Genomic DNA, 57,671 nt, shown 5'->3' with positions numbered 1-57,671 from the left:
TAAACATAGCTGCAGTAAATTTGACCCCGAAATATTAAGGGTGAATGTTCCCCCCACAGGGTTCTTTTTATCGATGGAGTCACAAAAAAGCATTCGTTTTAATCACATCATTCCTGTGATGGCCAAAAAAGGGGTTATGATCAAAGATACCCGTGAGAATTTCATAGAAAAAGACAGGGAAATTAACATATTAAAAATAAGTGTTTCCAGAACGGATAAAAAGAAAATACACGATGGCATACTTCACATTTACGACTATTTTGCCAACAAACGATGAACGATCCGTTTGTCAAAGCGTACCATCCTTTGTATTTTTAGAATAGTAATGCGAGCCTGTAACTTTAGGACAACCAGTGGTACGCGCTCAAAATAACAGGTCCGTTTAAGCTGGCCCGTTCAGACGGAAGACAAACCCGCTTTTAGGCCGGAAATCCTAGAAGCGGGTTTCTGTTAATCGGGATGGTTTTTTGTAGCCCCTTTTATTTAGTTACCTGCAGCATATCTTCGGGTAAAGGTACTTGAAAGGACATTTGTTCATCGGTTCTGGGCTGAAGAAAGGCGATTTGATCTGCATGCAGGCAGTGCCTTGCTATTTTGTCCGTGGGTCCGCCGTAAAGCGAATCCCCCAGTAAGGGGTGTCCCAGGTGGGCAAGATGAACCCTGATCTGGTGGGTTCTGCCTGTTTCCGGCCTTAACCGGAGCATCGTACAGTCTGTGAAATATTCCAGTATCTCAAAGGATGTAATGGCCCGCTGTCCTTGGGCAGCTACCTGCCTTTTGGTTGTTTTTCCCTCGCATTTGGCCAAGGGGAGATCCACGTAATGATTGCTGGCTTCCAGCCTGCCGTTCACCAAAGCCAGGTAGGAGCGGGATATTTGCCCCCGTTGTCTTTGCCGAAAAAGTTTTTGTGCACTATAGGAGCTTTTGGCAACCAGCACCAGTCCAGAGGTATTGCGGTCAATGCGATTGATGGCGTGGAAGGAAGCCGGTTCATTTTTCCTTAGCCAATGATGAAGCAAGCCTTGGGCTAAGGTCCCCGCAGGGTGTGATAAGGTCGGGTGAACACAAAGCCCCGGCTGTTTATTGACTAAGACGATATCGGTGTCCTCATAAATAATATTTAAAGCCAACGGCTCCGGAGTAAGATATTCATTTTCTTCCGGTGCAGGATAAATCAAAATAATTTTATCCCCTGTGTTAACGACCTTTCGCCAAGTCACGGGTGCCCCATTGCAAAGAATTTCCCCCCTATGGCGCAGCCTTTTGAGGGCCCTTTCCGAAATATCCTTATATTTTAAAAATTCCCGAATCGGTTTACCAGTTTGGCTGGCCTCAACGTAAAAAACAACCTGATTATTTACACCCTCCAAGGATCTACCCCCAATGCCACAGCGGGGACGGTTTTTGCCGGGGCAAAAATTAGCTTTTGCCACGGTGGAGCACCGCCCCCGTTGTGGTCGTTTGCTGTGTCTGAACCATTCGATAAAGTAAAGAAGTTGCCCCGATGGCCAGGCCCACAATCAGTCCTACCCAGTAGCCAAAGGGTCCCAGGGTGGTATAAAGGGACAGTAGATGACCCAGGGGCAGTCCGATAACCCAGTAGGAGGCAAAGGCCACAATAAAGGCAACATTAACATCCTTATAGCCCCGGAGTATGCCTTGCACCGGGGTGGCAATGGCATCGGAGAGCTGAAAAAAGATGGCATATACTAAAAATTGCCGGGCCAATTGAAATACAGCCTCATCCTTGGTATAGATACCGGCAATCTGTTCACCGAAGAGCAGCAGGCCAATACCACAACAAACAGCCATACCCACAGCAATGCCTAAGCCCAAAAGGCTGTATTGTTTTGCATCGGTGTATCTCCCGGCACCCACTTCAAAACCAACCGTGATGGTCAGTGCCATGGCGATGCTAAGGGGCATCATATATAAAAATGAGGAAAAATTCAAGGCAGCTTGGTGGGCAGCAATGGTAATGGTGTCATATTGACTCATTAACAGTGTTACCCCAGAAAAAACACTTGTCTCAAAAAAGATGGAGAAACCAATCGGAATACCTAACCGGAGCTGTTCTTGCCAGGCGGTCAGAGAAAGGGCGGGAAATTTTTTAAATATGTTGTAATTGGCAAAGGGTTCTACCCGACGCACTACATTAAAGGCAATTAGTAAAATGCACCAGTAGGTGATGGCTGTGGCATAACCCGCACCAACTCCACCCAGACGGGGAAAACCCAGTTTTCCAAAGATCAGCAAATAGTTTAAGGTTATATTAATCGGTAAAGAGAGAATGGTAATAAACATGGACACCCTTGTTTGGCCCAGAGCATCAAAAAAACAGCGCAGGATGGTGTAGATAAACATGGGCGTAATACCAAAGGAAAGCCCGATCAAATAGCGTCTGGCAATATCCCGTACAGCCGGTTCCAGGTTCATCGCATTTAAAATCGGCTGCAATACGAAGGAACCACAAAGTATGACGAGCAAAGAAATTGCAACGGCCAGGTAAGTTCCTTGGGTAACTGCCAGAGGCACCCCTTCTTTTCGTCCAGCCCCCACGGACTGGGCGATAATCGGCGTGATGGCGATTAAAATACCCGTGATGCCAGTGGAGATGGGTACCCAAAGACTGGCACCAATGGCCACCCCCGCCAGATCCTTGGCCCCGGCATTGCCGGACATGATGGTATCTGCCATCACCATGGCTGAAAGAAGGATTTGGGTAATTAAAATGGGCCATAAAATAGACAAAAATTGTTGGCCTTTTTCTTTGATAGATAAAGTCTGTCTCATTTTTTCTTTCTACCTATCCCTTAATTAATAAAAAATAGCCGTCAGCCATCCGCTTTTAGGAGTCTTGGGGAAAGCCTTGAGCCATGGGCCTTGGGCTTTTGGGTATGTTTTGCTTAGGGGTCTTAAGCTGGCGGCTAAATCTTGACGACATACTATTATAGCATGATCGATTGTTTTTTGAAGGGAAAGGGTTTGAGTTTCGCGAATGATAGTATAAAAGCATTTGGGGGTGTTGTCATGATCTGCCCGAACTGTAAATGTGAATATAGAGAGGGTTTTTCCCATTGTGCTGATTGTAAGATACCATTGGTGGAGGAAGTAAGGGAAGAGCAAGATCGGATTGTCATCATAAAACCCGGTAAATTATACACGGTGTTTTCTTCGATGGACCTGGGACTTATTGCCATAGCTAAATCTCTTTTGGAAAGTTCCGGCATTCCATACTTTGCCAAGGGCGAATCTCTCCAAGGCTTATTTGGTGCCGGAAATATAGGTTTTAACCCCATATCCGGGCCTGTCCAGATACAGGTAAGGGAAGAGGATGTCCCGGATGCTAAAAGACTACTTGAGGAGCTAGCACCGTGAATGTAATTGAATGCATCAAGCAGCGAAGGAGTAGCCGTTCCTTTAAGGATCAGCCTGTACCAACGGAGGTTTTGCAAGAATTAATTACCCTTGGGACCAGGGCCGCCACCGGTTCCGGTAATCAACCCTGGGGCTTTGTGGTAATTCGTGATCAAGTGGAGCTAAAGAAAATCTCTGATTTATCCAGAGAGCATTGGTTGGCCAACCTGGAACATTACCCCCACATGAAGCAGTACCAAACCATGATGTCCAAGGAAAACTATAATATGTTTTACAATGCCCCCTGTTTGTTGATTATTTATGGAGATAGCCGTTCCCATTGGTATATTTATGACGCTTCCCTTGCCGCAGGCAATATCATGCTGGCGGCAAAAAACTACGGCTTAGGCACCTGCTGGATTGGTAATGCAGAAAATATTTGTGATACCGAAGCGTTTAAAGCAAAATACAATGTACCGAAAAGCTATCAGGTCGTCTGCCCCCTAATCATCGGTTACCCAAAGGCAGAGATCCCTCCCGCCAAACGCAAGCCAGCTTTGATTTTTCACATCTAAACTTTTGGGCCATGGGAAGACCATCAGGCATAACGACAAAAGGCCCAAAGCCCAAGGCGATTAAGCCACAGCTATCATATTTTGACACAGCCATGGAAACGGAGATAAGACGATGGGAGTAAGCATACGCGATGCCTTGACCTTGGATGTTCTTAAAGACGCACAAATAATCGCGGGGCAAAGGGGTTTTGACAAGCTTATTAAGAGGGTCAGTGTGGTCGAATGTCCTGACTGTGAAGATTATAAAGGATTGTTGAGGGAAGGGGATTTCTTTTTAACAAGCTTTTATGCGGTTAAGGATGATCCGGCATGCCTGGCCATGACGGTCAAGACTTTGATCGAATCCGGTTCCAGTGGTCTTTGTGTGCTTGACCTGTACATGACGGATTTGCCCGAGGAAATTAAGGTCATGGCGGATCGAAAAAGGTATCCAATCTTAATGGTTTCCAGGGACTTGCCCTATGCAGAAATCATTACTGAAATTATGGATTTAATTATCCAAAACAAAGAGAATATCATTATCGAAATGCAAGTGGATAAACTTTTATTGGAGAAGGATATACATAACCTCAGAGGTTTAGCCCGGCAGATTAATCCTAAATTCCAGGAGTATGTTGCAGCCGTTTATTGTACCGGGAAAAAAGGAATTTGCAGACTTACTTCGAAGCTAAGGGAAAGTTTTAAGGAACTGCCGGGCTGGTCACTGCTTTCTTATAAGGATGGTATTCTAATACTGATCAGTACACCCAAACAGCTGGAGCATAGCCATTTGATCAAAGAACAAAACTACCTAAGTCAAACCATCGAGGGCTATGTGAAGGAATTTAACCTGGGTATAAGCAGACATTATCGGGGACTGGAAAGTCTGGGTATATGCATTAAAGAAGCTCTTCATGCCAATAGCTTAGGTGAGAAGGTTCTCGGCCAGAAAATCACGAATTATAAGGACTTAGGCGTCTATAGAATTTTATCGGTTGTTAAGGAAGCTCCGGAGGTCAAGGAGTTTCATGATGAGATGATCTTACCCCTGCAGGAGTACGACAGTAAGAGCAATACCAATTTATTTAAGACAGCCCTCTCCTATATTGAAAATGATGGGGATGTTAATAAGACAGCCCAGGAGCTTTTTCAGCATAAGAATACCATTCGCTATCGTTTAACAAAGATCAAAGAGATATTGAATATGGAAGGTCTGGAAGGTAGTTTTTACGAACAGCTTGCGGTGGCGGTTAAAATTCATAAGATGCGATAGCACTTGTTTATTGTACAAAACAAGTGCTTTTCATTTTGTACTTTCGACAAAGGTTGCAGAATCATATTGTCGAAATATACCTAAGTGGTCGTATATGTATAAGAAGATGTACATATTCATGCGGATGATGTAAAAACAGGATCAGAACCCAGGTTAATATTGGGGGTGACATCGGTTAGGGGTTGGTTCTGAGACTAGAAAAGGTACGGAGGTGGAATTGTGAATAAGAACAAAACAAGGATTATAGTATTGATAATTTTTGCCATTTTTGCCCTAACCGTGATTACTGGTTGTGGTGGCGGCAATAAGGCTGATTCGGGAGCCCAGAAGGCTAAAATTGCCTATTATGCCTTTAACAGTGAACCAGTATTGGACTGGGACCCCAGTGTGGAATTTTCCAATGGTATTGTGGTGATGAACAATATTTACGAACCTTTGCTAAGGTTTGACCCCATGGAGAACAAGGTTACTCCTGTTTTAGCCGAGGAATACACCAAGTCCGAGGATGGCTTGACCTGGGTTTTCAAGCTTAGAAAAGGTGTTAAGTTCCATGATGGTACAGAAATGAAAGCAGATGCCGTTAAGTTTTCCATTGAAAGAACGAAGGAACTAAACCAAGGTGCTGCCTACATCTGGGATGCTGTCCAGGAAATAAATATTAAGGATGACTATACCGTAGAGTTCAAACTTAGTTACCCAGCACCCTTAGATTTAATCGCCAGCTGCGGCTATGCAGCATTTATCATGTCTCCCAAGGTGGCGGAACAGCCAGAGGATTGGTTCTCCCAAGGCAATGAAGCAGGCACCGGCCCTTATAAATTGCAAAGCACCAAGATGGGTGAAGAAGTGGTACTAACCAAGTTTGATGCGTATTGGCAAGGTTGGGAAGGTAACCATTTCGACAAAGTAATTATTAAAAAAGTACCTGAGACTTCTTCCCGTCGTCAGTTAGTGGAAAAGGGCGAAGCAGATGTAACCATTGAGCTGCCCTATGAAGATGTGGAAGCTCTGAAAAACAATGCCAATGTGCAAATTATGGATGCCCCGTCTTTCCAAAACCTGTTCTTCTGTTTTAATACGGAAAAGGAACCCCTTAACAATAAGCTGGTAAGACAAGCACTTTCCTATGCTTTCCCCTATGAAGATGTGGTCAAATATGCCATGGGAAGTTATGCTACCCAGGCCAAGGGACCGATCCCTTACGGTCATTGGGGACATGGGGAAAACCTGTTTCAGTACAAGTATGACCTTAATAAAGCCAAAGAGCTATTGGCCCAGGCCGGTCTCCCCAATGGCGGCTTCAAACTGCTTTTGACTTATATGTCCGGGGATGAGGCAGAAAAGAAGGCGGCCGAGCTTTATAAAGCAGAACTAGCCAAACTTAATATTGACCTGGAAGTAAGGGGTATGCCCTGGGATAGTCAGTGGGAAATGGCTAAGAGCAAAGATCCCAAGAATAGACAAGACATTCTAGGTATGTACTGGTGGGTGGATTATGCCAGTCCCTACAGTTGGCTGTATAGCCTCTTCCATTCCGAAGAGGAAGTTTTATTTAACCTGAACTACTATAAAAATGACAAATTCGATCAGTTAATTGATGATGCCAATGCCAAGAGTGGTATTGATAGAGCGGCTGCAGAGAAAATGTATATTGATGCCCAACAAATGCTCATTGAAGATGTTCCGTCCGTTTTTGCCTACGATAAACAATATGTTTGGGTCTTTAACAAGCAGTTTAAAGGGCTTAAGAGCAATGCAGCCTACCCCAATACCATTTTCTTCTATGATACCTACCGTGAATAAATACCACGAACAAGGGGCTATTGAATAGCCCCTTACACTTTCGTTTTTCCAAAGGAGGGCAGCGAGGTGCGTTCATTTTTACTTAAAAGACTGGGTTTAGGTGTTTTGGTTTTGTTAGGTGTTATTACAGTAACCTTTTTTATTACCCGAGTCATTCCATCGGACCCCGCAGCAAAATGGGTGGGACCACGGGCCACCCCCCAGCAAATTGAAGTAGCCAGGGTAGAGTTAGGCTTGGATCAGCCCTTATACGTGCAGTTTGGCAAGTATGTGGTGGATCTTAGCCAGGGGGATTTCGGCAAATCCCTGCGCAGCCACCAACCGGTGGCAGAGGAGTTAAAGTCCTATCTGCCGGCCACCATTGAGCTGGTTGTCCTATCAACGATGATTGCGGTTTTCCTTGGTATTCCACTGGGTGTGCTTTCTGCCAAGCGAAAGGATCAGATGGTGGATCACTTTAGCCGGATCTTTTCAGTGGGGGCGGTATCACTTCCCACCTTCTGGGTGGGCCTTTTCTTACAGTTATTGTTTTACCGCTATCTAGGTCTGCTGCCTCTGGGTGATCAGTTAAGCATGGATATTAAACTGTTGTATGAGATTCCGAATATCACAGGCTTTTTGCTTTTTGACAGTTTAATTACCGGTAACTTTGTTATTCTACAAGATGTCTTAATTCATATGATTTTACCCGGTATCACCATTGCCCTATATCCCTTGGGGCTGGTGGCTCGGATGACACGTTCCGCTTTGTTGGAGATTCTTAACGAAGACTATATCAGTGCCGCCAGATCCTACGGTTTGCCAGAGCGTTTAGTTTTATGGAAATATGCCTTAAAAAATTCCCTTGGTCCCACGGTTACAGTGGTTACACTGTCCATTGGCTATACCCTGGTGAACACCTTTTTAATTGAAGCCATTTTTAGCTGGCCAGGGATTGGCAGCTATATTTCTTCTGCTGTGATCAGTTTGGATTATCCGGCCATCATGGGTGTCACGATCTTTTCGGCCGTTGCTTACGTTATCTTAAATTTGGTTGCTGACATAATTATTGCCTTCGATCCAAGGGTTCGCACGTAAAAGGGGTGAAACAATGTCTTTAGCGATTGGAAAAGCTTTAAAACCAAGGATTAAGGAAATGAGATTTTCTTTATATCTATTAAATAGAAATAGGCTTACCAGGTTATCCCTGTTGATTGTGTTGGCCCTAATTGTCATCGCATTAGTGGCACCATTAATCGTACCCTATCCCCAACATATTAGCGTAGAGACCAACCCCCAGGATAAACTTCTGGCACCCTCTGCCCAATATTTTTTTGGCACAGATGAATTGGGCCGGGATATCTTTAGCCGTGTTTTGTATGGTACCAGGATCTCCCTGCAAACTGCCCTGTTGGCTGTTGGGCTGGCTTTGCTCATTGGCATTCCCTTGGGTGCCATAGCCGGGTATTTTGGTGGGTTTGTTGATGAACTGATCATGCGGGTTACCGATGTTTTTCTTAGTTTTCCGCCCTTGCTTTTGGCCATTACCATTGCGGCCTTCATGGGCCCCAGTCTGCAAAATGCCATGTTGGCCATTGCCCTATCCTGGTGGCCCTGGTATACCAGGCTCATTCGTGGTCAAGCAGTTTCCATCCGGGAAAGGCAATTTGTGAAGGCTGCCCGGGCCATTGGTACGCCGCCCTTTAAAATTGTTTTTCAGCATATTGTACCAAACTGTATTTCACCGGTGATTGTTCAGGCCTCCATGGATATTGGCGGCGTGATTTTAACCATTGCTTCCTTGAGTTTCTTAGGCCTGGGGGCGCAGCCGCCGACCCCTGACTGGGGTTTGATGGTGAGTACCAGTCGAAACTACTTTTTAAATGCCTGGTGGTACAGTATTTTCCCAGGCCTGGCCATCTTCGTTACGGTTTTAGTATTTAACCTGCTGGGAGACGGGTTAAGGGAAATAATGGATCCAAAAACCCGAAAGCTTTAGGAGTGGGGAATAAATGAATCATTACTTTGAAATTAAAGACCTCAAGGTGGGTTTTAAAACCTTTGAGGGATATAAAAGGGCCTTGGATATTGAACATCTAGCCATTAATAAAGGGGAGGCCTACGGCCTTATTGGTGAGAGCGGTGCTGGCAAAACAGTGCTTGCTTTAACCATTCTTAGACTGCTGGCCATGCCTCCCTCAGTGGTGGAAAGCGGCCAGATTATTTTTGCCGGGGAGAATCTCCTAACAAAAACAGAGCAAGCAATGAGGCTTTATCGTGGTAAAAGGATCTCCATGATTTTTCAAGATCCCATGTCCACCTTAAATCCGGTTTTCACTGTGGGTGAGCAGCTGCGTCAGGTGATTCAATACAATCGGGGGACTTCAAAAAGGGAAGCTGAAAGGATCGCTTTGGAGACGATCGATCTGGTAAAGCTGCCAGACGCCAAAAACATCATTCAGAAATACCCCCATGAACTAAGCGGCGGCCAACGTCAGCGGATTATTATTGCCATCGCCCTTTCCTGTGGCGCAGAGCTGCTGATTGCGGATGAACCAACCAGAAATTTAGATGTTACGATTCAAGCTGGCATTTTAAAACTGATTGCTGAACTGCAAAGGGATTTAAAAGTATCCGTATTGTTTATTGCCAATAACCCCGGCCTTATCTCTGCGGTCTGTCAGCAGGTGGCCATCTTGCACGAAGGGAGAATTGTGGAAAAGGGCACCGTAAGGGAAGTTTTGCGAGACCCTGTACATCCCTATACCACTGCGTTTCTTAGGGCCATACCAAAGAATAAGCAAGAAAAAATTGACCTAAAAAAATTGGTGGCCTTTGGTGAAGCGGTTAGGAATGGGGGATGTGCTTATTTCTCCAGGTGCTTAAAAAGGCAGGAGCCATGCAGCAGTGCAAGCCCCGCTCTAAAATTGCTGGGTGGCACCCATTTTGCTGCCTGCCATCTTGGTGGAGAAAGGGGTGAGCGATAAATGAGTACGCCTCTTTTATTGGTAAAGGATCTGAAAAAGCATTTTCCCCTTAGGGGTGGTTTTTTGTCCAAGCCAGTGGCCTGGGTCAAGGCTGTGGATGGGGTAAGCTTTGAACTGCACAAGGGGGAAGTGTTGGGTTTGGTAGGGGAGTCGGGCTGCGGCAAAACCACCCTGGTTAGTGTGCTGTTAAGATTGGCAGAACCGACCGCCGGTGAGGTTTTGTTCGAGGGCAAGGATATCTATCAGTTAAACCAGAGGGAATTAAGGGAAATCAGGGAACATTTGCAGATTGTCTTTCAAGACCCCTTTTGGTCCTTAAACCCCAGACTTTTGATCCGGGACATTGTGGGAGAACCCCTCAAGGTGCATGGCAACCCCACCGCCGAAGAAGTGGCTGAAAAGGTGGCCGAGCTTTTGGCCATGGTGGGTTTGCCCAAAGAAGGTGTCTATCGGTACCCCCACGAATTTAGCGGCGGCCAAAGACAAAGGATCGCCATTGCCCGGGCCCTGGCTTTAAAGCCAAAGTTTATTGTGCTCGATGAGCCCACCTCCTCCATTGATGTCTTGTCCCAGGCACAAATTCTTGATCTTTTAAAGGACATTAAGGAGAAATTTGGTCTAACCTATATCTTGATTTCCCATGATTTAAGTGTAGTTAACTACATGTCTGATAAAATTGCTGTCATGTATCTGGGCAAATTGGTGGAGTATGGCACCTCCGAGGAGGTATTTAACCACCCGGCCCACCCCTATACCAAGGCATTGTTTGCGGCTATCCCGGATATTGATACCGAGGGGATCGATTCGCTGGTGACCTTGGACGAGAATGTCCCCAGTGCCATTAATCCCCCCACTGGCTGCCGCTTCCATACCAGGTGTCCCGAAGTCATGGAAGTCTGCAGGGTTAAGGAACCTGAATTGAAGATGGTTGGCGAGGGGCATCAGGCGGCATGTCATTTTGGTGGTTAGTGGTTAGTCGTTGGCTATGTAGATTCTAGACTCAAGGGGACGGTTCTCTTGAGTCAGCAACCCCAAGTGTCTTAAGCCCAGAGACTCAAAAGAACCGTCCCCCTGAGTCGAAAGCCGATTAGAATGATCAGAAACGGAGGCAAAGGAATGACAAAATTATACGGATACGAGTTGCAGAGGGCAGCGGATGTCTTGATGAGGGATATGTTTCAACTTAAGAACGGCGAGACCATTGTTATTACGGCGGACACAGAGTCAGACGAAAGGGTGGTCAATGCTGCAGCCAGCAGTGCCTTTGCCCTGGGGGCAAAACCAATGGTTATTTGGCTGCCGGCACCTCAGGGTGTTGGTAAGGCAGCGGACCCTTTGTTGCCGGTGGAAGCATTGGCAGGGGCCCTAAGCCATGCCGATGCCTGGGTGGAGTTTAACAACCAATGGTTGCTGTACTCCAGTCCCTTTGAGATAGCCATGGAAAAAAACAAAAGACTGCGCTATATCTGTCTGGTAGGCATGGATGTTGACATGATGGTGAGAGTTATTGGCAGAGTGGATGCCAAGGCTTTGTCCGTATTTCAGCATAGGGTGACGGAGCGGAGTGCTCAGGCTAAAAAGATGCGTATTACCACTCCGGCGGGAATGGATCTGGCATTTGAGTTTTTGCCTACCAGAAACATCATTTGTGATGATGGGGATGTTTCACAGCCAGGGGTACATATGCTGGGCGGACAAATTTCCTTCTTCCCGGATTTTGATAGCATTAACGGTACCTTGGTCTTTGACGGCTCACTGGTTCCTCCTTGCGGCTTATTAAAGGAGCCAGTGGTGCTAAAGGTAGAAAAGGGCATGGTTACCGATATCAGTGGCGGGCCACAGGCAATGGAATTTAAAGCCTGGCTGGAGAGTTTTGATGACCCCAATATGTTTCGGGTGGCCCATGGTTGTTACGGCTTTAACCCTGGGGCAAAACTGACCGGCAATATTCTCGAAGATGAAAGGGTCTGGGGCTGCACAGAATGGGGTTTGGGTTATCTCAGTGCTGAAGATGGTCCGCCAGATGGTATTGATGCCAAATCCCACTGTGACGGTATTTGTTTGAATTCGTCCGTTTGGCTGGATGGCGAACAAATTATGGACAAGGGTGTCTTAATCGATCCAGAACTAAAAGAATTGGCGGATCGGATCAAAAAATAATAGAGGTGATGCTGCATGAAAAAGTTAACGAAACAGGATCTGTATGATATTTTATATGGTTGCACCATTCTGGGTACCGGTGGCGGTGGCGCCCTGGAGGAAGGCTTGGCCATGATTGATGATGCCTTGGCTAAGGGCAAGGAATTTATTCTGGTTGATCTCAATGAAGTGCCGGATGATGCCTATATAGCCACACCCTATATGTGTGGGGCCATATCTCCGCTAACGGAAGAAGAAGAAAGAAAATATGCCGGGCTGCCGGTGCTGGAAGAGGAATCTTCGGTTCGGGCCTTCCGGGCCATGGAAGAATACATGGGCAGGGAGTTTTATGGCGTAATATCCACTGAATTGGGCGGCGGCAATACGGCCAAGGCCTTTTATGTGGGAGCACTGACCGGTAAATACATCATCGATGCAGATCCGGCCGGCCGCTCGGTGCCGGAGCTACAGCACTCAACCTACTATATTAATGATTTACCCATCGCCCCCATGGCTGTGGCCAATGAGTTTGGGGATGTTGTGATCCTCAAGGAAGTTGTTAATGACCTGCGGGCGGAAGCCTTAGTAAGGGCCATGGCAGTGGTCAGCAAAAACTCCATCGGTGTGGTGGATCACCCGGCCTTGGCTAAAGACTTGAGAAAGGCTGTCATTCCAGGGGCCATTACCTATGCATTAAAGATAGGCCAAGCCTATCGAGAAGCCAAAGAGGAAAACAAGGATCTAGCCGAAGCTCTGTGTCAGGCAGGCAAGGGTTATCTGTTATTTAAAGGAACGGTGAGGGATTTTGGTTGGGATACCATCGATGGTTTTACCGTGGGAGAGACTTTCCTGGAAGGAACCGGGGACTATGCCGGCTCCAACTATAAAATTTGGTATAAAAACGAGCATATTATCGCCTGGCGGGATGGGGAAGTAGATGTAACGGTACCCGATCTTATTTGCATGGTCTGTGAAGATACCAAGGAACCTGTAACGAACCCGAACTATCAAGCGGGTATGAATGTTTCGGTTTTTGCCCTGCCCGCCCCAGAGGAATGGCGCACCGAAAAGGGACTCCAGTGCTTTGGGCCGAAACACTTTGGATATAATATTGAGTATCTTCCCGTGGAGAAAAAATTTGGCTAGTTGGAGTGAGTACCGTGATGGATATAGAAAAAATTAGACCCGGTGTGATTTCGATGTTCAAGGTTAATATGGGGTTACAGGCTGGGGAAAAGGTATTAATTGTTAATGATGTACCCAACCCAGAGCAATGGCAACTTAGCTATGCTGAGATAAGCGATATAGCCACCCGATCCCTGTTTGCCAGGGCAGTGTATGATATTGCCCTGGAGGCATTCGCTGAAAACCAAATAGATTACCTGGTTTTCCCTTCCACCGGGCAAAATGCTACGGAGCCTGCCCCGGAGGTGGCCGAAAAATTCTTAGACTATGACGTTGTTTTTCTGCTAACCAGCTTTTCCTTATCCCATACCAATACCCGTGAAAGGGCATCCCAAAAGGGCGCGAGAATTGCCAGTATGCCTGGCATAGAATATGCTATGTTCTTAGAAGATGGCCCAATGGCGGTGGATTATGAAGAGATACGCAGGGAAACCGAGGCCCTTGCTGAAAAATTAACCAAGGCCAAAATTGCCAGGGTTACGACGGAATGGGGTACAGATATTCGCTTCAGCATTGAAAATCGGGCAGGCGGACCGGACACTGGCATTTATGCTGTTAAAGGGGAATGGGGCAACCTCCCCGGCGGAGAAGCCTTTATTGCACCCCTGGAAGGAACCGCCAACGGAACCCTGGTAGTTCCTAAAGGATGGTATCCGGGTCTTGCAGAAGATATGACCCTGGCGTTTCAGGATGGTTATGTGGTATCCCTGGAGGGTGGCGGCAAAGTAGGAGAGGAATTTACCAAGCTATTCTCCTTCGGGGATGCAGGCTATCAACACCGGAGAAATTGTGCGGAGCTAGGCATTGGCACAAATCCCAAGGCTAAAAAGCCCGATAATGTGTTGGAAGCAGAAAAAATTAAAGGAACGATTCATATTGCCGTGGGGGATAGTTCCCATATGGGCGGGTTAACGGAGTCGGATCTGCATGAGGATTTTGTTTTGCCTAAGCCGCGCCTATACCTAGATGGTGAATTAATTATAGGAAAATAAATAATAACCAGAAAAACTGTCGTCTCAGTGATTGGCAGTTTTTCTATTGTCCGGCCGGGGTTACTTGAGCAAAAAAGTTTCAGAATATACTGTCAGGCGAGTGACAACTTTGTGGCAATTATATATAATGTATGTATGTAATATAGAAAGAAGGTGCTGAAGAGAGATATTATAAATAAAAAAATAGTTGCCCATGCAGCACTCTTTGGGTTCATCAATACCATAGGTGTTTCTAGCCTGCACTTTTCTCATAAATCATTGCTATTTTTAGCCATCGGTATGCTGTTGGTGCTTTTCAACGCTTGGTTCTATATGCTCTATTGCTACAAGCACGGATCCTATTTAAAGGATAAAGAAAAATACATACTAGGATCTCTTTTCGTTGGAATCCTTGCCCTTAGTAACATTATTTCAGGGAATAAGCTTTTTGCTGCTCAGGTTGCTGTAGACATGACACCCACGAATGTTCTTATGCAATTGATTTTAGGTCCAATCATATCTTGCATGGTAACTGTGCTGCTTTGCAAACAAGATTTTTTAATTAAGGACAAATAGAAGCAGGAGGGACTCAAGGGGACGGTTCTTTTGTGTCGTTGAAACGACACAAAAGAACCGTCCCCTTGAGTCCCCTTTTTGTTTACGATAAACAAAACTTTTCCTAGGGCATTTATCTATTGTATAATTAAGTTTATTGTTGGTATTATGGCTGCATAAATAAAAGAGCTCGTTCAAATGGAGGATAAAATTTCGCATGAATCAAGCAAGAAAAGAAATTCAAAGGCGCAGGACCTTTGCCATCATCTCTCACCCTGACGCCGGTAAAACGACGATGACCGAGAAGCTTCTCCTGTACGGTGGAGCACTGCGCTTGGCTGGAACAGTCAAATCAAGAAAATCCAAGCAACATGCTGTGTCTGACTGGATGGAGTTAGAAAAGCAGAGGGGTATCTCAGTAACCTCCAGTGTACTCCAGTTTGATTATAAAGATCATAAGATTAATATTTTGGATACCCCGGGTCACCAGGATTTTAGTGAGGATACCTACCGAACCCTAATGGCAGCAGACAGTGCTGTGATGCTTATTGACGCGGCCAAAGGGGTAGAGGAACAAACCAAAAAACTGTTCCATGTTTGCCGCAAGCGCGGTATTCCTATTTTCACCTTTATCAATAAAATGGACCGTCATGGTAAAGAGCCTTTGGATCTGTTGGATGAGCTGGAAAAGGTGTTGGATATTAAATCCTACCCGATGAACTGGCCCATTGGCCGGGGCAGTGAATTTAAGGGCATCTATGAACGGGCCACTTCAAAAATAGAACTCTTTACTGGCACCGGTCATGGCAGTACGATCGTAGCAACAAAGGTTGGTGACCTTGGGGACCCGGCCATTGTCGAGTCCATGAGTGAATCGGTTTACAATTTACTAAAGGAAGACCTGGAACTTTTAGATTTAGCCGGGGATGCCTTTGATATGGAACAGGTCTCTCGGGGAGAATTAACACCCGTCTTCTTTGGCAGCGCACTGACTAATTTCGGGGTAGGGGCCTTTTTAGACTCCTTTATCAAAATGGCCCCGGCACCCCATGAAAAGGAATCCAGCGTTGGCTTAATCCAACCTGAACAAGCGGAATTCTCTGGTTTTGTCTTTAAAATTCAGGCCAATATGGACCCGGCCCACAGGGACAGAATTGCCTTTATCCGCATTTGCTCAGGGGTCTTTCAACGGGGTATGACCGTAAAACACGTTCCCACTGGTAAGACCATTCGACTGGCCCAATCAAAACAATTTATGGCCCAGGATGCCACCACCATCAATGAGGCCTACCCAGGTGATATTATTGGTATTTTTGATCCGGGTATATTTAGTATTGGGGATACCCTAACAGAAAAAAGTATTTTTTCTTATGAAGCCATCCCCAAGTTTCAACCTGAGCTGTTTGCCCGGGTAAACCTCCGAGATGCTATGAAACGCAAACAATTTGTCAAGGGTATTGAGCAGCTTACCAATGAAGGTGCGGTTCAAAGATTTCGCAACCCGGACATTGGCTTTGAATCACCGATTATTGGGGCGGTAGGCATCCTGCAGTTTGATGTTCTGGAATACCGTTTGACCCATGAGTATGGTGTGGATATTAGCCTGGATCACTTATCCTTTACCTTAGCCAGATGGGCGGTGGGGGAGAACCTAACCGTCCAATCCTTGAAAAGTATGGATAACATGGTTTTACAGGATGATGATGATAACTTTGTGGTCCTTTTCCGCAACGAATGGGCCTTTAACTGGGAAGCCGAACGGAACAAACAAGTAACCTACCTGGAACATCCTCCTGCCAAAGGAACCGCCATGGCCGGTTAAAAAAGGCATCAGGAAACCCTGCCGTTGGAAATGACGGTAGGGTTTTCTAATGTGACAAAAAGAATCGTTCCGCTGTCGCAAAATGCATGAAAATAACTGTTGATATATGGGCAATAAGTTGATATTCTCATTTTAAGTTGTGGCTTTTCAGTCACCACGCGGAGCAGGATAGGATCAACTAGCCTGAGTCAATGATAGCAAAAGCCGCCTTCTGCTTTGGTGTTAAAGCATGAGACGGCTTTTATTCATTTGTTGTTGTTGTCATTCTCATTACCACAATTTTTCGCCCAGTGTCATGGAGCGATTCTTTACGACCGTATTTTTCAATTTGCTTAAAATAGACAAAATATTCAATTAAATTGATCCTAAAAGCATTTTTGAGGGGAGGTAATCGGCCATTCATAATTTAAATAATCGAAAAAGGGTTGAATGGGAATTACGGGAGAATCCCGAACTTGTGAGGGTTCTTATCGATAACCCCTATGAAGGCTTTATTGCTGTAAATAAAGGTGGTTTTGTAACCTTTATTAGTGACGTTTACCTTGATACGTTAGGCTTAGAAAAAGAAGATACCATTGGCAAACATATTACCGAGATACATTCCAATACGAAGCTTCTCCAGGTGCTGGAGACGGGCAAAGCGATTTCATATGATTATTGGGAAGTTAAAGATATGACACTGATCGTGGTGCGTTTTCCCATATTTAACAATAAAGGTGCGATAATTGGGGCAGTGGGCAAGGCAGTTTTTGTTGATGTACCCTCGGGAAAAAACCTGGGCAAGAAGTTACAGCAGCTGGCCAGGGAGGTGGAATTTTATAAGGAAGAGCTATATAAATTCTACAAAGCAAAATACACCTTTTGCGATCTGATCGGGGAAAGCGGTGCAATTAAAAAAATAAAAAGAATAGCCCAAAAGATTGCCTTATCTGATGCAACGGTATTAATAACCGGGGAGAGTGGAACCGGTAAGGAGTTGTTTGCCCAGGCCATTCATAACGCCAGTTACAGGTCAAGTCATCCCTTTGTACGGGTAAATTGTGCGGCTGTACCGGAAAACCTGCTGGAGACAGAGTTATTTGGCTATGTTGAAGGGGCCTTTACCGGAGCTAAAAAGGGTGGTAAGCAGGGAAAATTTGAATTGGCCCAGGGTGGGACAATTTTTCTGGATGAAATCGGCGAATTGCCCTTAACGATGCAATCTAAACTGCTTAATGTATTACAAGAAAGAGAAATCGAAAGGGTAGGAGGTATCCGAACCGTAAGGATCGATGTGCGGGTTATTACAGCAACCAACCGTAATCTCGAAGACATGGTAAAGCAGGGGACTTTTCGTGAGGATCTTTATTATCGATTAAATGTAATTTCTTTAAAATTACCTTCCCTGCGTGAACGTCAGGAGGATATCCCTCTTTTGGTGAATTATTTTATCGGTAAACTGAATCAAAAACTAAAGTGCAGTGTGGCGGGCTTTACGAAAGAAGCCATGTTGCTGCTTGTAAAACACCACTGGCCTGGAAACATTAGGGAACTGGAAAATACCTTGGAAAGAATTTTTATATTGGCAGAGGATAAAACCATAGCGGTGGATCATTTGCCTCTTTCTTTAAAGGTTAAAAAACGTCATGCGATCCAACCGAAAAACCTCACGTTAGACGAGCTGATCAATCAAACGGAAAAAAGAATTATTTTAGATACATTAAGCAGTGTAAAAGATGACCGTATTGCTGCTGCCGGACTCTTAGGGATACACCTTTCCTCCCTCTATAGAAAAATGAAAAAACATGGTATTAAAAATGGTTTCACCTCCTAGGGGTGAGACTTTTTTTATGATAGGCGAACCCCTCGCTTCTCAATAATAAGAATATTCCCAAAATTAAGAATGCTGTCTGAATCGAAGCAAGGGTACTTTTCCTTTGCAAAAATAAGAATATCTAAATAAATATTCTGAATTGACGGACATTTGGTTTTGCAAACATAGTGTTAAATTCCTTCTGATTTCTTGCGATTCCTTCATAATTTTAGGGATGCACGATTTCGGGCACAAAAAATGCGATTAAGGATTGTCATACAAGCTAATGGACCATCCATTCAATCAGGAGGGGAGGGTATTTGATTATCAACGATGACGTTGCCGATGGTCTAAACAGTAGCGTTTATATCACCTTTGTAAATAAACAAATATGAAGGTCAAAGGGGGAACAAGAGGATGAAGCGCAGCATTAACAAGGCCGCAGTACTTGGTGCCGGTGTAATGGGGGCAACCATTGCTGCACATTTGGCCAATGTGGGTATCCCCACATATTTGCTTGACATTGTACCAAATAACCTTACGCCGGAGGAGGAAAAAAATGGGCTTACGTTGGCAAGCTCCCAGGTAAGAAATCGTTTTGCTGTCAATGGCTTAAAGGGTTTGCTAAAGTCAAGACCCGCAGCCCTTTATGTACCGGAAAATGCAGCATTGATTACGCCGGGTAATTTTGAGGATCACCTGAATGTACTGGCGGAGTGTGATTGGATTATTGAGGTAGTTGTTGAAAGGCTTGATATTAAACAAAGTTTATTTAAGAAGGTCGAAGCCCACCGGAAACCTGGGTCAATTGTATCCACGAACACTTCCGGCATATCCATCAACCGGATTTGTGAGGGCATGTCACAGGAATGCAAGGAGCATTTCCTAGGGACACATTTCTTTAATCCTCCCCGGTATATGAAATTACTGGAACTCATTCCGAATGATGAAACGTTAACGGAAATCATGGGTTTTATGGCAGAGTTTTGTGAACGTGTCTTGGGTAAGGGCGTTGTTATCTGTAAAGACACCCCAAATTTTATTGCCAACCGCATTGGTGTTCATAGCATGTACTCGGTTATCAATGCCATGGTGGAATTTGGCCTGACCATTGAAGAGGTAGACAGCCTAACGGGTCAAGCCCTTTGCCGCCCCAAGAGCGCGTCCTTCCGTACCTTGGATATGGTTGGTTTGGATGTCATGGTACATGTGGCAAAAAACGTCTATGACGTTGCGGTAGAGCCAAGTGAAAAGTCCGTTTTTGAAACGCCTGAGTTTCTAGGGAAAATGATAGAACAGGGCTTATTGGGTGATAAGACCAAGCAGGGTTTTTATAAAAGGGTTAAGACGGATAAAGGTCGTGAAACCTTGGTCTTTGATTACCTAACCTTGCAGTATAGGCCCAAAGAAAAGGTTGCCTTTGACTCCCTTAAGGCGGCCAAAATGGCAGGAAAACCAATTGAGCAAATGAAGGCCTTGCTGTTCGGCAAGGACAAGGGAGCACAATTTGCTTGGCGTGTGCAAAGGGACACCCTGGTTTATGCAGCCAACCTGTTGGGTGAAATTGCCGAGGATATCCAGTCCATCGATAAGGCTCTGAGATGGGGCTTTAACTGGGATTATGGTCCCTTTGAAATATGGGATGCCCTTGGTGTTAAGGAGGTTGCCGAACGCATTAAAGCAGAGGGGATCAGCGTGCCACAGGTGGTTGAAGATTTATTGGCATCTGGCAGGACCAGTTTCTACAGCCGGAAGGATAGTAACCGCTATTACTTTGATCGTAACACCAAGGAGGATGTGCAGGAAGAGATCCCGCCGGGGGTTTATTTCCTGAAATCGCTCAAAGAACAAAATAAGGTTATTAAAGCCAATAAGGGTGCCAGCTTGATTGATATTGGTGATGGCGTGGTTTGTCTGGAATTTCATAGCAAGGCCAATGCCATCGGTGATGATATTTTAGCCATGATCAATTACTCCGTAGCCGAAGTGGAGAAAAACTATGAGGGTCTCGTTATTGGTAACGATGGCAAGAATTTCTCGGTTGGAGCAAACCTATTTTTTATTCTAATGGAGGCTGAGGAAGAAGAATACGAAGACCTGGGGATGATGGTGCATTTATTCCAGCAAGCCAATATGCGTTTGAAGTATTGCCATAAGCCGGTGGTAGCTGCCCCGCACGGGATGGCCCTGGGTGGTGGCTGTGAGGTCGTGCTGCATGCACACCGGGTTAACACCGCTGCGGAAGCCTATATCGGACTGGTGGAAGTAGGTGTTGGTCTCATTCCCGGGGCGGGTGGCTGTAAGGAAATGGCTTTTCGGGCTGCTGAGCTGGCGACACCAAAGAGTCAGATTCCGACTGGCGGTACCAACAGCAGCCAACCCATGCTCAATCGTGCCTTTGAAAATATTGCCCTGGCGAAGGTGTCGACAAGCGGTCCCGAGGCCATCAAACTGGGCTATTTACGGTCGGACGATCGTTTTAGCACCAACCGTGAGCGGGTCATTGGGGATGCCAAACGAATGGTACTGGAAATGGCAGCGGCCGGGTTTAGGCCAAGACAGCCCAAGAAGGTGCAGGCTCTCGGTGATGCCGGTTATGCTGCCATCGAATTAGGCATTTACTCCATGCTTTGGGGCCGCATGATCTCCGAACATGATGCCAAGATTGCCAAAAAAATTGCCCATGTTCTAACCGGCGGTGGTGTAACAGCCGGTACAGAGGTAACGGAGCAGGATTTGTTAGATCTGGAAAGGGAAGAATTTTTAAGTTTGCTGGGCGAGCCTAAGACCCTCGACCGGATGAGACATATGCTAAGGTTTAACAAACCACTAAGAAACTAGGGGGGAGAAAAATGAGAGAGGCAGTCATTGTCAGTGCCGTGCGTACTGCCGTAGGCAAGGCACCACGGGGCAGGTTAAAAAATACGCGCCCGGAATATATGGGGGCCGAAGTATTAAAGGAATTGGTCAAAAGAACACCCGGCCTTAACCCGGCTGAGATTGATGATGCTGTTATTGGCTGTGCCTTTCCGGAAGCAGAGCAGGGCATGAACCTGGCGAGATTACTTATCTTAAAGGCCGGTCTACCCGTCGATGTTGCTGCTCTTACCATTAACCGCTATTGTTCTTCCGGCTTGGAGTCGATTGCGATTGCAGCCACTCGAATTATGGCGGGCTTGGCAGATGTTTATATTTGCGGCGGCGTTGAGAGTATGAGTGCCGTTCCGATGGGCGGCAACAAGATTGCTCCGGACCCGGAACTGCTGGCAGCATATCCGGAAGCTTATATGGGTATGGGCTACACGGCTGAAAACGTGGCAGAGAAATACGACATTAGCAGGGAAGAGCAGGATCGCTTTGCAGTGGCTAGTCATGCCAAAGCGGCCAGGGCGATTGCCGAGGGACGCTTCAACGATCAGATTGTTCCCCTGACGGTTCAGGATAAGGCTCGCTCAAAGGGCAAGCTGATTGTAAAAGAAAGTGTATTTGATATCGATGAAGGCGTGCGGGCCGATACAAAAATCGAAGGACTGGCAAAATTAAAGCCGGCCTTTAAGCAGGGTGGCAGTGTAACGGCTGGGAACAGCTCCCAAACCAGTGATGGGGCGGCCGCTCTCATGGTTATGAGCAGTGACAAAGCCAAGTCCCTGGGACTTAAACCCATGGCCATATTCCGTTCCTATGCGGTGGGTGGCTGTCCGCCGGAATTAATGGGCATTGGGCCAACCGTGGCCATTCCCAAGGCACTAAGGCTGGCGGCAATTACCAAAGAACAGGTGGATTTGTTTGAATTAAACGAAGCCTTCGCTGCCCAGGCCCTTGCCTGCATCAAAGATTTGGCACTGGATACGGCAAAGGTTAACGTTAACGGTGGAGCCATTGCCTTGGGGCACCCGCTGGGTTGTACCGGGGCCAAGTTAACAACCCAACTTCTGTATGAAATGAAGCGTCAGCAGGCCCGTTACGGCGTGGTTAGTATGTGCATCGGTGGTGGTATGGGAGCTGCGGGTGTATTTGAAAGAGTTGACTAATCGATCAACAACGAAAGTCCGTGCAGGTATATGAAAATTCAAAGGGGGTCCGTAGGATGGAATTGCAAAAGGGAGCGATGTATTTACTTGAAAATATTGATCCAGAGAAGATCTTTATACCGGAAGACTTTTCGGATGAACAAAATATGATTGCCAATATGGTGGCTGACTTTACCGCAAATGAAATTATTCCGAAGCTGGAGGAAATAGACCATCAAAGGGCAGGATTAAGTAGATCCCTACTTGTTAAAGCAGGTGAATTAGGCCTGTTGGCCGCCGATGTGCCGGAAGAATATGAAGGCGGTGAAATGGGTAAGATTACCTCCGCCGTCATCACCGAATACATCTCCTCTGCCGGTAGTTTTTCTGTAAGCTTTTCTGCCCATACCGGGATTGGTTCATTGCCGATTGTGCTTTTCGGTAATGAAAAACAAAAGAGCAAGTATCTACCCGACCTTGCCACGGGCAGAAAGATTGCCGCCTATGCCCTTACCGAACCGATGGCCGGTTCGGATGCTTTAGCCGCCAAGACAAAGGCGGTTCTTACGGAGGACGGACAATATTATGTACTGAACGGGGAGAAAATTTTTATCACCAATGCGTCCTTTGCCGATGTGTTTATTGTTTATGCTAAAATTGACGGGGAAAAATTTACAGCTTTTATTGTGGATAAAGATACGCCGGGCTTTTCCATTGGTCCCGAGGAAAAGAAATTGGGTATTAAAGGTTCCTCAACTTGTTCGCTGATCTTTGAGGATGCCAGGGTGCCGGTTGAGAACCTGCTTGGTGAAATTGGTAAGGGCCATGTAATAGCCTTTAATATTTTGAACATTGGCCGCTACAAGCTGGGCTTGGGTAGTGTTGGTGCTGCCAAAGCAGCCATTGCTAACGCAACGAAATATGCCTTAGAACGCCAGCAGTTTGGTATGCCCATTGCTAAGTTTGGTATGATTCAAAATAAACTTGCCCAAATGGCTGCTAAAACCTATGCCTCTGAAAGCTTAATCTATCGTTTGGTAGGCAACATTGAGGAGTCTTTACAGGGTAAAGGGAATGGTCGGGAAATTGGTGCCGCCATTGAGGAATATGCGGTTGAGTGTTCCATTGCCAAGGTTCATTGTTCCGAGAGTCTTGGTTATGTCACAGATGAAACCGTGCAAATTTACGGGGGTTACGGCTATACCCAGGAATTCCCGGCTGAGAGGATGTATCGGGATGCGAGGATAAATCGGATCTTTGAGGGTACCAACGAAGTAAACCGTCTGATTATTCCGGCCACATTGCTGCGTCTTGGCATGAAGGGGAAGCTGCCCTTGCTTCAAGCGGCTCAAGCCTTGGCCGGTCAATTGCTGTCACTTCAAGTGAAAGCCCCTACAGGGGAGGAAGCCCCTCTTGAAGCAGAGTTTGATATGGTAGATCGGGCGAAGAAACTATTCCTCTTAATAGGTGGCTCAGCAACCCAGAAATATATGAAAAAACTGGCGAAGGAACAAGAAATCATCGAAATAATGGCGAATCTGTGTATTGAAATCTACGCCATGGAAAGTGCCCTATTACGGGCTCAGAAAGCTTTAGCGAAGGATGCAGCAGGTGCCGAAACGAAGCTTGAACTGGCCAGGGCCTATCTTTATGATACCTTCCCGAAGCTGGGGATTTGGGCCAAACAAGCAATTGCCTATATGTTTGACGGTGGTGAAGAACTGCGGACAAACCTGAGCATCGTTAAACGCCTGAGTAAATACCAGCTTGCCAATATACTTGGGATCAGGCAAAATCTTGCTAAAAAGATACTGGAAGCGGGCAAATATGTAGTTTAACTGGTCGCAGTCGTTTTTCAGCCAGGTGAGTGAATTCGCTGAGTCGAAGGACTCACGAATTCACTCACCTGTACAAAAGTTACGGTTAACGCCGTCAGAGGATACATTTAAGTAAAATTTATAGAATATTCTTGCAAATTGTCCGATTAAAGCCTGGGTAATGAAGTAAATGAATGGGGGCTGATTTTGGATGAGCATGTATGGTGATATGTACAAAAGTAAACTGGTTTCGCCTGAACAGGCAGTCGGTGTTGTGAAATCCGGGGACTGGGTTGAATGGGGCTCCTTTGCTTGTCGTCCTCTCGTATTGGATCGAGCGTTGGCTCGGAGAAAGGAGGAGCTGCAGAATGTAAAAGTTCGGGCTGTATGTACTGTTTATGGCGTGCCCGAGATCGTAAAGACCGATCCTACCAGGGAACATTTTTGTTATAATAATTGGCATTTTAGTGTGATCGATCGCAAATTATCCGACAAAGGGCTATGTTCCTACATCCCGCAGCTTTATAGGGAAGCGATCGGGTATTTAAATAACTATTGTCGGATTGATGTAGCGATGCTGCAGGTTGCACCGATGGATCAGCACGGGTATTTTAACTTTGGTCCAGCTGTTTCCCATGCCTATGCTTGTTGCGAAAACGCTAAGATCGTCATTTTAGAAATCAATCAAAACATCCCTCGGGCCTTGGGGGGGAATTCGGAAGCAATCCATATTTCTGAGGTGGATTATCTCGTTGAAGGTGAAAATACGCCGCTGCAGCAGGTGCCAACGATTCCGTTTTCAGAGGAAGATCGTATCATTGCCAACTATGTGATGGAAGAAATAGAGGATGGTGCCTGTATTCAGTTGGGCATTGGTGGGATGCCAAATGTAGTGGGGAAAATGTTAGCGGAATCGGATTTAAAAGATATTGGGGTACACACGGAAATGTTGGTGGATGCTTTTGTGGATATGTATGAAACAGGTGCATTAACCGGTCGCAAGAAGAAAGTAGATCGCTGTAAGATTGTCTATACCTTTGCTTTAGGCTCACAAAGATTATATGACTTTATTAATAATAACCCGCTGTGTGCAGCATACCCGGTAAATTATACGAACAATCCCAATATCATCGCCCAAAATGATCGGGTCGTGTCGATTAATAACGCTGTGGAAATCGATTTATTCGGGCAGGTAAATTCAGAAACATCCGGCAATCGGCAAATCAGTGGCACAGGCGGGCAGGTGGATTTTATAGAAGGTGCCTATAATTCAAAGGGCGGTAAGAGTTTTATTTGCCTTACCTCCACTTACAGAGATAAAAGTGGCAAGAATATTTCACGGATCAAGCCCCATTTGTCGAGTGGTTCAATTGCCACTACCCATCGGGCGGCTGTTCAATATGTAATAACCGAATATGGCAAGGCGATATTGAAGGGAAAAACAACCTGGCAGCGAGCCGAGGCCCTGATCTCGATTGCCCACCCGGATTTTCGGGCTGAGTTGATCCAGGAAGCGGAAAAGGTTGGCATCTGGCGAAGAAGCAATAAGAGGTAAGCCCCACGATGTAATTGGAAGGTTAAGGAAGAGGCATCCGGTACCTACAAATCCCTACTATGTTCGATGTTCATGGCAAAGGTTTCATGATGCTGAAAAATACCCTGAGCTTTGGTTTTACAACCAAAATTCAGGGTATTTTCGATTGGCTGAGAAATTGTTAACGATGACTGCAATAACCACCAAAAGAAAGGCTCCTAGTCCAACCGGGGAGAGTATGTAGCTAAAACTTTGGCCGGTATATACTGCGATAAATGCGGTTGCTCCACCGGGTGGGTGCAAGGTTTTGGTTACGTTCATGGCAAAGATTGCCAGTGTAACAGCCAGTGCAATGGTCCACCATTGATTACCGAAGAATTGGTATACCATTACGCCGGCGGTTGCTGAAACAAGGTGACCACCAATAACATTTCTCGGTTGAGCCATGGGTACCTGACAGGCTGCAAAGATAAGAACAGCGGATGCACCCAGGGATGGGAACAAAAGAGCAATATCATAAAAGGAATTTAACCAGGCAATAAGGCCAACACCAAGAAAACTGCCCAGGGCGGTAAAAAGATGATTGGTCAGGTTTAGGCTGTTAACGGTTGGCGCGTTTCCCCCCCGCATCTTAGTGAAATAAGATGATAGAGCTTCAAGGGATGAAGAATGGACATGATTTTCCAAGGATCTGGTTTTTTCCAAACTTACCACCTCCAATTCGATTGTAAGTGAGGTGTACAATAAAAGCTGTTAAATTTATCACAGAAACAATGTCTTTCCCCTGACATTGTCAAAATGTAATCTTTTCCTAAGATATTTGTAATAATTCTGCAAACTTTACCTGTTATTATAAACCCAATATGGGGCTAACTCAATATTACTAAGAAAATAGAAAAATTAACCTAATAATAGATAAGTTTTTAATTCATGGGAATGATAATAACTAGTTTAAGCAAAAATGAGGTGGATGGAATGTTTCAAATTAAGGAGAAAATTTACTGGGTTGGTTATAAAGATTGGGAGCTTAGAAGATTTCATGGCGAAGAGTATTCTACCCATAAGGGTTCTTCGTATAATTCTTATCTTATAAAAGATGAGAAATTAGCCCTCATTGATACGGTATGGACCCCTTTTCATGAAGAATTTGTGGACGAGCTGGATCATAAGGTCGGTATTGATAAAATTGATTTAATTGTGATCAATCACTGCGAAGTAGACCATGCCGGGAGTCTGGCACACCTGCTGGAGAGAAGACCGGATATCCCCATTTATTGTACGAAAAAAGGCTCTGAAATGATGCAGAAGAGCTATCACAAAAACTGGAATTTCAATGTCGTAAAGACCGGCGACAGTGTTGAATTGGGCCAGTATAAACTAATTTTTGTGGAGGCCCCCATGCTTCACTGGCCCGATACCATGCTGACATATGTTCAAGGTGCTAATCTTTTAATATCCAATGATCCCTTTGGCCAGCATTTAGCATCACCCCATTATTATAATGATCAGGTAGATCAGGGTGAGCTGTTTTACGAGGCAATAAAATACTATGCCAATATCATCACACCCTTTAATAAACTGGTTAAGGCAAAGATTAAGGAATTAAAAGCCCTTAACCTGCCGATCGACATGATTGCACCCAGTCATGGTATTATCTGGCGTGATAACCCCATGCAAATTGTCGAGAAGTATGAAAAGTGGTGCAATAACTACCATGAGGGTTCTGTGACCATATTATATGACACCATGTGGGGAGCAACCAAGAAAATGGCCCTGGCAATAGCCAAGGGATTGGAAAACAAAGGGGTTCCGGCTAAGGTCATCAATACTGCCAAGTATGATAAGAATGACATCATTACAGAAGTCTTTCGTTCAAAGGGAATTATTGTAGGCAGTTCCACCATAAACAACGGGATATTGTCTTCCATGGCGTCTATTTTAGAAATGATTAAAGGTTTAAAATTTAAGGAGAAGGTGGCGGCTGCCTTTGGTTCCTATGGATGGAGCGGTGAATCGGTAAAGATTATCGAAGGCTGGCTGAAGGACAGTGGCTTTGAACTTGTTCAAGATGGGAAAAAGATTAACTGGGATCCCACCGGAGACGAGTTAAAAGAATGTATCGCCTTTGGGGAGGCCTTTGGTGAGAAGATAAAATCCGATGGGAGTATACAGTAGGTGGTGAAGTAAATTGGCTTCTGATTGCCTAAATTTATCAATGATTTTTGATCTTGCGGTTAAGAACAGTGAGAAGGGTGTCAGTTACTACCGAAAGATGCAGGAATTAGCCGAGGATACGATTGCTAAGGAAGTTTTTCATCGTCTGGCGGAGGAAGAAGATGAGGAGAGACGAGCACTGATAAAGGTAGCCCGGGCAGAGGCCAATGAGGGGGAAATAAACCTTGATGAGCAAACCTATTGTTACCTATGTGCCCTGGGGGATGAACTGAGTTTTCCCTATGATCAAACCAAGGAATTTAGGGCCTTAACGCCACGGGATGCCTTGGAAATTGGGATTGAGGCGAAAAAAGATGGTATTTTGTTATATCATGAACTTCTAAATCGATGTGCAACCAAGGAAGCTAAGAATATTTTGCTGCATTTAATAGAAAATGAACAGCGACATCTCTTGGAATTAAGGGACTATATGTATGAGTTATGTCCCACAGGATGTAAGTATTACCGTAAAATTGGTAATACTGGTGTTAGCTAGGATTAGCAATGGATATAGGGAAATAGGAGGAGAACAAGATGTCTAAATATGAATGTGTATGTGGGTATATTTATGACCCTGCCAAGGGTGAAGGAGATATTGCACCTGGCACAGCCTTTGAGGCTTTACCAGAAGACTGGGTATGCCCTGAATGCGGCTTAGGCAAAGATGCCTTTACCGAAGTAGAATAAAGTATAGGCAGAGGCTGTTGCACAAGGACCGAATGGTTCCGGTGTAACAGCCTCTTTTCTTTTCCCACGAACAGTATCATAGGCTGTAGGGGGTATTGCATCAGCGGGGGATCGATAGCACCTTGCGAAATGGACAAGGTTATCTTTCCTAAAAAACCAAGGCATTTCTTAGTGTAGTGGAACAAAAAAGAAGTGCCGCTATTTGCGGCACTCCCTTAATATTAACCCAACATCTTAGTTAGATCAGCCTGTGCATCTCCGCTAATCAGTTGTAAATTAAAGGTCTTTTGCAGAACTTCTACAACACCAGGGGTCAGAAACTCAGGAGCCTTTGGCCCGATATACATGTTGTTAACACCCAGACTAAACAGACCTAACAGAATGGCAACTGCTTTTTGTTCGAACCAGGATAGAACAATGGTTAAAGGAAGATCATTCACACCGCAGTTGAAGGCTTCAGCCAGGGCCAGGGCGATTTTTACGGCAGAACCGGAGTTGTTGCATTGCCCTAGGTCTAGGAAGCGGGGAATGCCCGTACCTTCGATGGTGCCAAAATCAATATCATTGAATCTGAATTTACCGCAGGAAGTGGTCAAGATGACACAGTCCTTGGGAATAGCCAAAGCCAGTTCCCTGAAGTAATCCCTGCCCTTGGTAGGGGAGTCACAGCCTGCAATAACGAAGAAACGTTTGATTTTACCAGCCTTTACAGCTTCCACAATCTGAGGAGCCAAAGGCAATACGTTTAAGTGATGGAAACCAGTGGTCAGGGTTTTAACTTCTTCGTTAGAGCCGTTTAATTTGCCGACGATTTTCTTCCAGAGACCATCTGTTGGGGCACCAGGCAGAGCAAGGGCTTTCTCGATGACCGGGGTAAAGTCCAGATCCTCTATTTTCTGTACGCCTTCCAAACCAGTAACACCGAAGGAAAACATACGATCGCCATAGGTTGCATCTTTGCGAATTGGCATGACACAGTTGGTGGTGGCCAGGATAGCACCTGGGAAAGCTTCAAATACCTGCCTTTGATCAAACCAAGCTTTTCCTACATTGCCTTTTAGATGGCTGAATTTCTTTAATTCAGGGTAACCATGGGCAGGCAGCATTTCAGAGTGGGTATAGATGTTAATGCCTTTGCCTTCTGTTTGCTTAAGCAATTCTTTTAAAGCTAAAAGATTATGGCCAGTAACGATGATGCATTTACCTTCCACTTTGTCTGAAGTAACAGCAACAGGGGAGGGAATTCCCAGGTTATCCAGGTGGGCTTTGTCCAGCAAATCCATTACCTTAACGGTAGCGGTACCTACTTTCATAGCCATGTTGATGGTTTCTGTCAGGTTAAAGTTAACGTTCGTTAAGGTAGAGTAGAGAGCCTCCTGGGTAATAGCGTCCACTTCCGGGTCTGCATAACCAAGTTCCTTCGCGTGGGTAGCGTAGGCTGCTACGCCTTTGAGAGCAAAAATAATGGTATCCTGTAAGCTTGCAATATTTTCATCTTTACCACATACACCGATTTTAGTGCAACCGCCTTTGGGAGTTTGTTCACACTGATAGCAAAACATATTAGAATTCCTCCTTTTATTGGTTAACGACCTTCGTCGCTTTTGTTTTCTGCAGTAATCATACCGAAAACAATGGTAGGAGGATGTGATTGGTGTCATGACAAAGCTGTGATATTGATCACAGTTTCGGTCGTGGCGGACGTGGGCCGAGGTATTGGTAGTAGTTGCATTCTACCCGGCCATTGTAAAGCTTACGCTTTTTATCTGCTTTTTTACCAAAGTAATGTTCAAACTGGTCAAAGGCAGAGATAACAAAACAAGACCAGTTTTCCAAGGTAGGATAGGTTTTGCCTAATTCTTCGGTTAGTTTTCTAACTTCTGCTAGTTCTCCTAATCTTTGACCATAGGGTGGGTTGGTAATAATAAAGCCATATTTTTGTTTGGACCGAACATTGGCAACGGGTACCCGCTGAAAGTGAATAGAATCTTCCACATTAGCTTGTTTTGCGTGGTAGCGTGCCAGGCTTAGAACCTCATCATCAATATCCGTACCATAGATCCGTAACTTAGCATCCCGTATCTCTGATTCTAGGGCCTCTTTACGGGCGGCTTGCCAGATTTCCTTTGGTAGGATGGGCCATTCCTCCGCTGCAAAGTTTCTCCCAATACCTGGGGCAATATTATGTCCAATTAGTGCTGCTTCAATAGGGATGGTTCCCGAACCACAGAAGGGGTCCAGGAGGGTACGGTCTGGATACCAACGGGCAATGGAGAGTAGACCCGCAGCCAAGGTCTCCTTTAAGGGTGCTTGGGCGGATAATTTGCGATAACCCCTTTTATGTAAGCCTGCGCCGCTGGTATCAATGGTGATGGTGGCAACATCTTTCAGCAAAGCCACCTCGATGGTATAGCGGGGACCGGTTTCCTCAAACCAATCCTTTTTATAGGTTTGTTTCATCTTTTCCACGATGGCCTTTTTGACAATGGCCTGACAATCAGGCACACTGTGCAGCTGAGATTTTATTGATTTTCCTTCCACCGGGAAATTGGCATTTTCAGGCAGCCAATCGGGCCAGGGCAGGGCCTTGGTTTGTTGGAAAAGTTCTTCAAAGGAAGTGGCTTTGAATTCTCCCATCTTGACCAAAACTCGATCAGCCGAGCGTAACCAGAGGTTTGTGCGGCAAATGGCCATTTCGTCACCAAAAAAGGTGATGCGACCATTCTCCACCATTACATCATAACCTAGCTTTTTTACTTCGTGAGCCACCACCGATTCTAAACCAAAGGTGGCGGTTGCAATCAATTCAATTTTTTTTGCCATAGTGACTCCTTATACATCTTTATCCATTAAGGGTTAATTTACCACGTCAGGCGATGTTTTATCAAGTTTTTCTATTCCGGAAGCTTGATATACTTTCCCAGTACAAAGAAGAGGTGGCATGAAGGCCACCTCCCCTGGTATTTATTTAGTTTCTCCTAACATTCTGGCTAAGTCTGCTTGGGGGTCGCCGCTAATTAGAGTTAGCCCAAAGTTCTTCTGCAGTACTTCAACCACTGTGGGATTGAGGAATTCAGGCAGTTTGGGGCCAATGGTGATATTCTGTACATTCAGGCTCAGCAGACCCAGCAGAATGGCCACAGCCTTTTGCTCGAACCAGGATAAAACAATGCTAAGGGGTAAATCATTGACGGTACAATCAAAGGCCTCCGCCAGGGCCTGGGCAATGTGAACAGAAGAAACAGAGTTGTTGCACTGGCCTAAATCCAAATAACGAGGAATATCCGTTCCTTCAATATTCCCGTATTCAACGTCATTAAATCTGAATTTACCACAGGAAGTGGTGATGATGACACAATCTTTAGGAATAGACGTAACCAGCTCACGGAAGTAGTCCCTCCCCTTGGTGGGTGCATCACAACCGGCGACCACGAAGAAACGACGGATCTTGCCGGCTTTTACTGCATCTACAATTAGGGGAGCCATCGGCAGGACGTTCTGGTGATGGAACCCTGTGAGCAAGGTTTCCTGAGAATCGATAGTAGCTTTCGGTAAGGAAAGGGCTTTCTCAATCAGAGGAGTAAAATCCCGGTCTTTAATTTTTTGGGCACCTTCCACACCGGCAACCAAATAAGTAAACATCCGATCGCCGTAGGTTTTATTGCGTATGGGCATCACACAGTTGGTCGTTACCAAAATAGCACCAGGGAATTTTTCAAAAACCTCCCGTTGGTCATACCAAGCCTTACCCACATTCCCCTTTAGATGAGCGAATTTGTGTAATTCTGGATACCCATGGGCAGGCAGCATTTCGGAGTGGGTGTAAATATTAATGCCTTTGCCCTCGGTTTGTTTTAATAGTTGCTTAAGGGCCAGTAGATCATGTCCGGTGACTAAGATGCAATGACCCTCTACCTTGTTATTGCTAATCTTAACTGGTTTGGGGATACCCAGCTCTGCAGTATGGGCTTGATCCAACAAATCCATGACCTTAACACAGGCTGTACCAACCCTCAGGCACATATCAATATGATCCTGTAAGTGAAAATTAGAGTTGGTTAAGGTTAAAAATAAAGCTTCGTGGGTAATGGCATTGACATCGGGATCGTCGTGACCGAGTTCCCTTGCATGTACAGCATAGGCAGCCACTCCCTTTAAACCTAAAATAATTGTGTCTTGGAGGCTGGCGATAGCAGGGTCTTTGCCACAAACACCTACCTGAGTACAGCCCCCGGGAGGTGCATATTCACATTGATGACAATGCATCTTATTAACTTTTCCTTCCTTTTCAACCTGGGGCTTGGCTTCGGGTTTTTCTTTTCCTAGCAGCCGATCAAAAAAACCTGTCAAATGATATCACCTCAATTATTTTTTTTTATTATTCTCGAATCTTTCGAACCTATACAGATGTAAAAAACAGTCTTGTTCTCTAGATCAAGATAAAATTATTAAAAACATTAAAAAAATCAATTTAGATATTGAAACTGGACAAGGGTTCAAGCATAATTAAATTAACCCAACTAATTGATGAATGGGTATCAAAAAGTAGAGGGAGGAACTAAAAACTATGTACGTTGTATCTATCGACAGAGATAAGTGTGATGGCTGTGGTGCTTGCGCTGACGCTTGTCCCGCTGGTATTCTTGGAATGCTGGATGATGGTAAAGCCGATATTACCGGCGAGCCTGATGAGTGCATGGGCTGTGAAACCTGCGTAGCTACCTGCCCCAACGAGTGCTACACCATTACCGAAATGTAATTAAAAATAAAAACCGCCCTAGGCGGTTTTTATTTTTTTATATACTTTTATTGAACTTTATGTAAAACATAGGGAATCCGAATAGAAAACCTGTTTTTAAAACTCAAATGATGACAGCCCCTAAGATTTGTTGTCGGAATTAAATGCTACAATTGTTAAAAATTTACTGGTATAATTTAGCAAGACAAATCATAAGAAGGGGTGCCTTACATTGGGAAAGAAAGTAACATTCGCTGAAGGAGCTGAAATCTTAGGGGTGCCAATCAGTATGGTAAGTAAATGGTTCAGCCAGGGATTATTTAAACATGTAGAATTGGATAGAAAAAGTCCCAGTGGCCCGACATATTTATTGCGACTTGAGGAATTACTGGCCATTAAAGATGCAATGGAAGCTGAATCCCGGGGGCAGGAATTGGCTCAGGCAGAAATAGCTGCAGCAAAGGAAAATACCTGTGAAGCGGAGGTTAAGGATATTAACAAAAAAAGACTTAGCCTAGTGAAAAGTAACAGTAAAAAACAGGTATTGGATACCCCAGTTGATGAACCAGGTAAAGAGATTATTTTAAAAATAGAAGAAGAAACAGCGGCAGGATTGATAAACTCTTTAACCACTTATTTAAACAACTTTGAACAAAAATTTATACAACACATGGAAGAACAAGCGGATAGAAATGCTTTAAAGTTTAACACCATGGCCATTGAACATTTGGAAACATTAAAAGAAATGTCCTTTAAGATGGAGAGGGTGGTTGACGTACTAATTACCATGCCTCAAAAGGTTAGTGACGATACGGTTAAAGCGGTTAACGAAATCAAGGACATGATGCCAAATATGACGGAATTATCAGAGCTTAATCAAGGAACCACGGAAAAACTGGAATCTGTGGGGAAAAAATTAGAGCAGTTAAGTGAAGAAATAAAGGATACCAAATGGGCGGTTGTTAAAATGGCACGGGAGAATAATAAGAATGGCAAAAGGGATAAAAGTAAGAAAAAAACAGGGTCTGGCTTTACCAGCAGTATCGGTAAATTTTTTGGCCTAGGAAAGTAATTATGCGACCAGGGGGACGGTTCCTCCGGTCAAAAAAAAGACTGCGACCGGAGGAACCGTCCCCCTGGTCGCAGTCTTTTTTGAACAAAAAACTAAACAAAAAATGACAGGTAAAGTTGTCCATTGTCAAACTACACTTGTCCATGAAAAAGTTAGCTACAGGAAAGAAATAGTTAGAAATAAATAAAAATTGCTAAAAAATTATTTATATGGACAAAAACCAAATTGATTATTGACTAAAAACATAATAGTATACCCTATAGGGAGATGTACCCGTTTTTTAGGGGACGATTATCCCATACATTTTTGGGGGAGGTAGAAGGAGTCTTATGTTTAAAAAGAGGTATTTTACAATTGTTTCCCTCCTGCTAGTTGCAGCATTAGTCCTGGCAGGATGTGGCGGCGGTGCGGAGAAAAAGGATGCCGCCGAGAATACTGAATCTTCTGATGTAATTAAAATCGGTGTTTATGAACCCTTAACCGGTACCAACGCCGCCGGCGGAGAAATGACTGTTGAAGGTATTAAACTGGCTAACCAGTTGTTCCCGGAAGTATTAGGTAAGAAGGTAGAATTATTTATCGTAGATAACAAGAGTGAAAAGCAAGAAGCTGCTAACGCCGTTGAAAGACTCGTAAGCAAGGACAAGGTTAATGTAATCATTGGTAGTTATGGTAGCTCCCTTTCCATGGCTGGTGGTCCGATTGCGAATGATGCAGGCATTCCTGTGATTGGTTGCTCCCCCACGAACCCTGCAGTGACCCTTGGTAATGACTATTACTTCCGGGTTTGCTTTATTGATCCCTTCCAGGGCACTGTAATGGCGAACTATGCAGTTGGAACATTAGGTGCGAAAACAGCGGCGATCATTCAGGACGTTCAGCAAGACTACTCGGTAGGCCTTAACAACTACTTTGAAAAGTCCTTTAAACAACTGACTGGTGATGAAAACGCCATTGTAGCCAAAGTCAACTACAATACCGGTGACAAAGACTTTTCTTCCCAATTAACCTCTATTAAGACCAAAAATCCCGATGTTATTTTTGCCCCTGGTAACTTCCTTGAGTCTGGTATTCTAGTACAAAAGGCCCGCGAACTTGGTATTACCGTACCCATTCTGGGTGGTGATACTTGGGAGGCACAGGAGTTCCTAGATCAAGTTAAAACCACCAAGGATATTTATTTCAGTACTCACTTTGACTCTACTCAACCTGTAACTGAAATGTCCCAGAAGTTTATGGAAGAATATACAAAGGCCTTCCCCGACAAGCAGGTCAACGCCTTCGGAGCCCTTGGGTTTGATACCTATATCCTAGCTCTTGATGCTATTACCAAGGCCAACTCGGATGATCCTAAGGCTATCCGCGATGCACTGGCTGCAACCAAGGATTTCCAAGGTGCAACTGGTATTATTTCTTTGGATGAACATGGTGATGCCACGAAGACGGCTATCATTAAGAAAGTGGCAGATGGCCAGTTTGTGTATGAAGGAAAGGTTGACCCTAAATAAGTAGGGGATAATTTATGCTACACGACTCCCCACCTGCTCAGCAGGTGGGGAGTTGGTATTCTTATTTACATGCTGGAATTTGTACCCAAAGAGTCATTACTAGCTTTTTTTGGAAGGGGTTATATCATGACCGGAGAACTATTACTACAAAGTTTAGCAAACGGCATTTCTTTGGGAAGTTTGTATGCACTAATTGCCATTGGCTATACAATGGTTTACGGCATCCTGCGTTTAATTAACTTTGCCCATGCCGATCTATTAATGGTGGCAGCCTATGGTGCTTTTTATGGCATTATGATTTTTGCTCTGCCCTGGTGGGCTTCCTTTGCAATTGCTATTATGATTACAGCCTTTTTGGGAGTTAGTATTGAGAAAATAGCATACCGTCCGTTGCGCAATGCTCCCAGAATTTCTGTTTTGATCTCTGCTATTGGTGTATCATTTTTATTAGAGAACCTAGGAATTGTGGCTATCGGTGCCAGACCCAAATCTTTTCCTCGTCCGGAGGATATTGTTTGGAACATTAATATAGGTGGCATTTCCTTCCTGTCCTTGACGGTCATTATTCCCGTAGTAACCATTCTACTGCTGGTGGCAGTAACCTATATGGTCAACAAAACCAAGACAGGTACAGCCATGCGAGCTGTTTCCAGAGACTTTGAGGCAGCAAGTTTAATGGCTGTTGATGTAAATAAAGTAATAAGTACTACCTTTGTGGTTGGTTCTAGTTTAGCTGCAGTGGGGGGGATCATGTGGAGTCTGCAGTATCCCCAGATTGATCCTCTGATGGGCGTGTTCCCCGGTTTAAAGTGTTTTATTGCGGCGGTTATGGGGGGGATAGGAAATATCCCAGGGGCTATGCTTGGCGGATTTATCCTTGGCATGGGAGAAGTTTTCCTAGTGGCCCTCATGCCTGAACTTTCCGGCTATCGCGATGCCTTTGCCTTCATACTTTTAATCTTTATTTTGTTGTTCAAACCCACCGGCATTCTGGGTGAAAATGTAGTGGAGAAGGTGTAGACATGGACAATCGACAGAGATTAAAAACACTTTTAACCATCGGCTTAATTATCGTATGCTGTGTTTCACTCTTTTTTGCAGAGAGTTACTTAGACAATTTTAAAGCCAGGGTACTTAACTTGGCTGCTATTTTTGTTATTTTAGGTGCCAGTATGAACCTGGTACTTGGGTTTACTGGTATGTTTTCCTTGGGACATGCCGGTTTCATGTGTGTGGGAGCCTATGTTTCTGCCATTTTAACCATGTCACCGGAAAGTAAAGAAATGATTTATTTTATGGAACCCATTGTACCTGCCCTGGCCAATATACACTGGCCTGTTCTGCCGGCAATTTTTATGGCGGGTTTGGTGGCGTCATTTTTTGGTTTTCTGATCGGGTTCCCGGCCTTACGTCTGCGGGATGACTATTTGGCCATCGCCACGCTAGGGTTCGGTGAGATTATCCGGATTATTGTGACCAATACCATTACAATTACCAATGGTTCCCTGGGACTGAAGAATATTCCTTCCATTAAAAGTATGTACCTTTACTGGGGTGTTGCTATCATCACCATCCTGGTTTTAAAACAACTGATTAATAGTAGTTGGGGCTACGCCTTCAAGGCCATCCGGGATAATGAAATCGCTGCTGAAGCGATGGGTATTGATGTTTTTAGGCACAAATTATTATCCTTTACCGTGGGAGCTTTTTTTGCCGGGGTAGCGGGGGCACTGATGGGTCACTTAATTACCTCCATTGACCCCACGATGTTTAGGTTCTTATTTACCTTCCAAATCCTGCTTATTATCGTCTTGGGCGGCTTAGGCAGCCTAACCGGGTCTGTTATCGCCGGCTTAGTGATAACGATTATGATGGAAGTATTGCGTTTTGTGGAGCAGCCCATGAACCTCTTTGGGTTGGTCATACCAGGCATTCCGGGAATGCGTATGGTAATCTTCTCACTGCTGCTGCTGATGGTTATCCTCTTCTACCGCCAGGGTCTGATGGGAACCAGGGAATTTAACTGGGATTGGATTCTGAACAAGCTTGGCGTTAAACCCGACAAAGGAAAGGGGGTTGGGGCAAATGGCTAACACCCAGTCACTTTTAGCTACAGATAATATTACGATGCAATTTGGTGGGCTCAGGGCGGTTTCCAACCTGGCTTTAAAGGTAGCTCCCAAGCAAATCGTTGGCTTAATTGGACCCAACGGGGCTGGCAAAACCACTGCTTTTAATATGATTACCGGTGTGTACAAGCCCACCTCGGGACGCATCGTATTTGATGGTAACGATATTACAGGTCTTAAACCCAACAAGATTACCGAATTAGGCATTGCTCGAACCTTCCAAAACATCCGGCTCTTCTCGAGTATGACGGTGTTGGAAAATGTGCTGCTAAGTAAGCATGTTAGGCTCAAGGCCAATTGGCTCGAAGCTATTTTTGCCTTACCCAGGTATACCAGATCCCGCAAGAAACACATTGAGGAATGCATGGATTTACTGGATCAGGTTCAACTGGCCGATCTAGCCCATGAACAGGCCACTTCCCTACCCTATGGCAAGCAGCGGCGGTTGGAGATTGCCCGAGCGATGGCTACTCAACCTAAAATGATTCTGCTGGATGAACCTGCGGCCGGGATGAACCCCCAAGAATCTCTGGAACTAATGGATTTTATTGCGAAGATTCGAGATCAATTTAATCTTACGGTCTTAATGATTGAACACCATATGGAGGTTGTTATGGGCATTTGCGAGCATATTGTGGTATTAGACCACGGCGAACCCATTGCCCAGGGAACACCAACAGAGATCCAGAATAATCAGCAGGTTATCGAAGCTTATCTTGGGGCGGTGGATGAAAGTGCTTAAAATTGAGGACTTACATGTATACTACGGTGGTATCCATGCACTAAAGGGTATTACCCTGGAAGTACCGGAGAATAAAATTGTTACCTTGGTTGGTGCAAATGGTGCCGGTAAAAGTACCACCCTCAGGGCAATCAGCAACCTAGTACCAGCGGCCCAGGGTAAAATTAGCTTTCGGGGAGAAGATATCACAAAAACGAAGACAGCAGAGATCGTCAAGAAAGGTATTACCCTGGTACCGGAAGGACGGCGTATTTTTGCCAACCTTACGGTGTTAGAAAATATAAATATGGGAGCCTTTTCCCGGAAGGACAAAGATGGCATCAAGAAGGACATCCAGAAAATCTATGAAATGTTTCCCCGACTCAAGGAAAGGGAATGGCAGGCAGCGGGCACACTTTCCGGAGGGGAGCAGCAAATGTTGGCCATTGGCAGAGCCCTCATGTCTCGGCCGGCTCTTTTAATGATGGATGAACCTTCCCTAGGTTTAGCACCTTTGCTTGTAAAAGAAGTGTTTCGGATTATCAAAGATATCTATAACGATGGGATGACCATCCTATTAATTGAACAAAACGCCACCGCGGCCTTAAAAGCCGCAGACTATGGTTATGTATTGGAAACAGGAAATATTGTGCTGCAAGGTCCCGGTAAGGAATTGGCAGACAATGATGAGGTAAAACGAGCATATTTAGGCAAAGCATAAAAAATGCGACAGGGGCGGTTTCCCTGTCGCATTCATTTTATTCAAGAATTTTTTCAATATATTTAGGCAAAACAAAAGCGGCTTTGTGAACTTCGGGGGTGTAATATTTTGATTCTATTTTTAACATCCGTTGCGGATTAATATTGTCCAATTGATATTTCTTGGAACCAACTGTAAAGCTCCAGAAACCGGCAATATAGGTGGGTTCACAGGTTAAGTATGGCCGTGCCAATGGGAACACTTGCATGATATTTTGGACTGCCTGACGGTAGTGAGTGCTAAAGCTGGGTGAACCAGTTTGGGAAACAAATACGCCATCGTCTTTTAAAGCCTTAAAAATGTCCTGATAAAATTCCTTGGCAAACAGATTCATAGAGGGACCACTGGGGTCCGTACAGTCCACCAGGATAACATCATAACAGGCAGCACATTGTTTAACAAATTTTAAACCGTCCACGGTCATAATGTTAACCTTATGCGAAGACAGGGCCTGGCTGATTTCTGGCAGCCATTTTTTACTTACTTCTATGACACGCTCGTCTATTTCGATGAGGTCAACCGTTTCTACGGATGGGTGTTTGAGAATTTCCCGTACCGCCCCGCCGTCCCCACCACCAATAATCATCACCTGCTTCGGTTCTGGGTGAATCATCAGGGGAATATGAGCAATCATTTCATGATAGATAAACTCAAACCGGGTTGTGGTTTGTACAATGTTATCCAGCAGCAGGGCACGTCCTAATTCCGGTGATTCAATGACGGCAATTTCCTGATAGCGGGATTTCTCTGCATGTAAAATGTTATTCACTCGCCAAGATACCTTATAGCTGTCTGTGTGCTGTTCGGTAAACCAAAAGTCTAGCATTGCAATACCTCCTTAATTAACTCTCCTGGTCATTCGTCACCTCTCTAATGAATATTCAGAAAAACACGATTAACATTATAGCATGAATGGGGCTATTTTAAAAGGCTACAGGAGAGCCTTCGGACACAGACAGGTAGAGACAAAATGGTGCCCAAAAAAAGGGTCCTCAAAGAGGACCGTTCAGAGGAGGGTAGTTGTCTAACATAATTTTACCGGATAGATCTCACGGTTTAATTACAAAAATATTACAAAAGTATAAATAATACCCAAGTAGGCATTTAAATGATAAAATAACGTCATCCCTAATAAAATAACGGGGTGATGTGATGTCTAACATAAGGGAAGAGGTTAATCATTTATTAAAAGAAGGGCGCTATCAGGAACTGGTAGCCAAGGCCCTTGAGAGTCCGGGAATACTGCGGTATTTGTTTCGATTACTATATCATCCCTATGGATTGACCAGATGGCGTGCCATTGAAGGTTTAGGCTGCATAACCCAAGCTCTGCAGCAGCAAAATCCTGAGGCAGTGCGGGAGGTTATTCGAAGGCTGCTGTGGTCCATGAATGATGAGTCTGGTACCACTGGTTGGAGTTCCCCGGAAGCCATCGGTGAGATTATCCGGAGGAATCCGGAGGAATATAGGGAGTTTATTTCCATTGTAGTAAATGCCTCCGAGGAGGAAATTTTTCACCGGGGCATTGCCTGGACCCTGGGGCGGGTTGGTTCCCTGCGACCGGATTTGGTACAGGAATTTATACCGTTGCTTAAGGACTTTCTCTTACATCCGAGACCAGAAGTAAGGGGATATGCAGCAAGGTCCTTAGGGCAAATAGGGCCAACTGCCAAGGAAGCACTGCCGACTTTGCAGGGTTTATTAAAGGACCACCGGGAAATTGAGGTTTATCAAGGAAATGAGCTTGCTAATGTTAAGCTAGGAGATTTGGCACAGGTCGCAATTCATAGTATTAGCGGTGAATCATACAAACCGACTTAAACCCGGTGTTTCACGCCGGGTTTGTATTTGTATTCGGAGTTTATGCTTGCTTGAACTGTGGCTGACATCGTGTTTCTTATTTTATTTCAAAAAAACTAAGATTTAGTGTAATAATTAGTCGACTCAATACGTCATAAATAAAGAGAAAACTTTTGGGGGGAAGCTTGTTGGAAGTAGAGAAGAATGAGTTAAGCAGGTTCAAAAAAATGCAGTTACGTTTCAGGGGACTTCCCCGCTGGCTAAAATGGCTATTGGGGGTCGTTATTTTATTTTCTATTATTGGCTTGACGGTGCTGCAAAGCCTCGGCAAGGGAGGAGTGGTGGTACAAACAGCCAAAGTAGAAAAGAAAGATATTGAACAAAGTGTGATGGCTACGGGGAAATTGGAGGCTGCGGAAAAACAAGAGTTTTTCACACCGGTGGACAGTACTTTAATGGAGCTTTCGGTAAAAGTTGGGGATAGAGTTAAAAAGGGTGATGTCTTAGGGCGTCTTGATACCCAGGAATTGGGACGACTTTACCAACAGGCCCTGTCCCGGCTGGCTGGTTTAGAGGCACAGCTGGCCAGGGCTAAAGGCAGTAATGACCAACTAAACTTGGACTATAGCAAAGTTGCCCATGAGAAAGCAAAAAATGACCTTGATAGAATTACCAAGCTATATCATGAAGGGGCTGTGGCTATAACAGAATTGGAACAGGCTAAGGTGTCCTTTGCCCGGGCAGAGACGGATTACCAAGAAATTTTGCTTAGGGTGCAACAGGGGGCCACGGACAAGGAAATCTCTTCCCTGGCAGCCCAGGTGGCCCTGGGGCAGCAGGAAGTGGCCCAAGCTAAGGAACGTTTGGATTTAGCTAACTTTATTGTACAGCAGGATGGTGTGGTGCTTTTTGTAGGAAAAGAGAAGGGAAACCGTGTCCTAGAGGGTACACGGTTGCTGGAGGTTGGCAGTGATAGTAAGCTGGAGGTTAATGCCAACGTTAACGAAATCGATGCTGGAACCCTTAAGGTTGGACAACCTGTAACCATCACCTGTACATCTTTGCCCGGTAAAGAATTTAGCGGGGAGGTTACCAGGGTGGCTGGAATAGCGATCCCAGATAATGGTACCGGTGGCAGCGGCAATACATATGTACCAGTAACGATACAAGTAAAGGGAGAAACAACCGGTCTTAAACCGGGTTATACAGTAGACATCAGTATCGTAACCATGGAGGGGAAAAGAGTAATCGCTTTACCCTTTGAGGCATTGGTAAGCCAAAATGGGGAAAAGTATGTCTTTGTAGTGAAGGATGGGGTTGTAAAGAAGCAAAGGGTTAAAACCGAAAGAGGCAATGAATTGTATGACATCGTAGTTAACGGATTAAAAGAGGGGGAAGAAATTGTTCTTAGTCCGTCACCAGCTTTAAAAGATGGCCTAAGGGTTGTCACGGGAGTAAAAAATGATAAAGGTAAATAATTTAAGAAAAGTATACAGGACTGGCTCTATTGCTGTGGAGGCCCTCAAGGATGTGACCTTAACCATCGGGAAGGGTGAGTTTGTGGCCGTAATGGGACCGTCGGGATCAGGCAAATCAACCTTTATGAATCTGCTGGGCCTATTGGACAGCCCTTCCGAGGGCTCATACTGGCTGGAGGGACGCCAGGTCTCGGCACTGGACACAAATGAATTGGCCAGACTTCGCAACCAAAAGCTAGGTTTTGTTTTTCAAGCCTTTAATTTGATACCGGCTCTTTCCGCACTTAAGAATGTAGAATTACCCATGCTTTATGCCGGGGTAAAGCCTGAAGAACGACGGCGGAGGGCCAGCTTTGCCTTAGAAAGGGTGGGCTTGGGAGAACGTTTGCAACATCGCCCGAATGAACTTTCCGGGGGACAAAACCAACGGGTGGCCATTGCCAGGGCCATTGTCAATAGCCCGGCGGTTATTATGGCGGATGAACCAACGGGTGCCCTGGACACGAAGACCGGTGAGGAAATCATGGGGATTTTTAAAGAACTTCACCAAGAAGGAACAACGATTGTTTTGGTTACCCACGAACCGGACATTGCCAGGCATGCTAAACGGATTCTGCGTTTTAAGGATGGATTATTAATTAGTGATGAAGAGGTACCCGAGCATGCCTCTGCAGCAGAGGTGAGTTATGAACCTTAAGGAATTTATTTTAGTTGGGCTGGAAGGCCTGCGCAACAATAAACTACGGACCTTTTTAACCACCTTAGGCATTGTGGTGGGCATTGCTGCGGTTATTTCGGTAATTGCCATTGGTGAAGCCGGCAAAGCAATGATCATGACTGAAATGGAGAGTTTTGGTACCAATCTATTTCAGGTCTATCCTAACTATCGGGAGGGAGAGGTTGTCCGGCCAGTTGAGTTTACCAAGCAGGATGTGGCGGTAATTAAAAAGCTGGCACCGGAAGTGAAGTACTTAGCACCGGTTAAGTACGACCGAGGTGAGGTAAGGGCTAAAACAGGTAAAAAGACCACGCGTATCATTGGTACCACAGCCGATTACAAGGGGATCCGAAATATAGAGATTTTATATGGCAGGTTCTTTAGTGAAGAGGATGATGCAGTAGGTAAAAGGGTTGTGGTTTTAGACGAGATGCTGGCAAATGAAATCTTTGATGTAGAAAACCCGGTGGGGCAGCCAGTGATCCTGCAAGGTAGTGCTTTTGTGGTTATTGGGGTGATAAAAAAAGCAGAATCGGCTATTCCCGGTATGAACCCGGATAACTATGCCTACGTACCGATATCAGCCACGCCCGGGGGCACCCGCTGGGAATATGTTAGTTCCCTGATGGGCAGTGCTGCCAGCAGAGAAGAGGTCTACCAAGCAATGGATCGGGTCAAGCTGATACTGGAGCGGCGGCATAATGCCCCGGATCATTATGCCTTGTATAGTATGGAACAAGAGATGCAAACAGTAGGCAAGGTTACTGGTATTATTGGTTTGGTGATCGGTTGTATTGCGGGCATTTCCCTGCTGGTGGGAGGCATCGGGGTCATGAATATCATGCTGGTATCGGTTACTGAAAGAACGAGAGAAATCGGCATACGCATGGCCCTGGGTGCCCAACGGAAGGATATATTATTGCAATTTTTGATCGAAGCCATTGTCCTATGTGCCGTTGGCGGACTGATTGGTATTCTAGTTGGTTACGGAGGTGCGCTGCTGGTAGCTTTGGTACTTAAGCTGCCGCCACTGGTTTCCTGGTGGGTAGTGCTCGCTGCTTTCCTGTTCTCAGCCTTGATTGGCGTGTTCTTTGGTCTTTATCCTGCCAATAAAGCTTCACGGCTAGATCCGATTGTGGCATTACGCAGGGAGTAATTAAGGGGTGTCGTTCGCTGCTAATAAGCAGTTTGACGACACTCCTGTTTTTTTAGATAGTTTAAACCTTCCTCTTAGAGGGGGGGACAGCGAAGCTACGGGGGAGTCCTCAGCCAGGCAACAAGATACCTGACACCATCAAATGGCAGCTATTTTAAAATAAGGACGGCAGGAAATAGAGTGGGTTTCGCAGAAAAGTAACATGTTATGTAAAAGGAGATGTAGCTATGTATGCAGACAGGCCTAAAGTAAACCCCTATTTGGTGATCCTGTTGGGGGTTTTGACCATGGGCTTATCCAGTATTTTTACCAAATTGGCCGAGGCCCCACCCTTAATCATCGCGGTATATCGGCTGGGGTTTACTCTTTTGCTGATTGCTGCCCCAACCTATTTTTCAGGTCGTAAGGAATTAGGCCGGATTCAAAAAAAGGATTTCCTCTTTGCTTGCTTATCCGGAGTATTTTTGGCCCTGCACTTTGCTGTTTGGATTAGCTCTTTGAATTATACCTCAGTGGCCAGCTCCACTGTGTTGGTTACCATGCAGCCTCTTTTTGTTATTACAGGGGGCTACTTTTTATACAAAGAGCGGATAGGCCGGGCCGGTCTTTTAGGAGCTGGCCTAGCCCTTGGGGGAAGTATATTGATTGGCATCAATGATTTCCAGGTGGGCGGACAAGCCCTGTGGGGAGATATGTTAGCCTTTGCCGGTGCTTTTTTTGTGGCTGTCTATGTACTTATTGGCAGACACCTGCGAACCAGAATGTCGGTTCTGCCCTACACCTTCTTGGTATATGGTGCTGCCACCCTGGTGCTGCTTTTGCTGAATATGGTTTGGGGTTCATCCTTCTACCCATACCCTGCCATGACCTGGGTCTGGTTCCTTTGTCTAGCCATTTTTCCAACCATCTTTGGCCATTCCCTTTTCAGTTGGGCGCTTAAATATGTCAAGGCCGCAGTGGTCTCCGTTAGTATTTTAGGTGAGCCGGTGGGTGCCACCATTTTAGCCTACTTTGTCTTTCAGGAAGCTCCCACGGCCATGCAGCTTGCCGGGGGGTGTATAATTATTTGCGGGTTGTATATTTTTATTAATTCCCAAAGAAAGGCACAATTGCAAAGCGGGGAAGCTTAAGACGCAAGTTCAATTAATTGAGGTTTGCCAGGGTATTGCCGCTGCGGCTTGGCAAAACGGGCACCTGGTATCACTTACACTGCCTCAGGCCAGCAAAGAAGAGGCCATTGCCTAGCTAAAAATGGATCAAAACAATTTGAAACCCTGTACGGATCTGAATTTTTACCAGCGGCTGTAAATAGCCGCTGGTTTTTATTTGTGACAGAATAAAACAATATAAATGGTAATAAATACCAAAAACCAAGCATAATATTGGTAGAAGAACATATACTTGAGGGGTGGTTTTTGTGCCAAGGAGATTGCTAGTTGTTTTGGTGTTTTTTATTTTTATGAGTGGATCGGCCTATGCGGAAGCTTCAGTTGCCCTAGATGGTAGGCTGCTTAAGGACTGTCAGTTAATAATAGTGGAAAAACAAGTCATGCTGCCCCTACGACCAATTTTTGAGGAGGCTGGGTATAAGCTAGAATCAAACCTGCCAGAGGGGATTATTATAGGGCGCAAGGGACAAAATTTTGTTCAGATTAACCTAAGGCAGCCGGGGGGAGTCCTAAATCAAACCGACCTGAATTTAAACACAGCACCTCGATTAATTGCAGGAAGGGCCTATCTATCCGTTCAGGATATTTGTCATATTCTTAATTTGGAAAATAGGGAGGAACCCGGTCTGAAGTTTATTTCCCTATCTCATCGTCCTGAGATGACCAAAGAAGGAGTGATTGGCCACCTATTATCCGCTGACAGGCAAATGTTACGGGTAGAATATTATAATAACCCCGAGTTTTTAGCTCAACATCAGATTGCACCTTCTCCTAAAATACAGAGCAAAGAGGATTTAATAAAGCACCTAAGTAATTACTGGGATCAAACCTTTATAGACAGCATCTGGCAAGAAGCCTCTCAAGATGGTCAATATATAGGTTTTTTCACCGAGGGGTCCATACCCCTGCTCTATAATAAGGAATTAAATGTAACGTACTTATCTCCAGCGGAAGCTAAAATTCATGCCCTAATGCCTATCTGGGGCGAGGATAGCCTTACAGAATTTGAGGAGATTGTTTATACCTTACACAAAAATGAAGGGGGTAAATTAATTATTACAGATATTCAGTTCCCATAAAAGGTTAAAAATAGTAAAGGCCCGCGCGGGCCTTTACTTAGTTATTCCGGTTACGGATTCCTCTTTGTTGATTACATAGGGAGAAAGCCCTGCCCACCTGTCGCCCCATTGGTGCCCCCATGAAGGTTGCTAAACCCAATCCAAAGGCAATGGCGGTGGGAAAAACCCACCAGGCATGATGTTGCTTTTCTGAAGCAAAGTTCATGGTTCATCCCTCCTGGGATTATTGTACCTAGAAAGGAGCCGTTTATTCCAATAATATATTTTTTTAATCAAAAAAACTGCCGCCCCGGAGGTGAGGGCGGCTGTTAGAGGAGGAGGCTGTTGGTATAAAAATTTTAGTACTTAATAATGTGCAAGAATTCTGTAATTTAGAACAGGAAAAAATAGTAGATATAATAGAGAGAGCCTGGATTGCGAGTTCCCTATGGTTCGCTATCTTGAAAAATACATGGAATGGATGTATACTATTGAGTATATTGGCTTGAAGCCAATCGAGAAGTGCAGAAGTACTTCGTAGTTTCGTTTGGCGCATAATAAATCTGAAATGTATACTCATGAAGGTATACGGTTTTTCTGTAGATAAACCGTATGCCTTTTTTGTATTCCGGTAACACGAACAAACCAGGGACAAAAGGCATGGTTTTGAGTGTAAATCAAAATCTTTAGGAGGGCAACGAGGAATGAAGAGAGCTCTTTCCCTGATTTCAGCGGTTTTACTACTGCTGACAGCTTTAGCTGGCTGCAGCCAAAAAACTTACGATGCTCCTAATGCCGGAGCGGTTAAAAAGGATTCGGTCATCATAGCGATGGGAACAACCTCTGAGCCTGAAGCTGGCTTCGACCCTGCTTATGGCTGGGGAGCCGGGGAACATATGCATGAGCCGTTGATTCAGAGCACCTTAACGGTTACGACCCAAGATTTGGAGATTGCATACGACCTGGCTACGGATGTATCTGTAAGCGGGGATGGACTCCTGTGGACGGTCAAGATCCGCAAGGATGTATATTTTACCGACGGCGAGAAGCTTACAGCCAGCGATGTAGCCTTTACCTACAATACCGTCAAGGCAGAAAGCTCTGTCAACGACTTTACCATGCTGGATAAAGCAGAGGCTGTCGATGAGGTCACGGTTCAGTTTCATATGACGAAGCCCTATTCTATCTGGCCCTACACGATGGCTATTGTTGGGATTATGCCGGAGCATGCTTATGGCCCGAATTACGGTCAGAATCCCATAGGCTCGGGTCGGTATATACTTAAACAGTGGGACAAAGGACAGCAGGTCATCCTTGAAGCCAATTCGGATTATTACGGTGACGAAATACTCATGAAAAAAGTAACCATTGTGTTCATGGATGAGACGGCTGCTTTTGCTGCGGTAAAATCCGGTCAGGTGGATTTGGCATATACCGCCGCTTCCTACTCTGACCAGGTGATTGAGGGATATGAACTCTTAAATTTTGCAACAGTCGACAACCGTGGTTTTAATTTGCCGACAATTCCCGCTAACGGCGAAATCGGTAATGACATAACAAGTGATATTGTGATTCGCAAAGCAATTAACATGGGGATAAACCGCAAGCAGATGATCGACAATGTACTGAATGGTTATGGTACACCGGCTTATAGTGTTTGCGACAAGATGCCTTGGTTTAACGAAGACACGGTGGTCGAATACGATTTTAAGGGATCTCTCACCATACTTGAGGACGCCGGTTGGGTTGCAGGCGAGGACGGCATTCGCGTTAAGGACGGGCTTCGCGCAGAAATCAGCATCATCTACCCGGCAAGCGACTCTGTAAGGCAGGCCTTAGCCGCAGACGCAGCCAATCAGATCAAGGCATTGGGCATTGACGTTACCGTTGAGGGTGTTGGCTGGGACGTGGCCTATAGCCGCGCTCAAAGCGAACTTATGACATGGGGTTGGGGTGCACATACGCCCATGGAGCTCTATAATATCTATCACACCATGCCGGAAACGGGCTTGGCGGAATATTCCCCCTATGCCAACCGTACTGTTGACGCTTATATGGATGAAGCACTTTCCACAAGCGATTTGAGTGCTTCCTATGAGCTGTGGCAAAAGGCGCAGTGGGACGGAACAACCGGAACTGCTGATGACGTTGCATGGGTATGGCTGGTCAATATCGATCACCTGTATTGGTCTAATGAAAACCTGCAGGTGGCTGAGCAAAAGCTGCATCCGCACGGTCACGGGTGGTCTATTGCGAACAATGTCGATCAATGGAGTTGGAAATAATATTATGAATTGAGGCGTTATAAGAGATGGCCTCCATGCGGCCTCCTCTTATAGGGGTTTTTGTGGATGAAAAAAACGACAGTTTTTCTTTTAAAAAATTTCATGCGACTGATACTGCTTTTGCTGTGTGTAAGCATACTGGCATTTTTTCTGGTGTCGGTATCTCCTATTGACCCTTTGCAGGCCAACATCGGACAAACCGCCCTTGGATCGCTTAGCCAAGAGCAAATCGCAAAACTGGAGGGCTATTGGGGTGTTAACGATCCCCCGGTCGAGCGTTATCTTTCTTGGGCGGGGGATTTCATTCGTGGCGACATGGGTGTTTCATTGCTGTATCGTCAGGATGTTTCTTCTGTCATCAGACAGAAACTCTCCAATTCGTTGCTGCTGCTGGCCTTTGCGTGGATCATTTCGGGAGTTGTTGGGTTTACCCTTGGCGTGGTTGCCGGAGCCAACAGAAACAAGCCGATAGATAAAATCATAAAAGGATATGCCCTAATAACTGCCAGCATCCCGGCGTTTTGGCTCGCACTGGTTTTTTTGTTGTTATTCTCTGTTTGGTTAGGAATGCTGCCCATTGGCTTGAGTATCCCGATCGGTGCGGATGCGGCTTCTGTAACGCTGCTTGACAGATTACGGCATGCCATTCTTCCGGTGGTCGTATTAAGTATGACAGGTATATCCAATATTACCCTGCACACCCGAGAAAAAATGATTGATGTGATGGAAAGTGAATATGTGTTGTTTGCCTTTGCCCGTGGCGAAAAAAAGAGAGCCATTATTTTTCGCCACGGCCTTCGCAATGTTATGATTCCCGCCATAACGCTGCAATTCGCTTCAATTAGTGAGATATTTGGCGGTTCTATTCTTGTTGAGCAGGTTTTTTCGTATCCCGGTCTCGGCCAAGCGGCAGTATCAGCCGGACTTGGCGGAGATATTCCGCTCTTGATGGGGATTACCGTCATCAGTGCCGCAATTGTCTTTGCGGGGAACTTTATCGCAAATTTGCTTTATGGCGCAGTTGACCCCCGGATCAGAAGGGGGATGGAGGGATGAGGTGGAATCGCAGAAAAACCGCTCTGATACTGCTTATCCTAGCCAGCCTGTTCATTATAACCATTCTTGTTTTAGGAAATGTCCTTATGGCTGCGGCAACGGAGACGGACTTTAGCCGAAAAAATCAAGCGCCCTCTTGGCAGTTTCTTTTTGGAACGGATTGGTTAGGGCGCGATATGTTTTTCCGTACCTTGGTGGGGCTTTCTATGAGTATTCGAATCGGTTTGCTCACAGCGACAATAAGTGCGTTGATTGCTTTGGTGTTGGGCTCTTTGTCAGCCATGATGGGAAAAGCAGTTGATTCATTTGTCACTTGGCTGATTGATCTGCTCATGGGAATTCCCCATATGCTGCTACTAATTCTTATTTCTTTTGCCTGCGGCAAAGGATTTTGGGGCGTTGCCGTAGGCGTGATGCTCACACACTGGATGTCCCTTGCGCGTGTCATGCGAGGGGAGATTCTACAGCTTAAACAAAGCGGCTATGTACAGGTGGCAAGAAAGCTTGGTTCCGGGAGATTAAAAGTTTTGGTTTTGCATATGCTGCCTCATTTATTGCCGCAGTTTGTCGTGGGATTGATCTTGCTTTTTCCTCATGCGATATTGCATGAGGCGAGCATTACCTTTTTAGGATTTGGCTTATCACCCGAACAACCGGCTATTGGTATTATATTATCCGAAAGCATGAGATACTTGGTTACCGGAAACTGGTGGCTTGCCGTTTTTCCCGGAATTTCCCTTGTGCTTTTAGTCGTTCTATTCGACTATATCGGGAACACGCTGCGCAAGCTGCTTGATCCGAATACCGTACATGAGTAGGAGGGTATAAATGGATAAGACGCCGATTCTCGATGTACGCAAACTATCTGTTTCGTTCTCTCAATACACCACTGCATTAATAAAGCACCGGTTACAGGTGATTAGTGACTTGCGTGTAAAGCTTTATAGCAACGAAATTGTCGCAGTAGTGGGGGCAAGCGGCAGCGGCAAAAGCCTGCTCGCCCATGCTATATTAGGATTATTACCTTATAATGCTTCTCTTGGCGGTGAAATACTCTACCAAGGGAGTCCGCTGACCCCTAAGAGGATCGAACAGCTTCGAGGCAAAGAAATTGTACTTGTTCCGCAAAGCGTCTCCTATCTTGATCCCCTTATGAAAGTCGGCACACAGATTCGCAACGGCAAGACAGATCAGGAGACCCAGAGAAAAGCAACAGCGACCCTGCAGCGTTATGGCCTTGGGGCAGAAACGGAAGTGCTGTATCCCTTTGAGCTTTCCGGCGGTATGGCGCGCAGAGTGCTTATTGCCACAGCTGTGATGGCAAGTCCCAAACTAGTAATAGCTGACGAGCCAACACCGGGGCTTCATATTAGCGCTGCCAAAGGTGTTCTTGAGCACTTTCGTGAGATCGCCAACGAAGGTGCTGCGGTACTTCTTATCACGCATGATTTAGAGTTGGCTGTAGAGGTGGCTGACCGTGTGGTAGTATTTTACGCCGGAACGATCCTTGAAGAAGCCAGTGCCTCTGATTTTAGAGACGTATCAAGGCTGCGGCATCCGTATACAAAAGCATTGTGGCACGCAATGCCGCAAAACGGGTTTAAAGCAATAGAGGGGATGCAGCCCTATGCCTCAGACAAGCCACGCGGTTGTCCATTTTTCAACAACTGTGGCTTTGCACAAAAGAACTGCGATGCGGAAGTACCCTATCGCAAAATGAACGGAGGCTATGTGCGTTGCATCAGGGGGGAAAGCTGTGCTACTTAAAGGTGAAAATTTATCCTTTCATTATCAAAGCGGAAATCGCCAGATTTTGAATGACTTCTCCCTTGCTATCGAAAGCGGTGAGATTGTCGGCTTGAGAGCTCCCAGTGGTTTTGGCAAAACAACGCTGTGCAAAATCCTTGCAGGATATATTATGCCGGAGAGTGGTCAAGTCACATTAGACGGTAAGCCACTGCAAGCTTATTCAGGCTATTGTCCTGTACAGATGATTTGGCAGCACCCTGAGTTAGTGATCAACCCCCGGCTTCGTATGTTTCAAGTGCTCAAGGAAGCGGGCGATATTGATGATCGTATCATACAGGGTCTCGGGATTCAAGAAGGATGGCTGCGCCGTTATCCGATGGAGCTTTCCGGAGGCGAACTGCAGCGCTTTTGCATTGCCCGTGCATTAGTGAGTAAAACCAAATTCCTGCTTGCTGATGAAATCAGTACAATGCTTGATTTAATAACGCAGGCGCAAATATGGAAATTTCTCGAAGAAGAAATGGCTTACCGCAATTTAGGCGTACTGATCGTCAGCCACTCAGAACCCCTGTTGCAGAAACTGTGTTCGCGTCACTTGGATATGTCGACAGACGCCTGTTGGGAACAAGCACATAAACGCCGCAAAACGCAAAAAGCCCCGGTGTAAAACAATCACCGGGGTTGTGCTTTTGCCCCGCAACGGGGCGGAAAGCTCTGATATAGGGGGCTTTTTGAGTAAAAATTAAGATAGCCGCCTTCGTATTAAAGGCGGCTATCTTATCTGGCGGAGCTGACGGGAGTCGAACCCGCGTTCTCCTGCGTGACAGGCAGGCATGTTAGGCCACTACACCACAGCTCCATTATGGTGGGCGATGACGGGATCGAACCGCCGACATCCTGCTTGTAAGGCAGGCGCTCTCCCAGCTGAGCTAATCGCCCTCGTTCACTGACAATTGATATAATAACAAAATTATAACACTAAGTCAATATTTTTTTACATATTTTTTATTAGGATACAGAGTAACCAAAAGTATGGAAGACAAGCAGTATTTGGTGAAGAGGATATAGGTAAGGTAATGTTTTTGATGATTAGAAATAACACGAAAAGGGATATTTAAAGAATAATCGTTTGAACTCAGGGGTTAGATGAGATAATGGGAATGTAAAGCACGATTTTAAATGATAAAATAGATATTAGTTGAGTGTTTCAATCGTATTTTAATGCCCAAAATTTTGAGGTGTTTATATGCATACAGAAGATATTTTATTATCGACAAAGTATATTCAAAAATGGTGCGAATCAGCTTCGATTTACCAACGGGGGGTCTCTTATTTCAGACAAGGGCGTGTACTTGAGCTTGAGCAGGATCCGACATATAAGACTTGGTTTGCCCAGGTGGCTGGCAGTGAGGTATATTCGGTAGAGGTTAGGTTAATGGGACGTGACATAGATGCCAGTTGCGACTGCCCCGCCTATCAAACCCATTGGACCTGTAAACATATAGTGGCAGCCTTGCTGGAAATTGAACAAATACAACAAAGGGAAGTCAAGCAACCCCAGAGGGGTATGGCAAGATCGGCAAAGGCTGAACTGGATTCACGCAAATATTACAAAACAGGTCAATTGATTGATTCCTTTGTAAATAAACCCACCAATGTAGATGAACGAAACCACCATAAACAGATATTAATAGTTGAATATATTATCAAGGGGTATGCCACAGGATCTTTTCACCGTAACAATTTACTTAAGCTAGAGTTAAAGACAGGTGAAAAACGGCCTTATATTGTTAAAAATATTCACGAATTCCTACAGTGTATGGAAAACCAGGTTAGCTACTATTTCACAAAGAAGTTCACCTATCAACCATCGGAACATGCTTTTTCAGCAGAGGATCTAGAAGTAATTAAAATCCTTCAGGAGATCAGCAAACAGGAGGAATTTTATCACCGGCAACAGAGTTACTATCATTCTGGAATAGGGGAGGAGCGGGCACTGTGTATTCCGCCCATGGTGGCAGATAAGCTGTTTGCAAAACTACAAGGTCGAAATGTAACCTTTGAAGAACAAGTTGGCCTAACCTTTCAACCCGATAGTGAAGAATTTAAACTGCCCTTTCGGTTCAACTTAGAAAAAGGAGCCACCGGGGATTTTCAAATCGATCTGACCTCACTAGAAGGTACCACTTACTATGATTCCTATGGCTGGCTGGTGCAAAATAATATTGTTTATAAATTATCCCCTACTCAGAAAGATTTGTTTGATAATATTAAAAGTTTCTTAAAAGAACCCAATGGAAGTATTCTACAGGTGGCACAAAATCAAATGCAAGGCTTGATCTCCCACGTAATACCGGGATTGCAACGAATTGGTCGGGTGGCAATAGCGGAGCAAGTGTCTGATCAAATCCTAAACCCAGATTTAATTGTCAAGGTATTTGTGGATCGGCAAGCCGAGCGTCTCATGGCCAGAATCGAATATCATTATGGTGACATTATCATTGATCCTTTTCAAAGGGATCAGGTAGAAAAGATTGAGAAAGAAATAATACTCATGCGGCAGGTGGAAAAAGAACAGGAAATTATGAAAATCTTTGAAAACACTCCTTTAAGGTTTAACGGAAGGGAATGTTACCTAGAAGGTGAAGATGAGATTTATGAGTTTCTATATATGTCTCTGCCAAGGCTTCAGGAGCAGGCGGAGCTATTTTTGACCAATGCTGTTAAAGCTCTGATTATGCCCAGGCAACATGCACCTATGACCAAGGTGGATATTAATTCCGAGGGTAATTTATTGGAGATTAACTTTGACCTGGAGGGAATTGACCGCCAAGAGATAACACAGATTTTACAATCCGTGGTGGAAAAAAAGAGGTATTATCGCTTAACCAATGGTGCCTTTATTTCCCTGGAGGACGAAGCCTTTCAAACAATGAACCACTTGTTTGGGGAATTACAACTTCCAAAAGGGTGGTATAAAAAGGAAGCACTCCAACTCCCGGTATATCGTGGCTTGCAAATTGATGGCATCATTAACGGCGCAAACCAGAATTTTGTCAAACTAGGCAAGAAATTTCGCCGCTTAGTTCAAGATCTGAAGAATCCCGAGGCAATTGATTTTGTACTACCAGCAGACCTAAAAGCAACACTGAGGGATTACCAACAGACTGGCTATCAGTGGCTGAAAACCATGGCACATTACAGGCTGGGCGGCATCTTGGCTGATGACATGGGTCTTGGCAAGACGCTGCAAGCCATTGCCTTTCTCCTTTCAGAAAAAATTGAAGCGAAAGGGCAGGAACGAATTTCGCTTGTTGTTTCTCCTGCTTCTCTGGTTTACAACTGGAAAAGTGAGTTTGAAAAATTTGCACCTAATTTAGAGGTTGTGGTAGTTTACGGTACACCTGATGAACGAAGCAGACTTCTACGTGAATGTAAGCCAGATGTCTTTATCACCTCTTATCCATTATTGCGGCAGGATTTTGAATTATATCAAGGGATGGAATTTGATACCCTAATTTTAGATGAGGCACAGGCCATTAAAAACCATTTAACTAAAACGGCCAAAGCAGTCAAAGGTATCCAGGCAGCCAAACGCTTTGCCCTAAGCGGAACGCCAATCGAAAATTCCTTGGATGAACTTTGGTCCCTCTTTGATGCCATACAGCCGGGCTTTTTTCAGAGTCAACGCAGCTTTAGCAATCTGTCACGGGATCGTATTGCCCGGATGGTTCGGCCCTTTATATTAAGGCGGGTAAAACAAGACGTACTAAGAGAGCTGCCGGAAAAAATTGAAACCGTGCATCAATCTGAATTAACCAAAGAACAGAAGGAACTGTATCTTGCTTATTTAGAAAAAATAAGACAGGAAACGAAGGACTCCTTACAAGTCGAGGGATTCGAAAAAAGCCGTATTAAGATCTTGGCAGGATTAACACGTCTTAGACAATTGTGCTGCCACCCTTCCCTCTTTCTGGAAAATTATAACGGCCAGTCCGGTAAACTAGAGCAGCTCATGGAAATGATTGAAAACGCCCTGGAAAATAATCGAAGGCTCTTGGTATTTTCTCAATTTGCCAGTATGTTGCGGCTCATTAGTGAAGAGCTTAATCGAATGAATAAGAGCTATTTTTACCTTGATGGACAAACCCCTGCAAAGGAACGTGTGGAAATGACCCAACGTTTTAATAGTGGGGAGAAGGAGCTTTTTCTTATCTCTTTAAAAGCGGGAGGAACTGGCCTGAATTTAACAGGTGCCGATACAGTGATTTTATATGACTTATGGTGGAACCCTGCCGTAGAAGAACAGGCAGCGGGACGGGCCCACCGCATGGGACAAAGAAATTGTGTTCAGGTGATGAAACTCATTACCAGGGGTACCATTGAGGAAAAAATATACGAGATGCAACAGCAGAAAAAAGAATTAATTGAACAAGTCATTCAGCCGGGGGAAGCAGCCCTGTCTAGCTTATCCGAGGATGATCTTAAAGAAATATTAGGTATTTAGAGTTCTCCCAGGTGGAAAAAATCAACAGCAGGGAAGGATTTTCGAGGGATGTTAAAGCACCAATAAATAAAGAAGGCCGTTGCCTTTCTCCTGGCGGAAAGGCACTAACAGGTAGATGGTGCTATACAGAAGAACATTTAGAAATAGTAAGGTCGGGAGAGAAAGAGCAAAACAGTGGCAAACGAAACCTAGGCATAGGTGGTAAAATATATTAATTGGTAAATTATGTAAAATGATTATGGTAAAAAAATCCCTTGGTATTCATGGTAATACCAAGGGATTTTTTTACTGGAGCTGAGGAAGGGACTTGAACCCTCGACCTATTGATTACGAATCAATTGCTCTACCAACTGAGCTACCCCAGCCTAATTCAATTGCTATAGTATCAAAGACGAACCTAGAATGCAAGTGGTACTTACAAACAAAAGAGGATCTTGCCAAAAAGCAAGATCCTGACATTGGAGCTGCTAATCGGGATTGAACCGATGACCTTATCCTTACCAAGGATACGCTCTACCTACTGAGCTATAGCAGCATAATGAATGGTGGGCGATGACGGGATCGAACCGCCGACATCCTGCTTGTAAGGCAGGCGCTCTCCCAGCTGAGCTAATCGCCCATTGACATGACTTATGTTAACAGAAATAAAAAGACAAGTCAACAAAAATCTATATTTGCGACAACCGTTACAATAACCTTACATTTTGCCACTATTTATTGCTAGTTGTCAACAAGCCCGGGTCTTTGACAGTTGAATAAAGAAAAATTGCCCAAAAGCCTTGATATAGGCTTATTTTTTTGTCTTTTTCTCTTTTGTTTGTATCGTACCTTATCGTACTGTGTTATAATATAAGAAAAGGAGGCAACATTTATAATGAGACTCAAGGTGACCAAGTCTAAAAATGCAGCTTCACTTTATGTAATAAAATCTGTTTATAACAGTAAGACTCAGTCAAATTCCTCAGTGATTGTAGAGAAACTCGGAACCGAAGCCGAACTCAGAGAAAAGTTAAATGGACAGGATCCTTATGAATGGGCTAAAAACTACATTGATGAATTGAATCAAAAGGAAAAAGAACTCAAACGTG

The 57,671-nt window shown here is 44.9% G+C and carries 50 protein-coding genes, 5 tRNA genes and 1 pseudogene (1 of these 56 running past the window's edge); 43 read left to right on the top strand and 13 right to left on the bottom strand.

Annotated features, from left to right (window positions below; all coding sequences use genetic code 11):
* On the top strand, positions 1-277 hold the final stretch of the coding sequence (locus V6C11_RS17275; protein ID WP_333532437.1) for an aminotransferase-like domain-containing protein. The gene continues 1,058 nt to the left of window position 1, outside the view; the window shows 277 of its 1,335 coding nt (coding positions 1,059-1,335); the start codon falls outside the window, past its left edge; its stop codon occupies positions 275-277.
* A gap of 202 nt (positions 278-479) precedes the next feature.
* On the opposite strand, the gene V6C11_RS17270 is transcribed toward V6C11_RS17275, so the two are convergent.
* Positions 480-1,433 carry an RluA family pseudouridine synthase gene (locus tag V6C11_RS17270; protein WP_333532436.1) on the bottom strand — a complete coding sequence of 318 codons (954 nt, stop codon included), beginning with the start codon at positions 1,431-1,433 and terminating at the stop codon, positions 480-482.
* Positions 1,420-2,793, bottom strand: coding sequence for an MATE family efflux transporter (locus V6C11_RS17265; RefSeq protein ID WP_333532435.1), 1,374 nt, complete (start codon positions 2,791-2,793; stop codon positions 1,420-1,422). Before V6C11_RS17265 ends, V6C11_RS17270 begins: the two co-directional genes overlap by 14 nt.
* Before the next feature lie 237 nt (positions 2,794-3,030).
* Here V6C11_RS17265 and V6C11_RS17260 point away from each other — a divergent pair, with 237 nt between their 5' ends.
* The 18 genes from V6C11_RS17260 (at position 3,031) to V6C11_RS17175 (ending at position 25,799) form a co-directional block, all read left to right on the top strand.
* Positions 3,031-3,378 carry a putative signal transducing protein gene (locus V6C11_RS17260; protein WP_333532433.1) on the top strand — a complete coding sequence of 116 codons (348 nt, stop codon included), beginning with the start codon at positions 3,031-3,033 and terminating at the stop codon, positions 3,376-3,378.
* Positions 3,375-3,932 carry a nitroreductase family protein gene (locus tag V6C11_RS17255; RefSeq protein ID WP_333532432.1) on the top strand — a complete coding sequence of 186 codons (558 nt, stop codon included), beginning with the start codon at positions 3,375-3,377 and terminating at the stop codon, positions 3,930-3,932. The genes V6C11_RS17260 and V6C11_RS17255 overlap by 4 nt, the downstream gene beginning before the upstream one ends.
* A gap of 112 nt (positions 3,933-4,044) precedes the next feature.
* A complete protein-coding gene (locus tag V6C11_RS17250) occupies positions 4,045-5,184 on the top strand; it encodes a PucR family transcriptional regulator (RefSeq protein WP_333532431.1) in 1,140 nt (379 codons plus the stop codon).
* A 219-nt stretch (positions 5,185-5,403) separates the two neighbouring features.
* Complete coding sequence (locus V6C11_RS17245) at positions 5,404-6,987, top strand: ABC transporter substrate-binding protein (RefSeq protein WP_333532430.1); 1,584 nt, start codon at positions 5,404-5,406, stop codon at positions 6,985-6,987.
* A gap of 66 nt (positions 6,988-7,053) precedes the next feature.
* Complete coding sequence (locus V6C11_RS17240) at positions 7,054-8,064, top strand: ABC transporter permease (RefSeq protein WP_333532429.1); 1,011 nt, start codon at positions 7,054-7,056, stop codon at positions 8,062-8,064.
* A 13-nt stretch (positions 8,065-8,077) separates the two neighbouring features.
* Positions 8,078-8,965: a nickel transporter permease gene (nikC, locus tag V6C11_RS17235; protein ID WP_333532428.1), complete on the top strand. Its 888-nt coding sequence runs from the start codon at positions 8,078-8,080 to the stop codon at positions 8,963-8,965.
* A 13-nt stretch (positions 8,966-8,978) separates the two neighbouring features.
* Positions 8,979-9,953 carry an ABC transporter ATP-binding protein gene (locus V6C11_RS17230; RefSeq protein ID WP_333532427.1) on the top strand — a complete coding sequence of 325 codons (975 nt, stop codon included), beginning with the start codon at positions 8,979-8,981 and terminating at the stop codon, positions 9,951-9,953.
* Positions 9,954-10,922: an ABC transporter ATP-binding protein gene (locus V6C11_RS17225; protein WP_333532426.1), complete on the top strand. Its 969-nt coding sequence runs from the start codon at positions 9,954-9,956 to the stop codon at positions 10,920-10,922. It abuts the gene before it with no gap.
* 147 nt (positions 10,923-11,069) lie between these two features.
* Positions 11,070-12,113: an aminopeptidase gene (locus V6C11_RS17220; protein WP_333532425.1), complete on the top strand. Its 1,044-nt coding sequence runs from the start codon at positions 11,070-11,072 to the stop codon at positions 12,111-12,113.
* A 15-nt stretch (positions 12,114-12,128) separates the two neighbouring features.
* A complete protein-coding gene (locus tag V6C11_RS17215) occupies positions 12,129-13,238 on the top strand; it encodes a DUF917 domain-containing protein (protein ID WP_333532424.1) in 1,110 nt (369 codons plus the stop codon).
* A 17-nt stretch (positions 13,239-13,255) separates the two neighbouring features.
* Entirely contained in the window at positions 13,256-14,269 is a 1,014-nt protein-coding gene (locus tag V6C11_RS17210; RefSeq protein WP_333532530.1) for an aminopeptidase, read from the top strand.
* Positions 14,270-14,422: 153 nt separating this feature from the next.
* Positions 14,423-14,824: a hypothetical protein gene (locus V6C11_RS17205; protein WP_333532423.1), complete on the top strand. Its 402-nt coding sequence runs from the start codon at positions 14,423-14,425 to the stop codon at positions 14,822-14,824.
* Between the two features lie 196 nt (positions 14,825-15,020).
* On the top strand, positions 15,021-16,625 hold the full coding sequence (locus tag V6C11_RS17200; protein ID WP_333532422.1) for a peptide chain release factor 3: 1,605 nt from the start codon (positions 15,021-15,023) through the stop codon (positions 16,623-16,625).
* 457 nt (positions 16,626-17,082) lie between these two features.
* Positions 17,083-18,438 (top strand): sigma-54 interaction domain-containing protein, encoded by a 1,356-nt coding sequence (locus V6C11_RS17195; protein WP_333532421.1) that lies wholly within the window; start codon positions 17,083-17,085, stop codon positions 18,436-18,438.
* A gap of 396 nt (positions 18,439-18,834) precedes the next feature.
* Entirely contained in the window at positions 18,835-21,258 is a 2,424-nt protein-coding gene (locus V6C11_RS17190; protein WP_333532420.1) for a 3-hydroxyacyl-CoA dehydrogenase/enoyl-CoA hydratase family protein, read from the top strand.
* An 11-nt stretch (positions 21,259-21,269) separates the two neighbouring features.
* Positions 21,270-22,448 carry an acetyl-CoA C-acyltransferase gene (locus V6C11_RS17185; RefSeq protein ID WP_333532419.1) on the top strand — a complete coding sequence of 393 codons (1,179 nt, stop codon included), beginning with the start codon at positions 21,270-21,272 and terminating at the stop codon, positions 22,446-22,448.
* A gap of 56 nt (positions 22,449-22,504) precedes the next feature.
* Positions 22,505-24,265: an acyl-CoA dehydrogenase family protein gene (locus V6C11_RS17180; RefSeq protein WP_333532418.1), complete on the top strand. Its 1,761-nt coding sequence runs from the start codon at positions 22,505-22,507 to the stop codon at positions 24,263-24,265.
* Between the two features lie 190 nt (positions 24,266-24,455).
* Positions 24,456-25,799: an acetyl-CoA hydrolase/transferase family protein gene (locus V6C11_RS17175; protein WP_333532417.1), complete on the top strand. Its 1,344-nt coding sequence runs from the start codon at positions 24,456-24,458 to the stop codon at positions 25,797-25,799.
* 117 nt (positions 25,800-25,916) lie between these two features.
* Here the strand turns inward: V6C11_RS17175 and V6C11_RS17170 are convergent, their stop codons facing one another.
* Complete coding sequence (locus V6C11_RS17170) at positions 25,917-26,492, bottom strand: HPP family protein (RefSeq protein ID WP_442886091.1); 576 nt, start codon at positions 26,490-26,492, stop codon at positions 25,917-25,919.
* 261 nt (positions 26,493-26,753) lie between these two features.
* On the opposite strand from V6C11_RS17170, the gene V6C11_RS17165 reads away from it, so the two are divergent.
* Genes V6C11_RS17165 through V6C11_RS17155 form a run of 3 tightly spaced genes read left to right on the top strand, consistent with a single transcriptional unit; the run spans position 26,754 to position 28,679 of the window.
* Positions 26,754-27,953, top strand: a complete 1,200-nt coding sequence (locus V6C11_RS17165; protein ID WP_333532415.1) for an anaerobic nitric oxide reductase flavorubredoxin — start codon at positions 26,754-26,756, stop codon at positions 27,951-27,953.
* Between the two features lie 13 nt (positions 27,954-27,966).
* On the top strand, positions 27,967-28,488 hold the full coding sequence (locus tag V6C11_RS17160; protein ID WP_333532414.1) for a ferritin family protein: 522 nt from the start codon (positions 27,967-27,969) through the stop codon (positions 28,486-28,488).
* A 38-nt stretch (positions 28,489-28,526) separates the two neighbouring features.
* On the top strand, positions 28,527-28,679 hold the full coding sequence (locus V6C11_RS17155) for a rubredoxin (RefSeq protein ID WP_333532413.1): 153 nt from the start codon (positions 28,527-28,529) through the stop codon (positions 28,677-28,679).
* A gap of 221 nt (positions 28,680-28,900) precedes the next feature.
* On the opposite strand, the gene hcp (V6C11_RS17150) is transcribed toward V6C11_RS17155, so the two are convergent.
* From hcp (V6C11_RS17150) to hcp (V6C11_RS17140), 3 genes are all read right to left on the bottom strand, one after another.
* Positions 28,901-30,241 (bottom strand): hydroxylamine reductase, encoded by a 1,341-nt coding sequence (gene hcp / locus V6C11_RS17150; protein ID WP_333532412.1) that lies wholly within the window; start codon positions 30,239-30,241, stop codon positions 28,901-28,903.
* 118 nt (positions 30,242-30,359) lie between these two features.
* The gene (locus V6C11_RS17145) at positions 30,360-31,502 is read right to left on the bottom strand and encodes a THUMP domain-containing class I SAM-dependent RNA methyltransferase (RefSeq protein ID WP_333532411.1); all 1,143 of its coding nucleotides are present in this window, start codon (positions 31,500-31,502) and stop codon (positions 30,360-30,362) included.
* 141 nt (positions 31,503-31,643) lie between these two features.
* Complete coding sequence (gene hcp, locus V6C11_RS17140; RefSeq protein WP_333532528.1) at positions 31,644-32,945, bottom strand: hydroxylamine reductase; 1,302 nt, start codon at positions 32,943-32,945, stop codon at positions 31,644-31,646.
* A 301-nt stretch (positions 32,946-33,246) separates the two neighbouring features.
* Here hcp (V6C11_RS17140) and V6C11_RS17135 point away from each other — a divergent pair, with 301 nt between their 5' ends.
* The 7 genes from V6C11_RS17135 to V6C11_RS17105 all read left to right on the top strand — a co-directional run bounded on the left by V6C11_RS17135 (position 33,247) and on the right by V6C11_RS17105 (position 39,568).
* Positions 33,247-33,438, top strand: a complete 192-nt coding sequence (locus V6C11_RS17135) for a 4Fe-4S binding protein (protein ID WP_333532410.1) — start codon at positions 33,247-33,249, stop codon at positions 33,436-33,438.
* Positions 33,439-33,649: 211 nt separating this feature from the next.
* Positions 33,650-34,489 (top strand): hypothetical protein, encoded by an 840-nt coding sequence (locus V6C11_RS17130; RefSeq protein ID WP_333532409.1) that lies wholly within the window; start codon positions 33,650-33,652, stop codon positions 34,487-34,489.
* A gap of 329 nt (positions 34,490-34,818) precedes the next feature.
* A complete protein-coding gene (locus tag V6C11_RS17125) occupies positions 34,819-35,997 on the top strand; it encodes an ABC transporter substrate-binding protein (RefSeq protein WP_333532408.1) in 1,179 nt (392 codons plus the stop codon).
* A gap of 126 nt (positions 35,998-36,123) precedes the next feature.
* Positions 36,124-37,017, top strand: a complete 894-nt coding sequence (locus tag V6C11_RS17120; RefSeq protein ID WP_333532407.1) for a branched-chain amino acid ABC transporter permease — start codon at positions 36,124-36,126, stop codon at positions 37,015-37,017.
* Between the two features lie 2 nt (positions 37,018-37,019).
* Positions 37,020-38,090 (top strand): branched-chain amino acid ABC transporter permease, encoded by a 1,071-nt coding sequence (locus V6C11_RS17115; protein WP_333532405.1) that lies wholly within the window; start codon positions 37,020-37,022, stop codon positions 38,088-38,090.
* Positions 38,083-38,868, top strand: coding sequence for an ABC transporter ATP-binding protein (locus V6C11_RS17110; RefSeq protein ID WP_333532404.1), 786 nt, complete (start codon positions 38,083-38,085; stop codon positions 38,866-38,868). Before V6C11_RS17115 ends, V6C11_RS17110 begins: the two co-directional genes overlap by 8 nt.
* On the top strand, positions 38,861-39,568 hold the full coding sequence (locus V6C11_RS17105) for an ABC transporter ATP-binding protein (RefSeq protein WP_333532527.1): 708 nt from the start codon (positions 38,861-38,863) through the stop codon (positions 39,566-39,568). Before V6C11_RS17110 ends, V6C11_RS17105 begins: the two co-directional genes overlap by 8 nt.
* 37 nt (positions 39,569-39,605) lie before the next feature.
* On the opposite strand, the gene speE is transcribed toward V6C11_RS17105, so the two are convergent.
* A complete protein-coding gene (speE, locus tag V6C11_RS17100) occupies positions 39,606-40,433 on the bottom strand; it encodes a polyamine aminopropyltransferase (protein ID WP_333532403.1) in 828 nt (275 codons plus the stop codon).
* A 326-nt stretch (positions 40,434-40,759) separates the two neighbouring features.
* On the opposite strand from speE, the gene V6C11_RS17095 reads away from it, so the two are divergent.
* From V6C11_RS17095 to V6C11_RS17070, 6 genes are all read left to right on the top strand, one after another.
* Positions 40,760-41,428 carry a DVU0298 family protein gene (locus tag V6C11_RS17095; RefSeq protein WP_333532402.1) on the top strand — a complete coding sequence of 223 codons (669 nt, stop codon included), beginning with the start codon at positions 40,760-40,762 and terminating at the stop codon, positions 41,426-41,428.
* A 167-nt stretch (positions 41,429-41,595) separates the two neighbouring features.
* The gene (locus V6C11_RS17090; protein ID WP_333532401.1) at positions 41,596-42,885 is read left to right on the top strand and encodes an efflux RND transporter periplasmic adaptor subunit; all 1,290 of its coding nucleotides are present in this window, start codon (positions 41,596-41,598) and stop codon (positions 42,883-42,885) included.
* Positions 42,869-43,582 (top strand): ABC transporter ATP-binding protein, encoded by a 714-nt coding sequence (locus V6C11_RS17085; protein ID WP_333532400.1) that lies wholly within the window; start codon positions 42,869-42,871, stop codon positions 43,580-43,582. The genes V6C11_RS17090 and V6C11_RS17085 overlap by 17 nt, the downstream gene beginning before the upstream one ends.
* Positions 43,572-44,759 carry an ABC transporter permease gene (locus V6C11_RS17080; RefSeq protein ID WP_333532399.1) on the top strand — a complete coding sequence of 396 codons (1,188 nt, stop codon included), beginning with the start codon at positions 43,572-43,574 and terminating at the stop codon, positions 44,757-44,759. The genes V6C11_RS17085 and V6C11_RS17080 overlap by 11 nt, the downstream gene beginning before the upstream one ends.
* Before the next feature lie 227 nt (positions 44,760-44,986).
* Complete coding sequence (locus V6C11_RS17075) at positions 44,987-45,889, top strand: DMT family transporter (protein WP_333532398.1); 903 nt, start codon at positions 44,987-44,989, stop codon at positions 45,887-45,889.
* 287 nt (positions 45,890-46,176) lie between these two features.
* Positions 46,177-47,007, top strand: a complete 831-nt coding sequence (locus tag V6C11_RS17070) for a stalk domain-containing protein (RefSeq protein WP_333532397.1) — start codon at positions 46,177-46,179, stop codon at positions 47,005-47,007.
* Positions 47,008-47,044: 37 nt separating this feature from the next.
* Here V6C11_RS17070 and V6C11_RS17065 read toward each other — a convergent pair whose 3' ends face one another.
* On the bottom strand, positions 47,045-47,212 hold the full coding sequence (locus tag V6C11_RS17065) for a hypothetical protein (RefSeq protein WP_333532396.1): 168 nt from the start codon (positions 47,210-47,212) through the stop codon (positions 47,045-47,047).
* 478 nt (positions 47,213-47,690) lie between these two features.
* On the opposite strand from V6C11_RS17065, the gene V6C11_RS17060 reads away from it, so the two are divergent.
* The 5 genes from V6C11_RS17060 (at position 47,691) to V6C11_RS17040 (ending at position 52,743) form a co-directional block, all read left to right on the top strand.
* The gene (locus V6C11_RS17060) at positions 47,691-49,271 is read left to right on the top strand and encodes an ABC transporter substrate-binding protein (protein ID WP_333532395.1); all 1,581 of its coding nucleotides are present in this window, start codon (positions 47,691-47,693) and stop codon (positions 49,269-49,271) included.
* Positions 49,272-49,337: 66 nt separating this feature from the next.
* Complete coding sequence (locus V6C11_RS17055) at positions 49,338-50,327, top strand: ABC transporter permease (protein WP_333532394.1); 990 nt, start codon at positions 49,338-49,340, stop codon at positions 50,325-50,327.
* On the top strand, positions 50,324-51,145 hold the full coding sequence (locus tag V6C11_RS17050; RefSeq protein ID WP_333532393.1) for an ABC transporter permease: 822 nt from the start codon (positions 50,324-50,326) through the stop codon (positions 51,143-51,145). The genes V6C11_RS17055 and V6C11_RS17050 overlap by 4 nt, the downstream gene beginning before the upstream one ends.
* Before the next feature lie 10 nt (positions 51,146-51,155).
* Entirely contained in the window at positions 51,156-52,094 is a 939-nt protein-coding gene (locus V6C11_RS17045; RefSeq protein ID WP_333532392.1) for an ABC transporter ATP-binding protein, read from the top strand.
* Positions 52,084-52,743 (top strand): ABC transporter ATP-binding protein, encoded by a 660-nt coding sequence (locus V6C11_RS17040; protein ID WP_333532391.1) that lies wholly within the window; start codon positions 52,084-52,086, stop codon positions 52,741-52,743. Before V6C11_RS17045 ends, V6C11_RS17040 begins: the two co-directional genes overlap by 11 nt.
* 115 nt (positions 52,744-52,858) lie before the next feature.
* Here the strand turns inward: V6C11_RS17040 and V6C11_RS17035 are convergent.
* Both V6C11_RS17035 and V6C11_RS17030 read right to left on the bottom strand, forming a co-directional pair.
* Positions 52,859-52,935: transfer RNA gene (locus V6C11_RS17035), tRNA-Asp, on the bottom strand.
* A gap of 4 nt (positions 52,936-52,939) precedes the next feature.
* Positions 52,940-53,015: transfer RNA gene (locus V6C11_RS17030), tRNA-Val, on the bottom strand.
* A 307-nt stretch (positions 53,016-53,322) separates the two neighbouring features.
* Between V6C11_RS17030 and V6C11_RS17025 the strand changes: the two genes are divergently transcribed.
* Positions 53,323-56,583 carry a DEAD/DEAH box helicase gene (locus V6C11_RS17025; protein ID WP_333532390.1) on the top strand — a complete coding sequence of 1,087 codons (3,261 nt, stop codon included), beginning with the start codon at positions 53,323-53,325 and terminating at the stop codon, positions 56,581-56,583.
* Between the two features lie 11 nt (positions 56,584-56,594).
* Positions 56,595-56,798 carry a hypothetical protein gene (locus V6C11_RS17020; protein WP_333532389.1) on the top strand — a complete coding sequence of 68 codons (204 nt, stop codon included), beginning with the start codon at positions 56,595-56,597 and terminating at the stop codon, positions 56,796-56,798.
* Positions 56,799-56,872: 74 nt separating this feature from the next.
* On the opposite strand, the gene V6C11_RS17015 is transcribed toward V6C11_RS17020, so the two are convergent.
* From V6C11_RS17015 to V6C11_RS17005, 3 genes are all read right to left on the bottom strand, one after another.
* Positions 56,873-56,948, bottom strand: a tRNA-Thr gene (locus V6C11_RS17015).
* Positions 56,949-57,042: 94 nt separating this feature from the next.
* Positions 57,043-57,118, bottom strand: a tRNA-Thr gene (locus V6C11_RS17010).
* An 8-nt stretch (positions 57,119-57,126) separates the two neighbouring features.
* Positions 57,127-57,202 (bottom strand) — tRNA-Val (locus tag V6C11_RS17005).
* A gap of 255 nt (positions 57,203-57,457) precedes the next feature.
* Here V6C11_RS17005 and V6C11_RS17000 point away from each other — a divergent pair.
* A pseudogene (locus V6C11_RS17000) lies at positions 57,458-57,671 on the top strand (IS1634 family transposase); the annotation flags it as partial.

This window comes from Desulfotomaculum sp. 1211_IL3151, from assembly GCF_036763075.1.
In the GTDB taxonomy this organism is placed as follows: domain Bacteria; phylum Bacillota; class Desulfotomaculia; order Desulfotomaculales; family Desulfotomaculaceae; genus Desulfotomaculum.
Note: the sequence above shows the minus strand (reverse complement) of the source record. Positions and strands in the feature narration are given on the sequence as shown.

What these genes read in the sequence shown, in the direction of transcription:
- V6C11_RS17265 (WP_333532435.1), bottom strand. Translation starts at nt 2,793, where the DNA reads ATGAGACAGACTTTATCTATCAAAGAAAAAGGCCAACAATTTTTGTCT.
- V6C11_RS17260 (WP_333532433.1), top strand. Translation starts at nt 3,031, where the DNA reads ATGATCTGCCCGAACTGTAAATGTGAATATAGAGAGGGTTTTTCCCAT.
- V6C11_RS17250 (WP_333532431.1), top strand. Translation starts at nt 4,045, where the DNA reads ATGGGAGTAAGCATACGCGATGCCTTGACCTTGGATGTTCTTAAAGAC.
- nikC (WP_333532428.1), top strand. Translation starts at nt 8,078, where the DNA reads ATGTCTTTAGCGATTGGAAAAGCTTTAAAACCAAGGATTAAGGAAATG.
- V6C11_RS17230 (WP_333532427.1), top strand. Translation starts at nt 8,979, where the DNA reads ATGAATCATTACTTTGAAATTAAAGACCTCAAGGTGGGTTTTAAAACC.
- V6C11_RS17225 (WP_333532426.1), top strand. Translation starts at nt 9,954, where the DNA reads ATGAGTACGCCTCTTTTATTGGTAAAGGATCTGAAAAAGCATTTTCCC.
- V6C11_RS17220 (WP_333532425.1), top strand. Translation starts at nt 11,070, where the DNA reads ATGACAAAATTATACGGATACGAGTTGCAGAGGGCAGCGGATGTCTTG.
- V6C11_RS17215 (WP_333532424.1), top strand. Translation starts at nt 12,129, where the DNA reads ATGAAAAAGTTAACGAAACAGGATCTGTATGATATTTTATATGGTTGC.
- V6C11_RS17210 (WP_333532530.1), top strand. Translation starts at nt 13,256, where the DNA reads ATGGATATAGAAAAAATTAGACCCGGTGTGATTTCGATGTTCAAGGTT.
- V6C11_RS17200 (WP_333532422.1), top strand. Translation starts at nt 15,021, where the DNA reads ATGAATCAAGCAAGAAAAGAAATTCAAAGGCGCAGGACCTTTGCCATC.
- V6C11_RS17190 (WP_333532420.1), top strand. Translation starts at nt 18,835, where the DNA reads ATGAAGCGCAGCATTAACAAGGCCGCAGTACTTGGTGCCGGTGTAATG.
- V6C11_RS17185 (WP_333532419.1), top strand. Translation starts at nt 21,270, where the DNA reads ATGAGAGAGGCAGTCATTGTCAGTGCCGTGCGTACTGCCGTAGGCAAG.
- V6C11_RS17180 (WP_333532418.1), top strand. Translation starts at nt 22,505, where the DNA reads ATGGAATTGCAAAAGGGAGCGATGTATTTACTTGAAAATATTGATCCA.
- V6C11_RS17175 (WP_333532417.1), top strand. Translation starts at nt 24,456, where the DNA reads ATGAGCATGTATGGTGATATGTACAAAAGTAAACTGGTTTCGCCTGAA.
- V6C11_RS17165 (WP_333532415.1), top strand. Translation starts at nt 26,754, where the DNA reads ATGTTTCAAATTAAGGAGAAAATTTACTGGGTTGGTTATAAAGATTGG.
- V6C11_RS17155 (WP_333532413.1), top strand. Translation starts at nt 28,527, where the DNA reads ATGTCTAAATATGAATGTGTATGTGGGTATATTTATGACCCTGCCAAG.
- hcp (WP_333532412.1), bottom strand. Translation starts at nt 30,241, where the DNA reads ATGTTTTGCTATCAGTGTGAACAAACTCCCAAAGGCGGTTGCACTAAA.
- V6C11_RS17145 (WP_333532411.1), bottom strand. Translation starts at nt 31,502, where the DNA reads ATGGCAAAAAAAATTGAATTGATTGCAACCGCCACCTTTGGTTTAGAA.
- hcp (WP_333532528.1), bottom strand. Translation starts at nt 32,945, where the DNA reads ATGCATTGTCATCAATGTGAATATGCACCTCCCGGGGGCTGTACTCAG.
- V6C11_RS17135 (WP_333532410.1), top strand. Translation starts at nt 33,247, where the DNA reads ATGTACGTTGTATCTATCGACAGAGATAAGTGTGATGGCTGTGGTGCT.
- V6C11_RS17125 (WP_333532408.1), top strand. Translation starts at nt 34,819, where the DNA reads ATGTTTAAAAAGAGGTATTTTACAATTGTTTCCCTCCTGCTAGTTGCA.
- V6C11_RS17120 (WP_333532407.1), top strand. Translation starts at nt 36,124, where the DNA reads ATGACCGGAGAACTATTACTACAAAGTTTAGCAAACGGCATTTCTTTG.
- V6C11_RS17115 (WP_333532405.1), top strand. Translation starts at nt 37,020, where the DNA reads ATGGACAATCGACAGAGATTAAAAACACTTTTAACCATCGGCTTAATT.
- V6C11_RS17110 (WP_333532404.1), top strand. Translation starts at nt 38,083, where the DNA reads ATGGCTAACACCCAGTCACTTTTAGCTACAGATAATATTACGATGCAA.
- speE (WP_333532403.1), bottom strand. Translation starts at nt 40,433, where the DNA reads ATGCTAGACTTTTGGTTTACCGAACAGCACACAGACAGCTATAAGGTA.
- V6C11_RS17095 (WP_333532402.1), top strand. Translation starts at nt 40,760, where the DNA reads ATGTCTAACATAAGGGAAGAGGTTAATCATTTATTAAAAGAAGGGCGC.
- V6C11_RS17085 (WP_333532400.1), top strand. Translation starts at nt 42,869, where the DNA reads ATGATAAAGGTAAATAATTTAAGAAAAGTATACAGGACTGGCTCTATT.
- V6C11_RS17080 (WP_333532399.1), top strand. Translation starts at nt 43,572, where the DNA reads ATGAACCTTAAGGAATTTATTTTAGTTGGGCTGGAAGGCCTGCGCAAC.
- V6C11_RS17075 (WP_333532398.1), top strand. Translation starts at nt 44,987, where the DNA reads ATGTATGCAGACAGGCCTAAAGTAAACCCCTATTTGGTGATCCTGTTG.
- V6C11_RS17065 (WP_333532396.1), bottom strand. Translation starts at nt 47,212, where the DNA reads ATGAACTTTGCTTCAGAAAAGCAACATCATGCCTGGTGGGTTTTTCCC.
- V6C11_RS17060 (WP_333532395.1), top strand. Translation starts at nt 47,691, where the DNA reads ATGAAGAGAGCTCTTTCCCTGATTTCAGCGGTTTTACTACTGCTGACA.
- V6C11_RS17055 (WP_333532394.1), top strand. Translation starts at nt 49,338, where the DNA reads ATGAAAAAAACGACAGTTTTTCTTTTAAAAAATTTCATGCGACTGATA.
- V6C11_RS17050 (WP_333532393.1), top strand. Translation starts at nt 50,324, where the DNA reads ATGAGGTGGAATCGCAGAAAAACCGCTCTGATACTGCTTATCCTAGCC.
- V6C11_RS17045 (WP_333532392.1), top strand. Translation starts at nt 51,156, where the DNA reads ATGGATAAGACGCCGATTCTCGATGTACGCAAACTATCTGTTTCGTTC.
- V6C11_RS17025 (WP_333532390.1), top strand. Translation starts at nt 53,323, where the DNA reads ATGCATACAGAAGATATTTTATTATCGACAAAGTATATTCAAAAATGG.